A 55876-nucleotide genomic window follows, 5' to 3' on the forward strand; every position below is an offset into this window, starting at 1 on the left:
GAAGGATTGAACCGGGATCGTGCGCGAAACGGCACAGCGTGTAAACGAACAACGGCGCCCCTCGGGGCGCCGTTTTGCATGATTCGAAGCGGTACGCGCCCGCCGGCCGTGCGTGGCCGGCCGCGCCGCTCAGAACGGCTTGATCACGACCAGCGCGACCGCCGCGAGCATGCCGAGCACCGGCAGCTCGTTGAACACGCGATACCACTTGTCGGTGCGGCGGTTCTCGCCGCGCTCGAACACCCGCAGCAGATGCCCGCAGTACGCGTGGTAGATGACGAGCAACAGCACGACCGTCACCTTCGCATGGATCCAGCCCTGCCCCTGCCCGATGCCGATCACGAGCCACAGCCACAGCCCGCAAGCCAGCGCCGGCACCGCGATCATCGTCATGAAGCGGAACAGCTTGCGCGCCATCAGCAGCAGGCGCCGCACCGCGGCCGGATCGGTCTCCATGGCCAGGTTCACGTAGATGCGCGGCAGGTAGAAGAGCCCCGCGAACCACGCGGCGATCAGAACGACATGGAACGTCTTGACCCAGAGCATTGCCATTGGTGGTGCGCCTCGCTGGTTACTGGCGGCCTTCGCCGTGTCCGAGCACGACGTACTTCAGCGACGTCAGCCCTTCCAGGCCGACGGGGCCGCGTGCGTGCAGCTTGTCGTTCGAGATGCCGATTTCCGCGCCGAGGCCGAATTCGAAGCCGTCCGCGAAACGCGTCGACGCATTGACCATCACGCTCGCCGAATCGACTTCGCGCAGGAAACGCATCGCGCGGTCGTGATCCTCGGTGACGATCGCATCCGTGTGATGCGAGCCGTAATGGTTGATGTGCTCGATCGCGGCGTCGAGGCCGTCGACGACCTTGATCGCGAGCACCGGCGCGAGATACTCGGTGTGCCAGTCTTCCTCGGTCGCATCGACGAGCGGGCCGACGCCCGCATCGGCGAGCACCGCGCGCGCAGCCGCATCGACGCGCAGTTCGACCTGCTTGTCGCGATACAGCTTGCCGAGCGGCGGCAGCAGCGCGGCCGCGATGCCGCTCGACACGAGCAGCGTCTCCATCGTGTTGCAGGTGCCGTAGCGGTGCGTCTTCGCGTTGTCGCACACAGTCAGCGCCTTGGCGAGATCGGCGCGATCGTCGACGTACACGTGGCAGATGCCGTCGAGGTGCTTGATCATCGGCACGCGCGCCTCGTTGATCAGGCGTTCGATCAGGCTCTTGCCGCCGCGCGGCACGATCACGTCGACGAATTCGGTCATCGTGATCAGCTTGCCGACCGCCGCGCGATCGGCCGTCGCGACGACCTGCACCGCGTCCTGCGGCAGGCCGGCCGCCTCGAGCCCTTCGCCGATCAGCTTCGCGAGCGCCGCATTCGATTCGAGCGCTTCGGAGCCGCCGCGCAGGATCGTCGCGTTGCCCGACTTCAGGCACAGCGCGGCCGCGTCGATGGTCACGTTCGGGCGCGATTCGTAGATGATGCCGATCACGCCGAGCGGCACACGCATCTGGCCGACCTGGATCCCGCTCGGGCGGAACTTGAGGTTGCCGATCTCGCCGATCGGATCGGCCAGCGACGCGACCTGGCGCAGCCCTTCGACCATCGTCTTCAGCGCCTTGTCCGACAGCGTCAGGCGGTCGACGAACGCCGCATCGAGCCCCTTTTCGCGGGCACGGGCGACGTCGCGTGCATTCGCGTCCTTCAGCACCTGCGCGTCGCGTTCGATCGCGCGGGCCACCGCGTCGAGCGCCGCGTTCTTCGCGGCCGTGCTGGCGCGCGCCATCGCGCGGGAAGCGTGCCGGGCGCGACGGCCCAGGTCGGTCATGTACTGATCGATATCCATCGTGTGACTCGAGAAGCGCGCCGCGCGGAGCGGCATGAATTCGTGGGGGAAGCGTGGGGCGGCCATCCGCGGGACAGCCATCCGGCAAAGCAGCGGCCGAGAAGCCGCGCCAGCTATCGAGACATTGTAAGCGGGTTGCGCACTGCGCGCTGAAGGCCCGGACGGGACTTAGCGTCGCACGCGACCCGCGGTCGGCGGTCGCTCGCCGCGCGCCCCCGCGACCGTCATCGCGAGCTGGAACAGCCCGTCCCACGGATCGGGCGGCGGTTCGTCCTGCGTGCGGCGGCCCGGCGCGACGGCCGTGAGCCCCTTGACCTGCCGGTCGAGCTTCGCGGCAAACGCGAGCGCCTTCTCGAGCGCGGCTTCCGATACGCGGTTCAGTGCGGGGCCGATCAACCGCTCGCGCGGCCCCCACACGCGGTTCTCGCGCAGCAGCGTCGCCAGCGGCTTGCCGGCCGTCGCGCCGCGCTTGATCCGCAACAGCGTGCGCAATTCCTCGACGACGGCCCACATCACGAGCACGATTGCCTCGCCCTCGCCCTTCAGCCCGTCGATCATCCGCGCGAGCCGCGCGGCGTCGCCGGCGAGCATCGCTTCGTTCAGCTTGAACACGTCGTAGCGCGCGACGTTCAGCACCGCGTCGTGCACCTGCTCGAACGACAGCGCACCTTGCGGATACAACAACCCGAGCTTCTGGATTTCCTGGTGTGCGGCAAGCAGGTTGCCTTCGACGCGCTCCGCGATGAACTGCAGCGCGCGCCGCCCGTCGTCGCCGGGCGCGGCACGCTGGCCCTGCATCGCGAGACGCTGGCCGATCCAGTTCGGCAGCTGCGCACGGTCGACCGGATCGATCTTCAGCGCGACGCCGCCGTTCTGCAGCGCGGTAAACCATGCGGATTTCTGCGTGGCCGCATCGAGACGCGGCAACGTGACGAGCATCAGCGCGTCGGGATTGGGCGTGGCCGCGAGCGTCTTCAGCGCGTCGGCGCCTTCCTTGCCGGGCTTGCCCGACGGAATGCGCAGCTCGATCAGCTGGCGCTCGCCGAACAGCGACATCGCCTGGGTCGCGCCGAGCAGCACGCTCCAGTCGAAGCCGCGCTCGACCGTATGCACCGAACGCTCGGTGAAGCCGGCCGCACGCGCGGCCGCACGAATGCGGTCGCACGCTTCCTGCGCGAGCAGCGGCTCGTCGCCGTAGACGGTATAGAGCCCGGCCAACCCCTTCGCGAGGTGCGGCTCCAGTGCATCAAGTCGCAATTGCATCGATACGTGCGCCGTCGATCAGAGCGGCGGCGGCGGCAGCGGTGCGCGCGGCGCAACGCCCGGCACCACGTCCTCGGGCGCCGGCGTCAGCGAGTGGACGATCGCGAGACGCCGCATCAGCTGGTCGACCGCGTCGCTCTGCATGTCGCCGTACAGGATGTCGGCTTCCTGCGACTTCGCGTTCGTGTACTGGTCGCTGTACGTCATCGCGCGGTTCAGCGCGATCACGCTCGGCGGAATCAGCACGGTGCCGTCCTTGCTCGCCAGCGTGTAGCGCAGCGTGTAGAAGAGCGCGTATTCCTGCGCGGAACCATACTTGTTGAGCGTCAACGTGTTCTGGCCACGCGATTCCCACATGGTCAGCACGGCGTCGGCGTCGTCCGCCGACTTGACGATCTTCGTGTCGCTGCCGGCCTCGACGAGACGCGTGAGCCGCGCCTCGACGGGTGCCGGCGCGCCGGCCACCATCAGGTGCTTGAACGCGTAGTCCTGCTGGCCGCGCAACTGGAAGCCGCATGCCGACAGCATGACCGCGCTGCCGGCGAGCATCAAAAACGATCTACGGATCACCTTCGCTCCTTCTGGGTACGTCCGACGGCCGCGGCCGTCAGACGACGATGTTCACGAGGCGGCCCGGCACGACGACGATCTTCTTCGCCGGCTTGCCGTCGCTGAACTTCGCGAACGCTTCGTCGGCCACCGCCGCGGCTTCGATCGCCTCGCGGCTCGCGTCCTTGGCGACCTTCAGCGCGCCGCGCACCTTGCCGTTCACCTGCAGCACGAGTTCGATCTCGGCCTGCTCGAGCGCGGCCTCGTCGACCTTCGGCCACGGCGCATCGAGCAGCGGGCCGAATTCGTCCGCGTAGCCGAGCGCCTTCCACAGTTCGAACGTGACGTGCGGCACGACCGGGTACAGCACGCGCAGCAGCACGCCGTACGCCTCGCGCAGCACGCCGGGCGTCGCGCCCTTCGCGCCGTCGATCGCGTTCAGCATCTTCATCGCGGCCGACACGACCGTGTTGTACTGCAGGCGCTGGTAGTCGAAATCGGCCTGCTTCAGCACGCTGTAGATCTCGCGGCGCAGTGCCTTGTCGGCTTCGCCGAGCGCAGCGGCATCGAAGCCCGCACGCACGGCAAGCGCTTCGCGGTTGCCATAGCCGAAGCTCCACACGCGGCGCAGGAAGCGGCTCGCGCCCTCGACGCCCGCGCCCGACCACTCGAGCTGCTGCTCGGGCGGCGCCGCGAACATCGTGAACAGGCGCGCGGTGTCGGCGCCGTACAGGTCGATCAGCACCTGCGGATCGACGCCGTTGTTCTTCGACTTCGACATCTTCTCGATGCCGCCGAGCACGACCGGCTGGCCGTCCGCGTTCAGCGTCGCGCCGACCGGGCGGCCCTTGTCGTCGTGCGTGACCGTCACGTCGACCGGGTTGTACCAGGTCTTCTTGCCCGATGCGTCTTCGCGGTAGAACGTTTCGTTCAGCACCATCCCCTGCGTGAGCAGGTTCTTCGCCGGCTCGCCGAACTTCACGAGGCCGAGGTCGCGCATCACCTTGGTCCAGAAGCGCGAATACAGCAGGTGCAGGATCGCGTGCTCGATGCCGCCGATGTATTGATCCATCGGCATCCAGTAATCGGTGCGCGCGTCGACCATCGTGTCGGCGTCCGGCGCCGTGTAGCGCGAGAAGTACCACGACGAGTCGACGAACGTGTCCATCGTGTCGGTTTCACGCTTCGCGGCCGCGCCGCACTTCGGGCACGCGCAGTTCACGAATGCTTCCGACTTCGCGAGCGGGTTGCCCGAGCCGTCCGGCACGAGGTCTTCCGGCAGCACGACCGGCAGGTCCTGCTCCGGCACCGGCACGTCGCCGCACGACGGGCAGTGGATGATCGGGATCGGCGTGCCCCAGTAGCGCTGGCGCGATACGCCCCAGTCGCGCAGGCGCCACGTGACCTGCTTGTCGCCGAAGCCGCCGGCGTTCAGGTCGGCCGCAACCGCATCGACCGCTTCCGCGTAGCGCAGGCCGTCGTACTTGCCGCTGTTCACGCAGACCGCGGTTTCCTTGTCGCCGTACCATTCCTGCCATGCGTCGAGCGAGTACGCCTGACCTTCGGACGAGATCACCTGCCTGATCGGCAGGTCGTACTTCTTCGCGAATGCGAAGTCGCGCTCGTCGTGGCCCGGCACGCCCATCACCGCGCCTTCGCCATAGCTCATCAGCACGTAGTTGCCGATCCACACCTCGACCGGCTCGCCGGTCAGCGGGTGCTTGACCGAAAAGCCCGTCGCGACGCCCTTCTTTTCCATCGTCGCGACATCGGCTTCGGCGACGCCGCCACGCTTGCATTCGTCGATGAACGCAAGCAGCTCGGGCTTGTCCTGGGCGAGGCGCGTGGCGAGCGGATGCTCGGCCGCGATCGCGCAGAACGTGACGCCCATGATCGTGTCGGCGCGCGTCGTGAACACGCGCAGCAGCTTCTGCTCGCCGTCGAGCTCGTACGGGAAGCCGAAGTTCACGCCGAAGCTCTTGCCGATCCAGTTCTGCTGCATGATCTTCACGCGCTCCGGCCAGCCGAGGCCGTCGAGGTCGTTCAGCAGCTCATCCGCATACTGCGTGATCCGCAGGTAGTACATCGGGATCTCGCGCTTCTCGACGAGTGCGCCCGAGCGCCAGCCGCGACCGTCGATCACCTGCTCGTTCGCGAGCACGGTCTGGTCGACCGGGTCCCAGTTCACGGTGCCCGTCTTCTTGTACGCGATGCCCTTCTCGAGCATCTTCAGGAACAGCCACTGGTTCCACTTGTAGTAGTCGGGCTTGCACGTCGCGATCTCGCGCGACCAGTCGATCGCGAGGCCCATCGACTGCATCTGGCCCTTCATGTAGTCGATGTTGTCGTAGGTCCACTTCGCGGGCGGCACGCCGTTCGCCATCGCGGCGTTCTCGGCCGGCATCCCGAATGCATCCCAGCCCATCGGCATCAGCGTGTTGTAGCCGTTCATCCGCAGATAGCGGTACATCACGTCGTTGATCGTGTAGTTGCGCACGTGACCCATGTGCAGCTTGCCGGACGGATAGGGCAGCATCGACACGCAGTAGAACTTCGGCTTCTGCGAATCTTCCTGCGTCTTGTAGGCATCGGCTGCGCGCCAGTCGCCCTGGGCGGCGGCTTCGACGTCGGCGGGTACGTATCTCTCGTGCATGGTGTGGTTCGGGCTAGGCTTTAAGCGGCGCGACGGCTCGCGCGCAGGATTGGATCGAAAATCGTGCTCGCCCGGCGCGGGAACAGGCTGGCTGTTCCCGCGCCGGGGAAAACGTCGATTATACCGCCCGTGCGGGCTCGCACGGCCGGTCTCGCGGGCCGGGGCCCGCAACGACGGCGTGTCAGGGTCTTGCCGCGGCGGCAGCCGGCGCGGCGGCGCCCGCCTGCGGCGGCATGTCGGTCACGAAACCGATCCGCGTGAGGCCCGCGGCCTGCGCGGCCCCCATCACCTGCGCGATCACGTCGTAACGCGTCGCGCGCGATGCGCGCAGCCGCAGCTCGGGCGGCGCGGCGCCCGCGGCAGCAGCCCGGAAGCGCGCGGGCAGCGCGTCGAGCGCCACGGGTGCATCGTCCCAGTACAGCTTGCCCGCGTCGTCGATCGACAAAGTGACGGATTGCGGCGTGTCGCGCGCGACGCTCGCGGCGACCTTCGGCAGGTCGAGCCGGATCGCGTGCGTCATCAGCGGCGCGGTGATGATGAAGATGACGAGCAGCACGAGCATCACGTCGATCAGCGGCGTCATGTTGATCTCCGCCATCGGCGCGGACGTCTTGTGGTGCTCGAGCCCGCCGAATGCCATGGTCGTTCCTCCCGGGCCCGTCCGTCAGGCGCCCTCTGCGCACACGAACACGTGCAGGTCGCGCGCGAAACCGTCGAGTTCCTCGGCGAGCTGCCGGACGAGCCGCCCGAGGATGTTGTAGGCCAGCACCGCGGGAATCGCGACGACGAGCCCGAACGCGGTCATGATCAGCGCCTCGCCGACCGGCCCCGCGACGTTCTCGATCTGCGCCTGCCCGCTCGCGGCGATGCTGCCGAGCGCGTGGTAGATGCCCCACACGGTGCCGAGCAGCCCGACGAACGGCGCGGTGCTGCCGATCGACGCGAGCAGCACCTGGCCGAATTCGAGACGCCGCTGCGAGCGCAGCATCGCGTGACGCAGCGCGCGCAGCACGCGTTCGCTGCGCTCGACGCGCGCGGCCAGCGCGGCCGGGTCGTGATCGTCGGCAGCGTCGCGTGCGGCTTCGGCGAGCGGCACGAACACGCGCTCGCGATCGGCGCCGGCGAGCGCGGCAATGCCCGCGTCGAGCGACGGCGCGCGCCAGAACGCGGCGAGCGCACGCGGCCCCTGCCGCTTCGCGCGGACCAGGAGCCAGGCCTTCATGAAGAGGAAGCACCAGCTGGCGACGGACATCGCCAGCAGGACATAGGCGACCGCATGCGTGATCGCATCGCCGCTTTCGAGGTAGTGGACAACGCCGGTGGGTATCGCCATCGGAGTTTCCCCGTGGGGTCAGCGCAGGCCGAGCACGTCCTGCATGTCGAACAGGCCGGCGCCACGCGCCGACAGGAAGCGGACCGCGCGCAGCGCGCCTTGCGCGTACGACACGCGGCTCGACGACTTGTGCGTGATCTCGATGCGCTCGCCGATCCCGGCGAACAGCACGGTGTGGTCGCCGACGATATCGCCGCCGCGCACGGCCGCAAAGCCGATCGACGACGGATCGCGCTCGCCCGTCACGCCGTGACGGCCGTAGACCGCGCACGCGTCGAGCGAGCGGCCGAGCGCGCCGGCGACGGCTTCGCCCATCATCAGCGCGGTGCCCGACGGCGCATCGACCTTGTGGCGATGATGCGCCTCGATGATCTCGATGTCGTAGCCGTGCGAGAAATGCTTCGCCGCGAATTCGAGCAGCTTCAGCGTGACGTTCACGCCGACGCTCATGTTCGCCGCGAACACGATGCCGATCTTGGCCGCAGCAGCCTGCAGCCCGGCTTTCTGCTCGGCGGTGAAGCCGGTCGTGCCGATCACGAGCTTCACGTCGTGGCGCAGTGCGGCCTCGATGTGGGCCATCGTGCCTTCCGGACGCGTGAAATCGATCAGGGTGTCGGCCTGCGCGAACACGGCGTCGAGGTCGTCGGTCAGCTTGATCCCGGTTTCCTTGCCGAGGAACGCACCGGCGTCCTGGCCGAGGAACGGCGAATCGGCGCGGTCGAGCGCGCCGACGAGCTGCGCGTCGGGTTCGTTGAGAACGGCTTCGATCAGCATCCGGCCCATTCGGCCCGATGCGCCGGCAATCGCAATCTTCATGGCTTTCTACACGACAGGTCTAAAGGCGGGCGGCCCGAGCCGCCCTGGTTCCGCAAGCCGGGCTTACTGCGCCGGTGCGGTGAGCGGCTGGTTCTGCAGGTTGTCCGAGCCTTGCGGGCCGACGGGCGGCGACGCCTCGTTCGACACGTTCGGCTGCGGCGGACGATGGAACTGGAACTGCGGCTGGATCGCCGGCGCGGCGCCCGGCGGCTGGCCGCCCGGCACCGGCGCGCCGCCCGAAGCCTGCGCGGACGGCGTGAAGCGGCGGGAAGCCGAACCCTGCCCCGACACCTGGTTGGTCGCGCGGTTCGCCGCGCGGGCAGCCTGTGCGTTCGCGTCCTGGTCGACCGCTGCGCCGGACGCCGGCGCGGCGGCCGGGCTGGCGACGGCTTCCGGCGCCGGCGCGTTCGCCGCTTGCGCAGCGCTCGCGGCGGCGGCCTCGGAAGCGGCCCTCGCCTTCTTCGCCGCCTCGGCAGCCTTCGCCTTCTTGCCGCCGCGGTCGCCGTCGATGTCGGCCAGCAGGTCGAGCTCGGACGGCAGGTTGTCGGCGCCGGTCCAGCCCGCGAGACGGTCACCCGAGAAGGTCACCACGAGGTCACGCTGCTGGACGATCGACGTCGAGCCGCGCTTGAAGTAGAAGAGGTAATCCCAGCGATCCGCGTGGAACATGTCCGCGAGCAGCGGCGTGCCGAGCAGTGCGCGGACTTGCTCGCGCGTCATGCCGGCCTGCAACTGCGCGGCTTTCTCCTGCGACACGAAGTTGCCCTGCACGACGGTGATCCGATAGGGCGTGATGCTCTGCGCAATGCGCTGCGTCACGCTGTCGTACGACGAACAACCCGCCAGCGCGACGACGGCGGCGGCAGCGATGATGGCACTCCGCATGCGACTCCTCTGAAAGTGCGAAAGCGATTCTGGGATCATTTCCTTCACCGTGCTGACCCGCGTACAGGTCGCGCGTGTTTCTGGAACGGCGAAAAGCCGGTAACATTGAAGCCCTGCATTGTACTCTAGGGATGCCTAGCCATGACCAATCCGACGGATCTCAAGAATATCGGGCTAAAGGCCACCCTACCGCGCCTCAAGATTCTCGAGATCTTCCAGCAGAGCCCCGTGCGCCACCTGACGGCTGAAGACGTCTACCGGAACCTGCTCAACGAGCAGCTCGACATTGGGCTCGCCACCGTCTATCGCGTGCTCACGCAGTTCGAGCAGGCCGGCCTGCTCACGCGCAGCAACTTCGAATCCGGCAAGGCCGTGTTCGAGCTGAACGAAGGCTCGCACCACGACCACCTCGTGTGCCTCGATTGCGGCCGTGTCGAGGAATTCTTCGACGCCGAGATCGAAGGCCGCCAGCAGGCGATCGCGAAGGAGCGCGGCTTCCGGCTCCAGGAGCACTCGCTCGCGATGTACGGTTCGTGCACGACCGAGAACTGCCCGCACCGCAAGCACTGATTCGCGCCACCCGCGCACGCAGCACGGCCCGGCCGGCATCTCGCCGCCCGGGCCGTGTTCTTTTCCGGATCGCGTCGCGCGGCGCGCGGGCCGCCGGAAGGCTTACGAATGCCCTTCGACGCTCGCGCAGGCCGGCTCGAATTCGAGCGCCCATGCGCCGTCGAGCGGGATCTCGTCGCAGTTCGGCTGCGGCCCGCCGCGATCGACGATCACGAAGTCGCTGACCGCGTCGAGCGCGAGCAGCGGATGGTGCCAGACACCCTTTGCATAATTCACGCCCTGCCAGCCTTCGGCGAGGAACGCGCGCATCGCGTCGGGCCGGAAGTCGCCGGCCGGCGCGACGACGATCGCGTAGCGCGCCACGGCCGCGAGCGGGATGAACGCCTGGCTGCCGTGCGGATGGCGCTCCATCAGCGTGACCGCGACCGGCAGCGCGCGCGGCTGTGCGCGAAACACGCTGACGAGCGGCCGGCCGCCGTCCGCACACACGTCGATCGTCGCGAGATCGTGAAAGCGCTCGGTCGTGCCGCCGTTGATCGGGAAATGCCGTGCGCCTTCGAGCGCGATCACGTCGCCGAACGGCGCGAACGCGTCGCGGGTCAGGCGCTCGACGCGCAGGATGCGGGATCCGGTCATGACGTTGCCCTCCTTCAGGCCGGCTCGCCCCACAGACGCAGGCGCGACACGCCGCCGTCGGGGAAGATGTTGAAACGCACGTGCGTGACGGGGCCGTGCGCCGCGAGCGAGTCGAACGTGTGCACATGATCCATCTGCAACTTCTGCTCGCCGAGCAGTTCGGCCCAGAACATCGCCTGCGTGACCAGCGAATCGTCGGTGCCGCCCGTGACGTGCGCGGCCTGCAGCGAGCAGCGGTCGGGGAAATTGCCCTTGAAGAACGCCGTGTCGACCTCGACGCGCCGGATGATGCCCGGCCGCGCGAGCGCGACGATCGCCCAGTCGTTGCCGGGCTCGCGGCGCCGCCGCGTTTCCCAGCCGTCGCCCATGTTCGCGCCGCGCCCCGGCATCAGCATCTGCGATGCCGGCCCGAAGTGCTGGTTGTTCGCGGCCACCAGATAGCCGCCGTTCTCGATCGCCGCGAGATCGACAAGTTCGCCGGCCGGCACGCGGCGCCAGTCGCGCTGCGGCTGGCCGTACACGCGCAACCGTGCGAGCCCGCCGTCCGGATACAGGTTCACGCGCAGGTGCGTGACCGGTTGCGCGTCGTCGACGCTCACGTAGTGATGCGCATTGCCCTGCAGCGTCGTCGCGGGGACGATCGGGCGCCATTCGGCGTCGTCGGGCGGCGTGTCGCCGTCGACGGCGCACGCCTCGATCGACGCGGCCGGCGGGAAGTTGCCGGTGAAGTGGCTCGTATCGAGATCGACGCCGTAGATCACGCCCGGCCGCGCGAGGCGCACCACGCAGAAATCGTGGCCGGTCGTGCGCTTGCGGCGCGTTTCCCAGCCGTCCATCCACTTGCCGTGGTCGTCGTACTTGCCGGGGATGAACACGGCCGGCTCGGGATTCAGCATGCGCTCCTTCGGCGCGAAGAATTCGTCGCTGGCAAAGAGCGCCTGCGCACCGAGGCGCGGGTCGGCGAGGTTCATGTAACGCCGCGTGAAGGCCGGCGCGTTCGGATCGAGGATGGGGGCTGCCATGTCGTCTCCACTATCTTGTGAGGGGCCGGCGCATCGTCGGGCCGGCCGCAGGAAATTCGATCGCGCGAAACGGCCGGGGAAGCCGATACGCGCGGGGCCGCGCTCAGAGCGCGTGGGCCTGGTCGCCGGCGACCGGCGCCGCATTGCCTGCCTCGTCGGCCGGCACGTAGCGCAGCTCGCGGTTCAGCACGCGCTTCGCACGGGCGCGGTCGATGTCGTTCTCCCACACCGCGACGACGACCGTCGCGACGCAGTTGCCGATCAGGTTGGTCAGCGCGCGGGCGATGCCGACGAACCAGTCGACCGGCAGGATCAGCACGAGGCCGAGCACCGGAATCGCGGGGATCGCCGACAGCGTCGCCGCGAGGATCACGATCGCCGAACCCGGAATGCCGTGCGCGCCCTTCGACGTGACGAGCGACACGAGCAGCACGACGATCAGGTCGTGCGTCGACAGCGGCGTGTTGGTGGCCTGCGCGATGAACAGCACCGCGAGCGTCAGGTAGATCGAGAAGCCGTCGAGATTGAACGAATAGCCGGTCGGGATCACGAGGCCGACCGTCGAATCCTTGATGCCCATGTATTCGAGCTTGCTCATCACCTGCGGCAGCACCGCGTCCGACGACGCCGTGCCGAGCACGATCGACAGTTCCTCGCGCAGGTAGCGGATCAGCTTGAACACCGAGAAGCCCGCGAGCCGCATCACCGTGCCGAGCACGACCGTGACGAACACGAAACAGCTCAGGTAGAACACCGCGACGAGGTAGCCGAGCTGCTTGAGCGACGCGACGCCGTACTTGCCGGTCGTGAACGCGATCGCGCCGAGCACGCCGAGCGGCGCGAGCTTGATGATGAAGCCGATGATCCGGAAGAACACGTGCGACAGTTCCTCGACCAGCGCGTTGACGCGCTGCGCCTTGTCGCCGAGCAGCGACAGCGCCGAGCCGAACAGCACCGCGAACACGAGGATCTGCAGGATGTCGCCCTTCGCGAACGCGTCGATCGCGGTCTCGGGGATGATCTTCATCAGGTAGCCGGCCGTGTCCTTCAGGCTTTCGGCGTTCTTCGCGTACGACGCGAGCGACGCTGCGTCGAGCGAGCGCAGGTCGATGTTCATCCCGACGCCCGGGCGCGTGAGCCACGCGAGCACGAGCCCGATGCCGAGCGCGAGCGTCGTCATGACCTCGAAGTAGATGACGGCTTTCAGGCCGACCCGGCCGACCTTCTTCAGGTCGCCCGCATTGGCCATCCCGCTGACCACGACGCAGAACACGATCGGGCCGATGACCATCTTGATGAGCTTCAGGAAGCCGTCGCCAAGCGGTCGCAACGACTCGGCGAAATGCGGGAAGAACGCGCCGAGCGCGACCCCCAGGATCAATGCGACGACTACCCGGCCAAACAGCGAATTGAGGAATTTCGACACGGCGCTCTCCCGATCCAACGGTTGCAGTTTCGTCTGTTCATACTGGTAAGACCAGTGATGTTATGGTGGATAGTAGGAAGCCGATATAGTGGCGTCAAGGACGGACGAAATAGGGATTTCCCGCCCCCTGCGCGCCCGGTTCCGGTGCACTGGAAAGGGGCGGATCGTGGCTTTCCCGTAGGGCAGTCATGCACCGCCTGCGTGCGGATTACAATGCCGGTCAGACCGGCCAAAGTTCACATCATGAAAAGCGTTCCGCATACCGTGACCGACGCCGCCATCGCGACGATCCGAGACCGGATCGAGGCAGGCGTCTATCCGGTCGGCAGCCTGCTGCCGGCCCAGCGCCAGCTCTCCGAGGAGCTGGAGATCAGCCGCGCGTCGCTGCGCGAGGCGCTGTCGACGCTCGAAGCGCTCGGGATGCTGCGCATCCGGGCGGGCAAGGGCGTGTACGTCGAAAGCGCGCAGGCGTCGGCCGCGCATCCGTGGCAATTCGCCGAGCAGTCGTCGCCGCCCGATACGTACCAGATGCGTTATGCGCTCGAGGGGTTCGCCGCGCGGATGGCCGCGCATGTCGTCAGCGACACGGACATCGCGTGGTTCGAGGACAACCTCGCCGCCCTGCACGTCGCCCTGACCGAAAACGCGATCGACGAAGCGTCGCAGCTCGACTTCGACTTCCACATGCGGATCATCCATCTGGCCGGCAACGCGGCGATCGAATCGGTGCTGCGCAGCAGCGCGGACATCATGAAGGAAAGCCAGCGCATGCCGTTCTACCGGCGCGAGCTGCTGCTGTCGACGTGGCACGAGCATCGCGCGATCGTCGATGCGCTGATCGCGCGCGACGCGGCCGCCGCAGGCACCGCGATCGAAACGCACATCGCGAACGCCGCGCAGCGCGCGGGCATCTTCTTCCCGACGCCGCGCGCATAACGCGCCCGGCGCCCGGCCGCCACCCGGTCGTACCGGTCACCCGCCCGACGGATCGCGATACGCCAGCGCGCGCTCGATGAACGCGCGCGCCGCGACGCTGCGGTAAGCGCCCTTGCGCGTGAGCAGCGCGGCCGTGCGCGTCGGCAGCGGCGGATCGATCTCCAGCGCGCACAGGTCGCCGCTCTCGCGTGCGATCGCGTCGGGCAGCACCGTCGCGAGCCGGCCGCATCGCACGAGCGCCAGCACCGCGCTGATCGTATTCGTCTCGATCGCGATCTCCGGCTGTGCGCCATGCTCGATGAAATACCGGTCGATGCTCTCGCGCGTCGCGAATGCGCGGCTCAGCAGCACCAGCGGCTCGCCACCCAGCTCCGCCGGGCTCAGTGCGCGGCGGCGCCGCGCGAGCCGGTGCGTGCGGCCCGTCACGAGCGCAAGCGGCTCGTCCCACAGCGGCAGCGCGTCGATGTCCGGCGCGCGCGGCGGCATGAATGCGAAACCCGCGTCGAGCCGGTCGTCGGCGAGCAGCGCCTCGATGCGCGCCTGCGGCATCGCGTCGATCGTCAGCGCGACGTTCGGGTAATCGGCATGGAACGCATCGATCAGCGAGCCGCTCAGGTAGGCCGCGAAGGTCGGCATCATCGCGAGCCGCAGCGACCCGCTGCCGAGATCGGCGACGTCGTGCAGCGCGCGCTGCCCCGTCTCGAGCTCGTGCAGCGCGGCGCGTGCATGGCGCGCATAGACCTCGCCGAATTCGGTGAGCTGCACCGTGCGGCCCGAGCGGTCGAACAACTGCACGCCGAGCGTTTCCTCGAGCTGGCGCACCTGCTGCGACAGCGTCGGCTGCGACACGTGCAGCGCGTCGGCCGCGCGCGTGAAACTGCGCTGCTCGGCGACGGCCAGGAAATAGCGGATGTGGCGGAGAAGCATCGCGGCCGATGTATTGGTTTCACCAATGGATACCATAACGATCCAGTCTTGGACGCTATGGGATGATTCCCGCATCATACGCACATCCGCTCCGGTGTATCGCACCTGCCTCCCGCACCGGAGCGGCCCGCCCGGGCCCGCCCTGCCTCCGCCCGCCGCACGGCGATCCGCCGCCCGCCCGAACGGGGCCCGGCCGCGATCCGCCCGGCGCGCATCGGTTCACCGCCGATCCGTTGACGCCGGCCCCGATTTCCGTCACCCCGCGCAACCGACGGCCCCGTGCCGCCGGCCGGCGCCGCTGTTTTTCGCGACCATGGAACCGCATCACGACAACCACCCTCCCCTGACCCGCGGCATGACGCTGCTGTTCGCCTGCGCGTGCGGCATCGTCATCGGCAACATCTACTATGCGCAGCCGCTGCTCGCCGCGATCGCGCGCAGCTTCGGCCGCGCGCCGACCGAACTCGGCTATCTCGTCACGCTGACGCAGCTCGGTTATGCGGCGAGCCTGCTGCTGATCGTCCCGCTCGGCGACGCGGTCAACCGCCATACGCTGATCGTGCGGCTGCTGATGCTCAACGTCGTCGCGCTGGTCGCGGTCACCTTCAGCACGAACTTCACGATGTTCGTCGTCGCGAACATCGCGGTCGGCTTCGTCACCTGCTCGACGCAGCTGCTCGTGCCGTTCGCGGCATCGCTCGCCGATGCACGCTCGCGCGGCCGCGCGGTCGGCACCGTGATGAGCGGCCTGTTGCTCGGCATCCTGCTCGCGCGCGTCGCGGCCGGCGCGATCGCCGACGGGTTCGGCTGGCGCGCGGTGTACGGCATCGCCGCGGTGATGGTGCTCGCACTGACCGCCGTGCTCGCCGTGAAGCTGCCGAAGGATCGCCGCGACGCACGCCTCGACTATGCGGCACTGATGAAGTCGCTCGTCGCGCTGGTGCGTGCGCAACCGCTGATCGCGCTGCGCTCGACCTACGGCGCGCTCGTGTTCGCGTGCTTCAGCCTGCTGTGGACGGGCCTCACGTTCCTGCTGAGCCAGCCGCCTTACAGCTATTCCGAAGGGCAGATCGGCCTGTTCGGCGTCGTCGGCGCGGTGGGTGCGCTCGCGGCAACGTCGGCCGGCCGGCTCGTCGATCGCGGCCACGGCAATGCGGCGACCGGGCTGTTCGCGGCGGCCGTGCTCGCGTCGTTTGCGCTGATCGCAACCGGCGCGCACTCGCTCGCCGCGCTGATCGCGGGCATCCTGCTGCTCGACGTCGGCGTGCAAGGCATGCACATCTCGAACCAGAGCGTGATCTATGCGCTCGCCGGCAACGCGCGCAGCCGCGTGACGACGATCTACCTGACGAGCTATTTCATCGGCGGCGCGCTCGGGTCGTTCGCGGCAAGCGTCGCGTACGGCATCGACGGCTGGCGCGGCGTATGCATCGCCGGTGCGGCGCTGTCGGGCGTGCTGATCGCGCTGTGGCTCGCATCGCAGCGCGTCGGCACGCGGCAGGTCACGCAGTGATGCGGTAGTCCGGTTCCGCAGCACGACGAAAAAAGGCACGCCGCGCGAATCGCGGGCGTGCCTTCTTGACGACGTCGATCCCGTCGCGCGCTAGCGCCGGACCGTCACGCGGCCGCGAAATCGATCAGCACCTTCATCGCGCGCTGCCGGTCGCCGGCCAGCTCGAATGCGAGATTCGCGTCGCGCACCGGGAACACGCGCGTGACGGCCGGCCGCAGGTCGACGCGCCCCGCATTGATCAACTGCACCGCAAGCGCGAATTCCGCGTGAAAGCGGAACGATCCGCAGATCGACAACTCCTTCGCGACCACGACATTCTGCGGCAGGCTGACGTCGCCACCGAGCCCAAGCTGCACGACGACGCCGCGCGGCCGCATCACGTCCAGCCCGTCGCGCAGCGCACGCGCATTGCCCGAACACTCGATCATCACGTCGAACGTGCCCTTGTCGGCGGCGTAACGCTCGACCCAGCCGGCATCGGCCGCCGCATTGACCGTGCGGTCGGCGCCGAGCGCGCTCGCGACTGCCAGCGGCGCCTCGACGACGTCGGTCGCGACGATCTCCGCCGCCCCGTGCACACGCGCCGCCGCGACCGCGAGCACGCCGATCGGCCCGCAGCCGGACACGAGCACGCGCTTGCCGATCAGCGGGCCCGCGCGCGACACCGCATGCAGCCCGACCGCGAACGGCTCGGCGAGCGCCGCGAGCGACAGCGGCACGTGCTCGGCGACCTTCACGCACTGCACCGCGTCGCACACGAGCGCGTTGCGGAACGCGCCCTGCACGTGCGGCATCCGCATCGCGCTGCCGTAGAAGCGCATGTCGAGACACTGGTTCGGCAAGCCTTCGAGGCAATAGCGGCACGCACCGCACGGGCGGCTCGGATTGACCGCGACGCGGTCGCCGACCTTCACCGACGTCACGTCCGGCGCGACTTCCGCGACCGTGCCGGCCACCTCGTGGCCGAGCACCATCGGCTGCTGCAACCGGATCGCGCCGAAGCCGCCATGCCGGAAGTAATGCAGGTCGGAGCCGCAGATGCCGCCCATCGCGACGTCGACGCGCACCTGGCCCGGACCGATCTCGCCCGCGTCCTGTTCCTCGACCCGCAGGTCGTTCGGCCCGTGGATCACGACACACATGCAACGCATACGCATGACAGCCTCCTCAAACGACCGGCGTGAGCAGCGGCTCGCCGGCGAAGTGCGCGGCGAGGTTGTCGCGCACGAGCCAGCCCATCGCCTGGCGCGTCTCGATCGTCCCGCTCGCATGGTGCGGCTGCAGCAGCACGTTCGGCAACGCGAGGAAACGCGGGTCGATGCGCGGTTCGTTCCAGAACACGTCGAGCGCGGCGCCGGCGATCGCGTTGCGTTCGAGCGCGTCGAGCAGCGCCGGTTCGTCGACGGTCGTGCCGCGCGACACGTTCACGAGATAGCCTTGCGGCCCGAGTGCGTCGAGCACGGCCGCGCCGACGAGGTGACGCGTCGCCGGCCCGCCCGCGAGCGTGACGATCAGCAGGTCGCACCAGCCGGCCAGCCCGGCGAGATCGCCGAAGAAACGGTGCGGGCTGTCCGCGCGCGGTGCGACGTCGAAGTAGCCGAGTTCGACGTCGAAACCGGACAGCCGGCGCGCGATGGTCGCACCGATCCGGCCGAACCCGACCACGCCGACCCGTTTGCCGTAGAGCCGCGTGACGAGCGGCATGTCGCCGTCGCGCCACGCGCCGGAACGCACGTACGCATCGCCGGCGCCGATCCGGCGCAGCATCGCGAGCGCGAGCCCGACGCCGAGGTCGGCAACGTCGCCGGTCAGCACGTCGGGCGTGTTCGTCACGCGAATGCCGCGCTCGCGCGCAGCGGCGAGATCGATCGCGTCGGTGCCGACGCCATAGCATGCAATGATCTCAAGCTTCGGCAGCGCGGCGATCAGTTCGGCATTCGCGCCGAGATCGCCGCGGGTCGCGATCGCGCGCACGCCGGCGCCGTGTTCCGAGAGGAACGCCGCGCGGTCGGCGGCTTCCCACAACCGGTGGACGTCATAGCCGGCCAGCCATGCGTCGTCCCACGGCTGGTAAGGGCCCGTCATCAGCAGGTCGGGCCGCTGGGTCGATTCGTGCGCCATCTGCGCTTGCTCCTGTCGAAATGAGTGGAATGCGAATGCATGCCGGGCCGCATCAGCCGCCCGGCGCGTTCATGCGTGCCGGGCGAGCGCATCGGCGTCCGGCGCCGGTGCGGCCTGCGCCGCGTCGAGCGGATCGTCGAGATCGCGGTTCAGCGTTTCGGGCATCCGCGACGTCGTGAACAGCGTGATCAGCGTCAGCAGCACCAGGTACGCGGCGATCGGCACCCAGGCGCGCACGCCGGCCGCGTGGTCGCCGCCGTGCAGCGCGATCACGGTCGCGATGATCGTGGCGCCGACGAGCGGCGCGATCCCGCCCGCCAGCACGGCCGACACTTCACGCGAGAACGACACGCCCATGTAGCGATGGCGCGCGCCGAACAGTTCGGGCAGCAGCGCGGCCTGCGCGCCGAGCATCCCCCAGTTCGCAAAGCCTTGCGCGACCGAGATCGCGATCACGCTCGCGACCACGTTGCCGTGGCTGAAGATCCACCACACCGGGAACGCGAGCGCGAGCTGCAGCCATGCGAACGTGCGATACACGCGCACGCGGCCGAAGCGGTCGCTCAGCCAGCCGGCCAGCGGCACCGTGCCCGCGCCGACGGTTGCCGCGCACACCAGCGCGAGCGCGCCGATCGGCCCTTTCATCCCGATCACGCCGGCGAGATAGCTGACCGCGAGCGCCTGGTAGATCGACGAGCCGCCGTTCTCGGCCATCCGCAGGCCGATGCCGATCAGGAGCGAGCGTTTCGAATGCCGGACGGCGCTCTTCAGCGGATTCGCGGAGACCTGCGCACGCTTCTCGAGCCGCACGAAGGTCGGCGACTCGTGCAGCCGCACGCGCATGTAGATCCCGACTGCGACGATCGCCGCGCTGAACAGGAACGGCACGCGCCAGCCCCAGCCGTCGGTCACGCGGTCGATGTTCGCGAGCAACAGGAAATAGACGGCGGCCGCGAGCACCGTGCCGAGCTGGATGCCGAGAAACGGCAGCGACGCATAGAAGCCGCGCTTGCCCGGCGGCGCGTATTCGGTCATCAGCACCGCGGCGCCGGCCTGCTCCGCGCCGGCACCGAGCCCCTGCAGGATGCGCAGCAGGATCAGCAGCGCGGGCGCCCAGTAGCCGGCCGTCGCGAAGGTCGGCAGCACGCCGATCAGCGTGCTCGCGATGCCCATCAGCAGCACCGTCGCGGTCAACACGAACTTGCGGCCGATCCGGTCGCCGAGCACGCCGAACACGACGCCGCCGAGCGGGCGCACCGCGAAGCCGACGAAATAGGTGCCGAAGCTCGCGATCAGCCGCATCTCGGCGGTCTGCGCGGGAAAGAACAGCGGCCCGAACACCAGCGCCGACGCAAGCGTGTACAGCGCGAAATCGTAGTATTCGAGCGCGCTGCCAAGCGAGCACGTCCATGCCGCGCGGTTGAGCTGCTTCGTGTCGACGCCGCGGCGCTCGACGGTGTCGGCCGGCGTGCCGGACCCTGCATCGTGCCGCGCGGGCGGCGGGGAAATGCGATCCATCGTTGTCTCCTGTCTCCTGCCTTCCGTTCCGGAACCCGGCGCGATGCGCCGGGACATCGGCCCGCTCGTATGGCGGGCTCTTTTGGGAATTCGGATGCCGGCGCGAGCCGGCGCAACGGCGCTGCGCACACGACGCAAGCGCCGCCGCTCAGACGGCGCTGGTCAGGCCGCCGTCGACGAACAGCGTCTGGCCGTTCACGAAATCGGATGCGGCCGACGCGAGGAAGATCGCCGCGCCGCACAGCTCGTCGACGCGCCCCCAGCGGCCGGCCGGCGTACGCTTGCACAGCCAGTCCGAGAACGCCGCGTCATCGACCAGCGCCCGATTCAGTTCGGTTTCGAAATAGCCGGGCGCGAGGCCGTTCGCCTGGATGCCGTGGCGCGCCCAGTCGGCGCACATCCCTTTCGTCAGCATCCGCACCGCGCCCTTGGTCGCCGCATACGGCGCGATCGTCGGCCGTGCGAGCTCGCTCTGCACCGAGCAGATGTTGATGATCTTCCCGCGGCCGCGCGCGATCATGTGCCGCGCGACGGCCTGCGCGACGTTGAACACGCCGTCGAGGTTCACGCGCATCAGTGCCTGCCAGTCGTCCGGTTCGAAGGTGTCGAGCGGCGCGCGGCGCTGGATGCCGGCGTTGTTCACGAGGATGTCGATCGCGCCGATGCGCGTCTCGACATCGTCGATCGCCGCGCGCACCTGCGCATGCTCGGTGACGTCGAACACGGCATGGTCGGCAGCAAAACCTTCCTCGCGGAAGTGGCGCGCGAGCGTCGCGGCCTTCTCCTCATTGCGATCGTTGATGACGATCGCGGCGCCGGCTTCGGCGAGCCCGCGGGCGAGCGTCAGCCCGATCCCGCGTCCGGAACCGGTAATCAGTGCGCGGCGGCCGTCGAGGCGGAACCGGTCAAGCGCGTGGGTCATGGAGGTCTCCTCGTGCCAGTCGAGCCGGCGGCCCGTCGCGGCCGGTCTCGCGTTGACGCTATCTTCGGCTCGCCGCCGGGCATCGCGCCAATGGTTGTTTTTGATCCGGTTATCATGAAATCTGATTACCGCCCACGGGTGCCCGCCGACCATGGAACTCAAGCAATTGCGCGCCTTCGTCACGCTCGCGGAGGAACTGCATTTCGGGCGCGCCGCGCAGCGCCTGTTCATCGTGCAGCCTGCGCTGAGCATGCAGATCAAGGCACTCGAGGAAGAACTGGGTGCGCGCCTGTTCGAGCGCGACCGGCACAAGGTCGAACTGAGCGACACGGGGCGCGTGTTCCTGCCCGAGGCACGCGCCACGCTGCAGCAGGCCGCGCGCGCGGAGCAGATGGCGCGGCTGTCGAGCCGCGGCGAAATCGGCACGCTGCGGATCGCGTTCGTGTCGTCGGTGCTGCCCACGCTGCTGCCGGCCGTGCTGCGCACGATGCGCGAGCGCTATCCGCTGATCACGCTCGAACTGAAGGACATGCCGACGCCCGACCAGATCGCCGCGCTGCGCGACCGGCGGATCGATTTCGGGATGATCCGGCTGCCGGCCGCGTATGCGGGCATCGACACGCGCGTGGTGCTCGAGGAAGGGTTCGTCGTCGCGCTGCCGCTCGACCATCCGCTGGCCGCGCACGACGCGATTTCACCGGCCGCGCTGCGCGGCCAGCCGGCGTTCGTGCTCGCGCGCCGTTACGCGCCGGGCTTTCACGACGACATGCTGCTCGCGCTGAGCCGCGCGGGCACGACGCTCGAGATTGCGCAGGAGTTCGGGGAATTCACGACGATGCTCGCGCTCGTCGCGGCGGGGATGGGGATCGGGCTGATCCCGGCGGAAGCGGCCAGCGCGCTGCCGCCGAACGTGCTCGCGCGGCCGCTCGACCTGGCCGGGCATCGTACCGGCATCGGCCTTGCGTGGACCGACCTCGACAGCCCGCTGAAGCGGGCGTTCGTCGCCGCGCTCGAGCAGGTGACGGCGGCATCGGGGCCATAAAAAAGCCCGGCCGGAAAACCCGGCCGGGCTCGTTCGCTGCGCGCACCGCCTCGCGGCGGCCGCGCAACGTGCGGGATTACTTCGCGTTCGCGAATGCGACAGCCGTATCCAGCATGCGGTTCGAGAAACCCCACTCGTTGTCGTACCAGCTCGACACCTTGACGAGGCGGCCCGACACCTTGGTCAGCGTCGCGTCGAACGTCGACGAAGCCGGGTTGTGGTTGAAGTCGATCGACACCAGCGGTGCGTCGTTGTAACCGAGGATGCCCTTCAGCGCGCCTTCCGATGCTTCCTTCATGATCGCGTTGACTTCCTCGACCGTCGTGTCGCGCTTCGCGATGAACGACAGGTCGACAACCGACACGTTGATCGTCGGAACGCGGATCGCGTAACCGTCGAGCTTGCCGTTCAGTTCCGGCAGCACGAGGCCGACGGCCGAAGCCGCGCCCGTCTTCGTCGGGATCTGGCTGTGCGTAGCCGAACGCGCGCGGCGCAGGTCTTCGTGATAGACGTCCGTCAGCACCTGGTCGTTCGTGTACGCGTGGATCGTCGTCATCAGGCCGGTTTCGAGGCCGATCTTGTCGTTCAGCGGCTTGACGAGCGGCGCGAGGCAGTTCGTCGTGCACGATGCGTTCGAGATGACGGTGTGCTCGGCCTTCAGCACGTTGTGGTTCACGCCGTAGACGATCGTCGCGTCGACGTCCTTGCCGCCCGGTGCCGAGATGATCACCTTCTTCGCGCCGCCCTTCAGGTGCGCGCTCGCCTTTTCCTTCGTCGTGAAGAAGCCCGTGCATTCCATCACGACGTCGACGCCGAGCTCGCCCCACGGCAGTTCGGCCGGGTTGCGGTTCGCCAGCACGCGGATCTTGTCGCCGTTCACGACGAGGTAGTCGCCGTCGACCGACACTTCGCCCGGGAACTTGCCGTGCGCGGTGTCGTACTGGGTCAGGTGCGCGTTGGTCTTCGCATCGCCCAGGTCGTTGATCGCGACGATCTCGAGATCGTGCTTCTTGCCGTTTTCATAGAACGCGCGCAGCGTGTTGCGGCCGATACGGCCGTAGCCGTTGATTGCGACGCGAATCGTCATGGTCTATCTCCTGATGGCTGAAAAAATTCGTTTCGTGCAGCTTCACGGTGCGACGCGCGCGAGGGGTGGCGCGCGTCGCGAATGCTTTTAGGCCAGTACGGCCTTCGCGGTCTCGACGACGTGCTCGACGGTGAAGCCGAAGTACTTGAACAGCACGCCGGCCGGCGCCGATTCGCCGAACGTGTCGATCCCGACGACGCCGCCTTCGAGGCCGACGTACTTGTGCCAGAAGCTCGTCACGCCCGCTTCGATCGCGACGCGGCGCACGCCGTGCGGCAGCACGCGTTCGCGGTATTCGGCGTCCTGGCGGTCGAACACGTTGGTCGACGGCATCGACACGACGCGGGCCGCGATGCCCTGCTGCGCGAGCGGCTCGACGGCCTTCATCGCGAGTTCGACTTCCGAGCCCGTCGCGATCAGGATGATCTTGCGCGCGACGATCTCTTCGTCCCAGTCCTTCAGCACGTAGCCACCCTTCGCGATGTTCGCGATCTGCGCATCGGTACGCGGGTTGAACGCGAGGTTCTGGCGGCTGAAGATCAGGCTCGACGGACGGTCTGCGGCGATCGCGTGGGTCCAGGCAACGGCCGTCTCGACCGTGTCGGCCGGACGCCATACGTCGTGGTTCGGGATCAGGCGCAGGCTCGACACGTGCTCGATCGACTGGTGCGTCGGGCCGTCTTCGCCGAGGCCGATCGAATCGTGCGTGAACACGAAGATCGACGGCACTTTCATCAGCGCGGCGACGCGCAGTGCGTTGCGGCTGTAGTCGGAGAACGTCAGGAACGTGCCGCCGAACGGCTTGTGGCCGCCGTGCAGCGCGAGGCCGTTGATCGCGGCGCTCATGCCGAATTCGCGCACGCCGTAGTTGATGTGGTTGCCCAGCGCGACGCCCGGGCCTTCCGGATTCGCGCGAACCGCCTTCGACGCCTTCCAGTTGGTCAGGTTCGAGCCGGTCAGGTCGGCCGAGCCGCCGAGCAGTTCGGGCAGTGCGGCAGCCAGGCCTTCGATCGCCTGCTGCGACGCCTTGCGGGTCGCCACCGTCTCGCCGCGCTCGTTCGCGCCGGCGATGATCGCCGCAGCCTTCTCGGCCCAGTCGGCCGGCAGCTGGTTGGCCATCCGGCGCTCGAATTCGGCGGCTTCTGCCGGGAACTTGGCGCGATATGCAGCGAACGTCGCGTCCCATTCGGTTTCAGCGCGCTTGCCGGCTTCCTTTGCATCCCAGGCCGCGTAGACTTCCTGCGGAATCACGAACGGCTCCCACTTCCAGCCGAGCGCTTCGCGCGTCTTCGCGATTTCTTCCGCGCCGAGCGCCGCGCCGTGCACGTCGTGGCCGCCGGCCTTCGTGGCTGCGCCCTGGCCGATCACCGTCTTGCAGCAGATCAGCGTCGGCTTGTCCGACAGCTTCGCCTTCGCGATGGCTGCGTCGACCGCGTCGACGTCATGGCCGTTCACGTGCGGGATCACGTTCCAGCCGTACGCTTCGAAGCGCTTCGGCGTGTCGTCGTGGAACCAGTTCACGACGTCGCCGTCGATCGAGATGCCGTTGTCGTCGTACAGCGCGATCAGCTTGTTCAGCTTCAGCGTGCCCGCGAGCGAGCAGGCTTCGTGCGAGATGCCTTCCATCAGGCAGCCGTCGCCGAGGAACACGTACGTGTGGTGATCGACGATCTTCGCGCCGTCACGGTTGAATTCGTCGGCCATCAGCGCTTCGCCGAGTGCCATGCCGACCGCGTTCGCGAGGCCCTGGCCGAGCGGGCCGGTGGTCGTCTCGACACCCGGCGTGATCCCGTATTCCGGGTGGCCCGGCGTCTTCGAGTGCAGCTGGCGGAAGTTCTTCAGCTCCTCGATCGGCAAGTCGTAGCCGGTCAGGTGCAGCAGCGAGTACAGCAGCATCGAGCCATGGCCGTTCGACAGCACGAAGCGGTCACGGTCGGCCCAGTGCGGGTTCGTCGGGTTGTGCTTCAGATGGCGCGACCAGAGCGCGACGCCGATTTCGGCCATGCCCATCGGCATGCCGGGGTGGCCGGAGTTCGCTTGCTGGACGGCGTCCATTGCGAGCGCACGGATCGCGTTGGCCATCAGAGTGGTGGAGGCGGGAGACGAAGTCGTCATGTCGAGTCCGGAGAACGAGTCGAGGAAACGGGGGCACGGCGGCATCCGGAAGCTCGAGCGTCAATCGTTCCCGGCGCGCGGTGCGGCGCCTGACGGACGCGAAGCGGACGGAGCCTACGGACGGGGCTGCAAAGCTCGTCATTTTAACAGATGGGCTGACATTTCCCTTGTCGGCGCGTAGTGTTCAGGCACGGTTTTCCGTCAAACCGCCCGCCTCCTATAATTCAGACGTCGGAACTGCCTGCCCCAATGGCCCGCCCGTGAGCACCACGCTTCTCTTTCACCCTACGCCCCACGCCACCTACGGCTTCCCGAATGCCCGGCGGCTCGCGCACGTCGCGTCCGCGCACCAGCAGATCGAAGTCTGGGAAACCCCGCAGCTCGGCCGCCTGTTCACGCTGGACGGCCGGCCGATGACGTCGGTCGGCGACGAGTACGTCTATCACGAGTGCATGACGCACCCGGCCGCGCTCGCGCACCCGTCGCCGAAGAAGGCCCTCGTGCTCGGCGGCGGCGACGGCGGCGCGGCACGCCAGTTGCTCAAGCACGCGTGCATCGAGCGGATCGTGATCGCGGAACTCGACGACGAGGTGGTCGGGATGGCGCGCCGCTATCTCGACGACGTGCACCAGGGCGCGCTCGACGACCCGCGCGTCGAGGTCGTGATCGGCGATGCCGCACATTTCGTCGAGTCGACCGTCGAGCATTTCGATCTCGTCGTGTTCGATCTCACGCCGCCCGATTCGCCGGCGGCCGGCCTCTATACGCGGGCGTTCTACGCGCGGCTCAAGCGCATTCTCACGCCGTGCGGCGCGATCTCGATGCATCTCGGCTCGCCGGTGTTCCACGCAGCGCGCATCGCCGCGCTGCTCGACGACCTGCGCGCCAGCTTCGCGGTCGTCGATCCGTTGTCCGCGCACGTCCCGCTGTACGGCTCGCAGTGGCTGATGGCGATCGCGAGCGACACGCTCGACGCGGCCGCGCTGTTCGCGCACGACATCGACGATCGGCTCGCGGCCCGCCGCGTCCACGGCCTGCGCTACTACGATGCGCGGCTGCATGCGTCCCTGTTTGCCCTGCCGTGCGCGCTGCGCGATACACTGGGCGTTCGCCGCTGAGCGTCCGGGCGGCCGCATCGTTCCGTTTTCCCACCGAGGTTCCGCATGATTCGCCGTGCGAAACACGGAATCGGAACGCCCCGGATGCCGTGCCACCCTGGTTTCACAGGAGATTTTCATGACCGATCCACGTCCGGCCAACGTGCCTTGGTTGACGCCCTACCTGGCCGTCCGCAACGCACGCGCGGCCATCGATTTCTTCAAGGCCGCGTTCGGCTTCGAGCTGCGCGACGTGCACGACGAGGACGGCGCGATCATGCATGTCGAGATGACCTATCGCGGCCAGCTGATCGTGATGTTCGCGCCCGAAGGCGCGTTCGGCTCGACCGCGCTCACGCCGAAAAGCGCGAACACGACCGCGCCGCAATCGTTCTATCTGTATGTCGACGACGTCGACGCCACCTGGCAGCGCGCGCTCGACGCGGGCGCGAAATCGCTGAGTGCGCCGCAGGACCAGTTCTGGGGCGACCGCTTCGCGCAGATCGAGGATCTCGACGGCTACCGATGGGCGCTTGGACACCGTCTCGACGCATGACCGACACCGCAACACGCATGAACGAAGCCACCACCACCGCGGCCGTGCCGCGCTTTTTCGTCGACGCCGCTTTGCGCGTCGACACCACGCTCGCATTGCCCGCCGACGTCGCACGCCACGCCCAGGTGCTCCGCCTGCAGCCCGGCGACGTGCTCGCGCTGTTCGACGGCACCGGCGGCCAGTACCGGGCCCGGCTCGTCGAGATCGACAAGCGCAGCGCGATCGCGCAGATTGAAACGTTCGAGCCCGCCGAAGCCGAGCCGCCCTATCGCGTGACGCTCGCGCAAGGAATCGCCGGCGGCGACAAGATGGACTGGGTAATCGAGAAGGCCGTCGAGCTCGGCGTCGCGGCGGTCGTGCCGCTGTCGACCGCGCGCGGCGTCGTGAAGCTGTCCGGCGAACGCGCCGACAAACGCGTCGCGCACTGGCGCGGTGTCGTGCGTGCATCGTGCGAACAGTGCGGACGCAACCGTGTGCCCGACGTGGCGCCGGTCGCCGGTTTCCACGCGTGGCTCGATACGCTGCCGGCCGCACCGGCCGACGGCGAGCTGCGGCTGCTGCTGTCGCCGCGTGCGAGCATCCCGTTCGCGTCGCTGCCCGACGTGCCGCCCGCCGCAACCGTCACCCTGCTGATCGGCCCTGAAGGCGGGCTGTCGCCCGACGAGGAAAACGCGGCGCGCGCCCGCGGCTTCACCGCGCTGTCGCTCGGGCCGCGCGTGCTGCGCACCGAGACGGCCGGCGCGGCCGTGCTCGCGGCGCTCGCCGCACGCTGGGGCGGGTGGTAACGAGCGGGGCATGCCACCGCGCGGTGGCACGGCACTGCCCCGCCCGCACGCGACGCCGACGCCTACGCCGCGCTTGATCGCGCGTTACTTGTCGCTCGACGAGCCTTGCGGCATCGCATCGGACAACGTATCGAGCACCGGCGTCAGCACGTCTTGCGGGCTACCGGTCGTCCAGCCGCCGTCCTTCAGGCTGTAGACGTCGATCTTGCCCGTCACCGGGCGCGTCACCGGCGCGTCGTCCAGCACCTGCGCGATGCCCGAGAAGACCGTCTTGAACGCGGCAATGCGTGCCGCCTCGTTCTTCAGGCGCCGATTCGGCCCCAGCTTCGCCTCCAGCGCCTTCCCGCCGGGCCCCGCATCCGGCACACGGCAAGCGAATTCGACCGTTGCGATCGTCTCGCCCTCGATGGCCGAATTCGGTCGCAACGACGATCCGGTCGTCTTGCATTCCGAGCGATTGAGCGCGCGCTGATACGCGGCGGCCATGCTCTCGACCGACGGACGCAACGCGGCACTCGCCTTCGGCGGCATCGACGCCAGCATCCCGTCGGCCATGTCCTTGCGCATCGACTCGCCCATGTTCGACAGCACGTCGATATCGAGCGCGTCCTTGCCGCTGTAACTCGTGCGTACCGCGTCGTTGAATTCGCGGGCTTTCGACACGTCGCCGTTGACGAGTGCGCCGATATAAAGATCGACGGTCTGTTCGGGCGTCAGCGGCGCGGCATGCGCGGCGCCGGCCGCGACCAGCAGGGGCAGCACGACGGCGCGCGCGGAACGGGAAATGCTCATGGGAAGACAGCCCTCTCTCGATGGTTTGTTGTACGCACCCGATACGGCGGCTGCCGCAGCCGGGCCGACCGAGATTGTCTCGAAAAATGGCGACAGATGAAAGGCCAATGTCAGCAAGTGCCATGCGGCGGCGGTGCCTGCGCATCGCGCAGGCACAAAAAAGCCCGCTCGAGGCGGGCTTCTTGCCGAATCGGCCGCTAGCCGATGCGTGCTTACGCGAACGAGTAGAACACGCGGAACGCGACCTTGCGCTCGGCCCAGAACTCGGCCGCCTCGCGGAACACGTCGAGCAGCGTCTCGCGCCCTTCCTTGTCGAATTTCTGCGCGATCGGCAGCCCTTCGAGGACGATCACGAAGCCGGGCTGCGCGCCGGCCTTCGCGACGAGGTCGGTCAGGCAGTCGTACAGCGCGTCGTAGTTCTTCCCGAAATGCTTCGGAAACAGGAACGACGTCGCGATCGTTTCCATCACTTCCTGCTTCGACTGCGCGGCGCCGCAATACGCGAACAGGAAGTGCTGGCCGAGCCGGGTGGCTTCGTCTGCGAGATCCTGCACGCGGAACGCGCGGATCGACTGCACGAGATTGGGTCGCACGGTCGTGAAAAGGCTCATAGGCTCCTCGTTCGATGAAAGCCCGGGTTCGGCTTCCTGTTGCTCCAGCGTACCGCCAGCCTGCGCCGCCGCGTGAAGTTGAATCACGCGCTGAAACAGATTGCCGTCGCCGGCCGCGAACAGTTCCGCCGCCGCCGTATCGTGCGCGTAGATGGAGTCGCTCATGCCATTCGTCCCGAAGTCATTCAACAATACGTTTAAAACTGTTGTAGTGGTCGCCCGTGTAATAACAGTTGTCGATCCGGCGCAAGGGCCCGCCACAGACGATCCGGCGCGCCCCGCGATTGCGGGCACGCGGCGTCGGCACCGTGTACTCATGGTAGTAGCCGCGCTTCGCCTTCGGCAGGATCCGCTCTCGGTTGCCGAATACGACGCCGTCTTTCTCGTACGGATAGGGACCGCCCGCGCCGATCAGGCCCAGCGTGGTCACGGCCTCGCGCGGAAGACTGGCAGCCGGAATCGTATCGAGCCCGCTGGCGGCCACGTCGGCCGGAACGGCCTCCCGTGCGTAAGCGGCGGAAACCAGACTGCCCGTCGGCGTGCCGACGATACCCATCGCGAACATCGCGAAGACGGACGCGAGCGCGCCGTTGCGGAGCCACTTGCGTGCCATGAACCAGGGTTCCCGCTGTTAAATCAAGTAGTTGACGACCAACAAAGGCGTTAGCGTAGCGTTATTGGCCGCGCGAATCAATGTCCGTTTGGGAATCGAAAGCGCCGTGATACCCGGAATGGCGCATTTCTTACCGAAATTACACTACATTTATCTTACATGGGATAAAATGGAGCCGGCATCTCGCTGATGGCAGGAACTGCCTCCCTGCCTCGCTCGCCGTCTGGAGTGGAGAGATGCTGCTTGTTGCTTGCGGGAAGCGCGTTTGCGTCCTGCCCGGCGGCGTGCCCATTGCGGGCACGCCTCTTTTTGCTTTTGTTTACAATTTTTCCCGACGCGCCACGCCGGTTCGACCGGCCTGGCGCGTTCGTTTGGGCTCAGCGCGTCGCGTTCACGTCGGCGACCAGCAGCGCCGCCATGTTGACGATGCGGCGAACGGTCGCCGATTCGGTCAGCACGTGCACCGGCTGCGCGGCGCCCAGCAGGATCGGCCCGATCGCGATGTTGTTGCCGGCGGCCGTCTTCAGCAGGTTGTACGCGATATTCGCGGCGTCGATGTTCGGCAGGATCAGCAGGTTCGCTTCGCCTTCCAGCGTCGATTCCGGCAGGATTTCCTTGCGCAGCGCCGCGTCGAGCGCGACGTCGCCGTGCATCTCGCCGTCGACCTTCAGCTCCGGCGCGCGTTCCTGCAGGATCGCGAGCGTATCGCGCATCTTCTTCGCCGAAGGTGCATTGCTCGTGCCGAAGTTCGAGTGCGACAGCAGCGCGACCTTCGGCTCGATGCCGAAGCGGCGCACTTCTTCCGCCGCCATGATCGTGATCTCGGCCAATTGCTCCGGGGTCGGATCGACGTTCACGTGCGTATCGACGAGGAAAATCTGGCGGCCCGGCAGCACGAGGCCGTTCATCGCCGCGTACACGCTGCAGCCCGGGCGCTTGCCGATCACCTGGTCGATGAAGTGCAGGTGGCGGTGCGTGGTGCTGATCGTGCCGCAGATCATCCCGTCCGCTTCGCCCTTCTTCACCAGCATCGAGCCGATCAGCGTCGTGCGGCGGCGCATTTCGACACGCGCGAGCTGCTCGCTGATGCCCTTGCGCGCCATCATCTTGTAGTACGTCTGCCAGAAGTCGCGGTAGCGTTCGTCGTGCTCGGTGTTGACGACCGTGAAATCGGCGCCCGGCGTCAGGCGCAGGCCGTAGCGCTGGATACGGTGCTCGATCACCGACGGGCGGCCGATCAGGATCGGCTTGGCCAGCTTCTCGTCGACGATGATCTGAACGGCACGCAACACGCGCTCTTCTTCGCCTTCCGCGAACACCACGCGCTTCTTCTCTTCCGGCGCGGCGCGCGCGATCTGGAAGATCGGCTTCATCGTCGTGCCGCTGTGATACACGAACTGCTGCAGGTGGACGCGGTACGCCTCCATGTCCTCGATCGGGCGCGTCGCGACGCCGCCGTCCATCGCGGCCTGCGCAACGGCCGGCGCGATCTTCACGATCAGGCGCGGATCGAACGGCTTCGGAATCAGGTATTCGGGCCCGAACGACAGGTCCTGGATCCCGTACGCGGTCGCGACGATGTCGCTCTGCTCGTGCTGTGCGAGCTCGGCGATCGCGTTCACGGCCGCGATCTCCATTTCACGCGTGATCGTCGTCGCGCCGACGTCGAGCGCGCCGCGGAAGATGAACGGGAAGCACAGGACGTTGTTGACCTGGTTCGGGTAGTCGGTACGGCCAGTGGCGAGCACCGCGTCCGGACGCACTTCGAGTGCGAGTTCGGGCAGGATTTCCGGCGTCGGGTTCGCAAGCGCGAGGATCAGCGGGCGCTCGGCCATGCCCTTCACCATCTCCTGCTTCAGCACGCCCGCGGCCGACAGGCCGAGGAAGATGTCCGCGCCGTCGATCACTTCGGCCAGCGTCCGGGCTTCCGTTTCGCGCGCGAAACGCTCCTTGTCCGGATCCATCAGCTCGGCACGGCCCTTGTAGACCACACCAGCCAGGTCGGTCACGATAATGTTCTCGAGCGGCAGGCCGATGTCGACCAGCAAGTCGAGACACGCGAGCGCGGCCGCGCCCGCGCCGGAGGCGACGAGCTTGACCTTCTTGATGTCCTTGTTGACGACCTTCAGGCCGTTCGTGACGGCCGCGGCCACGACGATCGCGGTGCCGTGCTGGTCGTCGTGGAACACCGGAATCTTCATCCGCTTGCGCGCTTCGCGCTCGACGATGAAGCAGTCCGGCGCCTTGATGTCTTCCAGGTTGATCCCGCCGAAGGTCGGCTCCAGCGCGGCGATCACGTCGACGAGCTTGTGCGGGTCCGACTCGTTCAGCTCGATGTCGAACACGTCGATGCCCGCGAACTTCTTGAACAGCACGGCCTTGCCTTCCATCACCGGCTTCGACGCGAGCGGGCCGATGTTGCCGAGACCGAGCACCGCCGTACCGTTCGTGACGACGCCGACCAGGTTGCTGCGCGCGGTGAAGCGCGCCGCGTTGAGCGGATTCTCGACGATCTCCTCGCACGCATACGCCACACCCGGCGAGTAAGCGAGCGCGAGGTCGCGCTGGTTGATCATCTGCTTGGTCGGGGCGATCGCGATCTTCCCGGGGGTCGGGAATTCGTGATAGTCGAGTGCGGCTTCGCGGAGCTTGGCTTTGGAAGAGGCTTGAGTAGACATGTGTCTCTTGGCGGGCGGATTAGAATAACTGTTCGACGGCATTGTAGCGCCAATCATCGGCCGCCAGACCGGCGATTCGGGTGCAACAGCCGCGACAAAAATGGGCCGAACGATGCAGGAACGTTGCCGCTCGCCTCGTACAATGCCGTTCCTTCAATCGTTTCGGATCACCCGCCGTGCCAGCCGCCCTTTCCGAGTTTTCGCTGATCGAACGCTTCTTCACGCGCCGTGCCGCGCTGGGCGCCCGCGCGTCGACGCTCGGCATCGGCGACGATTGCGCGCTGATCGCGCCGCGATCCGGGAAGTTGCTGGCCATTTCGACGGATATGCTGGTGGAAGGCCGCCACTTCTTCCCCGACGTCGCGCCCGACGCGCTCGGCCACAAGACGCTCGCGGTCAATCTGTCCGATCTCGCGGCGATGGGCGCCGAGCCGCGCGCGTTCACACTGGCGTGCGCGCTGCCGCGCGCCGACGCGGCATGGCTCGAGGCCTTCAGCAACGGGCTGTTCGCGCTCGCCGAGCGCTACGGCTGCGAGCTGATCGGCGGCGACACGACGAGCGGGCCGCTGAACCTGTGCGTGACCGTGTTCGGTGAAGTCGCGCCCGACGCGGCGCTGCGGCGCGACGCCGCGCGCGACGGCGACGACGTGTGGGTGTCCGGCACGCTCGGCGATGCGCGAGCCGGCCTCGGCGTCGCCCGCGGCGAATGGACGGCGGGCGCGGACGAAGCGGCCGCGTTCCGGCGCGCGCTCGAGCGGCCCGAACCGCGCGTCGCGCTCGGCCTGGCGCTCGCGGGCGTCGCGCACGCGGCGCTCGACCTCTCCGACGGGCTCGCCGGCGACCTGCAGCACATCCTGACGCGCTCGAACGTGCGCGCCGAGATCGACGCCGACGCGGTGCCGCGTTCGGCGGCACTCGCAACGCTGCCGCCCGACGTGCAGCGCCGCTGCACGCTGGCGGGCGGCGACGACTACGAACTGTGCTTCACCGCGCCGGTCGCAGCCCGCACGGCGGTCGAAGCGGCCGGCGCAACGGCCGGCGTGCCGGTCACGCGAATCGGTACAATACGCGGGTTGTCCGCACCGTCGGCACAACCCGCCATCTCGTGGCGCGACGCCACCGGCGCGCCCCTCGCTCTCACGTTGCACGGCTTCGACCATTTCCATGCAGACTGACCCGACGCCCGCGCACGCCGCGGCCGAGACCGGCGCCGCATCCCATGCGCCGAAGCGCGCGACCGCGCGCTTCATGCTGTCGCACCCGGCGCACATCGTGTCGCTCGGCTTCGGCAGCGGGCTTGCGCCGATCATGCCCGGCACATTCGGCTCGCTGTTCGGCTGGCTCTCGTTCGTCGTGCTCAACCGCTACCTGACGGTGCCCGAATGGTGGGCGCTGATCGCGGCCGGCCTCGTGGCGGGCACGTGGATCACCGGTTTCACCGCGAGGAAGATGGGTACGTCCGATCCGGGCGCCATCGTCTGGGACGAGATCGTCGCGATCTGGCTCGTGATGCTGTTCGTCACGCCCGCGACCTTCATCGGCCAGCTGTGGGCGTTCGTCGCGTTCCGCTTCTTCGACATGCTCAAGCCGCCGCCGATCCGCTACTTCGACCGCCGCCTGACAGGCGGGCCCGGCATCATGGTCGACGACCTGGTCGCCGCGTTCATGACGCTGCTCGTGATCGCCCTGTGGCGCTCCGTCATCGGCTGACCGATTTCCCGACTCCCGTTTCCCGACGCGCATGCCAACCGATTCCGTCGTCCATCAGCTTGCGATCCGCGCAGGCAACAAGCTGCGTGACGAGCACCTCACGCTCGCCACCGCCGAATCCTGCACCGGCGGCATGATCGCCGCCGCGATCACCGACATCTCCGGCAGCAGCCAGTGGTTCGAGCGCGGCTTCGTCACGTATTCGAACCAGGCCAAGATCGAGATGATCGGCGTGCCGCCCGACCTGATCGACAAGCACGGCGCCGTCAGCGAGCCCGTCGCGCGCGCGATGGCCGAAGGCGCGCTGCGCAACAGCCGCGCGCAGGTCGCGCTGTCCGTCACCGGCATCGCGGGCCCGGCCGGCGGCAGCGAGAAGAAGCCGGTCGGCACCGTGTCGTTCGGCTGGAGCAACCGGCTGCATACCGACGTCGAGACGCTCGTGTTCAAGGGCGACCGCGAGCAGATCCGCACGCAGGCGGCCGCGCATGCGCTGCGCGGGCTGCTGAAGCTGCTCGACGAACGCGAAGGCTGATCGGGCCGGGGCGCATGACACGCCCCGCTCACCCGCTTACTGGATCGCGTCGGGTTTCACGACGATCCAGTTCTTGTCTGCCGTCACCGGCAGGCCGAGCGATTTCTGCTGCGCGGCCGATTCGTCCGACCACGCGCGGATCTGCGCCATCTGCTTGTCCTTCTTGTTCACCCACACGCGCACGCCGCCGCGCGCGACGTCGGTCGCGTTCAGCAGCATGTAGCCGTCGGACGTCGGCGTGTCGCCCGCGACGAGCACCGGCTTCTTCCACTGGTCGATCCAGCCGACGATCGAGCCGAGCTTGCCTTCGTACCACGTCATCGGGTTCATCAGGAACGGCGTGATCACCAGGCTGCGGTTCGCGGCCTCGTCGTACTTGCCGGCCTTGATCTGCAGCCGCGACGTCGTCAGCGCGCCGGTTGCCGGGTTGCGCAGCAGCGTCGTCACGCCGATCACGTTCTGCGGCTTCACGTTGTAGCCGTACTTCGGGTCGGACAGCACGAGCCGCGCGAGCTCCTCGTGCGCGGCCGTCATCACGTAGACGTCGATGCCGTTCTCGCGCAGCGCGTTGTACAGCTCCTGCATCCCGCGGAAGAAACGCGGCGGATTCACCGTGCCGTCGACCACCTTGTCGCCCTGCCAGTAGCGGATCGGGATCGGCTTGCCGTCGGCGAGCATCGCATCGATGTGGCGCTTCAGGTCGGCGAGCGACTGCCCGGCGAACGCCTGCGCGATCCACGGATAGCAGACCAGATCGTCGATCTCGCACAGCCGGTAGTAATAGCTCGTCAGCGATTCCTTGTAGTCGGCGGAATCCTTGAACGGGATCAGCTTCAGCGACGGGTCGAGCGTGTCGCGCGTCAGCACGCCGTGGTTCTCGAGGTACGGCAGCAGCGATTCCTCGAGGTCGTACCGGTAGGTCGTGTTGTCGGCGTCGAACACCGCGTAGTCGCCGCGGTTCGCGTGCGCGGCGATCATCGCGTTCAGCGCCTTCGCGCTGTCGGCCGGCCAGTGCGACAGGTCCGCCGCATGGGCGAACGTCATGCACAACGACGCGGCAAGTGCGCTCAGAAGATGGCGGGACAGCTTGGGCATGGCGTCGCTCCCTTTCTTGACATTGTGATGACGAATCGATGACAAGCGGGAGCATCGCGCGACTAAATCGCAAGCATGCGATACGGAAGCGACGGGAAGTTGTCCGCGCGCGTCAATGCGGCGGACGCCGGGAAAGGCCGGTGCGCGGCCCGCGAGCGCGGGTCCGGCGAGGCAAGGCCGCCCGGGCGGGCGGCCGCCATTTCAGCGATGCGCGTTGATCGTGTCGCGCGTCTTCTGCGCGGCGAGCGCCGCGGCTTCGGCGAAATCCTCGCCCTTGCTCGCATACAGGATCGCGCGCGACGAATTGATCATCATGCCGGTCGCGTCGGCCGTGCGGCCCGCGTTGACGGTCGCCTGCACATCGCCGCCCTGCGCGCCGATGCCGGGGATCAAGAGCGGCATGTCGCCGACGATCCCGCGCACGATCTCGATTTCCTTCGGGAACGTCGCGCCGACCACGAGGCCGAGCTGGCCGTTCTTCGCGTTCCACTTGTTCGCCGCGAGATCCGCGACGACCTGGTACAGCGGGCGGCCGCCGGTTTCCAGGAACTGCAGGTCGGAACCGCCCGGGTTCGACGTGCGGCACAGCACGATCACGCCCTTGCCTTCGTGCTCGAAGTACGGCTCGACCGAGTCGTAGCCCATGTACGGGTTCACCGTGACGGCGTCCGCGCGATAGCGCTCGAACGCTTCGCGCGCGTACTGCTCGGCCGTGCTGCCGATGTCGCCGCGCTTCGCGTCGAGGATCACGGGCAGGCCCGGATGCTGGAGGTGGATGTGCGCGATCAGGCGTTCGAGCTGGTCTTCCGCGCGATGCGCGGCGAAGTAGGCGATCTGCGGCTTGAACGCGCTCGCGTACTGCGCGGTCGCGTCGACGATCTGCCGGCAGAATTCGAAGATCGCGTCGGGCTGGCCGTCGAACTGCACCGGGAAACGCGACGGCTCGGGATCGAGGCCGACGCACAGCAGCGAATTCGTGCGCTGCCACGCGGCGCGCAGCGATTCAATGAAAGTAAGCGGGGAAGACATGGCGGGTACTCGCGGCAAACCGTTGGTAGACCGCGTATTTTACCCGCGTCGCCGGCGTCCCTCGCGGGTCGCGGCATTGCTGCGCGCATCGGCGCGTTCGACGGTGAACGCGAAACGCCGCGTGAGGCGCTCGCCGGGCGCGAGCAGCGTCATCCCGTGCGCGGTCGCGCCGCCCGGCAGGTTCACCGCATTGATCGGATGATCGACCGGCTCGAAGCAGAAGAAATCCTCGCCCGGCGGCGTGTAGAGCACGTACGCGTCGGCGTCCGCCGCGACGGTCAGCGACAGCCCGCGGCGCGGCCAGCTCACCGTCGCGTGGCCGCCCCAGCCGGTGAACGCATGATTGACGAGCGCGGCCGGCAGCGGATACGCGACGCCGAACTGCCAGGCCGGCGGCACGCTCACGTGCCGCACCGGCAGGAAGTCGGCGCCCGACAGCCACAGCCCGCCGGCCGCCGCGGCCAGCTCGGTCACCGGATCGCGCACGAGGAACGGATGCACGCCGAGCCCGAACGGCAGCCGCGCCCGCCCCGCGTTCTCGATCGTCAGCGCGATCGACAGCGTCGCGTCGTCGAGTTCGAACGACTGGATCGCGCGGAACGCATACGGCGCGCCGGCGGCCCGGTCGAGCGACAGTTGCAGCGACGTGCGGGTCGCATCGTCCACCTGCCACGGTGCGAGCCAGCCGTCGCCGTGGATCGGCAGCGGCTCGTCGCGGCGATTGCGCGGCACCGCGACCTTGCGCCCGTCGCATTCGAAGCGTCCGTCGCCGATCCGGTTCGAATAAGGCAGCAGCGGATAGCACGCGAGTTCGTTCGGGTCCGTCGCCGTCTCCGGGTGCTCGCAGCGGCGGAACACCGGCACCAGCGCGCCGTTGTCGCCGCGCCAGTCGAAGCGCGCGATGCCGCCGCCGAGGTGCGGCAGCACGTCGAGCCGCAACGACGCGTTCGACAGCGTGACGGCTGCCGCATGCGCGGCGCCGACGCCCTGCGCGAACGCGGCCGTCTGCGGGCCGGGGCTGACCGGCTGCGCGGCAGCGGCCAGGCGCGCGCGGCGCGACTGGCTGGTGGACGACGATGCGCGCGAGGACGTGGCGGTCATGGTGAGCTCCTTTCCTTCGTCGAAGAAACGATGCAGGTCGGTGCGAACGGTCAGGCCCAGCCGCCGTCGACGATCACGTCCTGCGCGGTGATCATCCGGCTGTCGTCGGCCGCGAGAAACAGCGCCATCCGCGCGAGGTCGGCCGGCAGCAGTTCGGCGTCGATGCACTGGCCGGCCTTGATCGACGCACGGCCCGCGTCGTCGAGCCACAGCCGGCGCTGCTTGTCGGTCATCACCCAGCCGGGCACCAGCGAATTCACGCGGATGCCGAACGGGCCGAGGTCGCGTGCGAGGCCGCGCGTCAGCCCCTGCACGGCCGCCTTCGCCATCACGTAGACGGGATAGCCGCCGTTCTTCAGCATCCAGCTGATCGAGCCGAGATTGACGATCGCGCCGCCGCCCTGCTGCTTCATGTCGTCGATCACCGCCTGCGCGGCGAAGAACTGGTGGCGCAGGTTCACCGCGATGCCCGCGTCGAACGATGCGGGCGTCACGTCGCCGATCGCATGGCGCGCGTCGTTCGCCGCGTTGTTCACGAGCACCGCGATCGCGCCGATCCGTGCCCGGATCGCGTCGATCGCATGGCGCAGCGCGTCGACGTCGGTCAGGTCGCACTGGAGAAACAGCGGTGCGTGGCGCACGTGTGCGAGGCTGTCCGCCAGCGCGGCGCCGGCGGCCGCGTCGAGGTCGACGAACGCGACGCGCGCGCCCTGCGCGGCGAAGTGTTCGACGAACGCCGCGCCGATGCCGGTCGCGCCGCCCGTGATCAGCACCGCGCGATCCTCGAGGCTCGGGTAGCGTGCGTAGCGCTCGAGGCTCGTTGCGTGCGGGCCGGACGCGGAAGTATCGATGGTCATGCGGTTCGTCTCCGTGGGAACAGGTCGGGTCAGTCGCGTACGCCGCGGTTCTTCAGCTGGTCGAGCAGCACGGCCGCGAGCAGGATCGCACCGCGCACGAGGTACTGGTAGAACGCGTCGATGTTCAGCAGGTTCATCACGTTCTCGACGGTGCCCATGATCAGCACGCCGATCACGACGCCCGAGATCGTCGCGCGGCCGCCCATCAGCGACACGCCGCCGAGCACGCACGCGGAGATCACGTTCAGCTCGAAGCCCTGCGCGGCATTCGGCTGGCCCGACGTGATGCGCGACGCGAGAATCACGCCCGCCAGTGCCGTCACTGCGCCCTGGATCAGGAAGATGTACACGCGCGTGCGTTCGACGTTGATCCCCGCGAGCCGCGATGCTTCCGGGTTGCCGCCGATCGCGAGCGTGTTGCGGCCGTACACGGTCTGGTTCAGCAGCACGCCGAACGCGATGAAGCACAGCAGCGTGACCCAGATCGGCAGCGACACGCCGAACAGCGACAATCCGCCGAGCGCGATGAAGGTATCCGACGACACCCCGACCGCCTGCCCTTTCGACACGATGAAGCCGAGCCCGCGCACGATCTCCATCGTCGCGAGCGTCGTGATCAGCGCGTTGATGCGCAGGTACGCGATCACCGCGCCGTTCACGAAGCCGATCGCCGCGCCGGCCGCGACCGCCGCGATGATCGCGACGAACGTGTTGTCGGTCGCGTTCAGCACCATCGCGCACAACACGCCGGAGAACGCAACGGTCGAGCCGATCGACAGGTCGAAGTCGCGCGATGCGAGACAGAACATCATCGTGCACGCGACCATGCCGATCTGCGAGATCGACAGCGCGAGGCCGAGCATGTTGTCGATCGAGAAGAAGTGATCGACGGTCAGCGACATCGTGATGAACATCACCGCGAAGATCGCGATCAGGCTGTATTCGGTCAGATGCTGCCACCACTTCTGGCGGTCGCTTTGCTGCGGAACCAGCGTGTCGGCCGTGGGCTTCACGGCGGCGCTGGCAAGGTTTTCGTTGACTTGCATGATGGTGTCTCCTGCTCCTGCATCGCGCGGCCCGCGCCGCGCGTGTTCGATTCGAATGTCGTGTATCGCGTCAGGCCGCCTCGACCGCGCTCGTCTGCGGCAGCGCGAGGTTCAGCACCGCGTGTTCGTTCGCCTGTTCGCGCGGCAGCTCGCCGGCGATCCGGCCTTCACGCATCACGACGATGCGGTCGGACACGCCGAGCACTTCCGGCAGCTCCGACGACACCATCACGATCGCGCAGCCGCGCTCCGCGAGCCGGTAGATCACGTCGTAGATCTCGTGCTTCGCGCCGACGTCGATCCCGCGCGTCGGCTCGTCGAGGATCACGACCTTCAGGTCGGGCTCCGCCAGCCAGCGCGACAGGATCGCCTTCTGCTGGTTGCCTCCCGACAGGAAGCGGATCTTCTGGCGCCGGTTCGGCGTCTTGATCTTCAGCCGCTGGATGAAGCGGTCGGCCGTTTCGCTTTCGGCCTTGCGGTTGATGAACAGCCCCGCCCGCAGCGAATGACGGCGGCAGCTGATGTTGATGTTCTCCGCCACCGACGCGATCGCGATGATCCCTTCTTCCTTGCGGTCCTCGGGACACAGCACGATGCCGTGGCGGATCGCGTCACCGGTGCGCTTCACGTCGATGCGCGCGCCGTCGAGCGTCAGCACGCCCGCGCGCCGGCGGTCGGCGCCGTACACGAGCCGCATCAGTTCGCTGCGGCCCGCGCCCACCAGCCCGAAGAAGCCGACGATCTCGCCCGCGCGCACCGAGAAACTCGCCGGTTCGCGCAGGGCATGGCCATCGACGCCTTCGGCGGAGAACCGCACGTCGCCGAGCGCGCGCGGCGCGTAATGGTAGATATCCGAAATCTCGCGCCCGACCATCTCGGCGACGAGCCGTTCGCGCGGCACGTCGCCGAGCGATTCGTGCGACGCGATCTTGCGCCCGTCGCGGAAAATCGTGCACGCATTGCAGAGCCGGTAGATCTCGTCCATCCGGTGCGAGATGTAGATCAGCGCACGGCCCTGCGCGCGCAGGTCGTCGACGAGCTTGAACAGCACCTCGGTCTCGCGATGCGACAGCGAACTGGTCGGTTCGTCGAGCGCGATCACGCGTGCATTGCGCATCAGCGCCTTGCAGATCTCGACCATCTGCCGCTGCGCGATCGACAGCCGCCCGAGCTTCGCGTCGGGATCCAGATCGACTCCCATCGCCGCGAGCCGCTCGCGCACGTAGCGCTTCGCCTCGCGCTTCCTCACCCAGCCGAACGCGTTCGGCAGGCGGCCGAGCAGCAGGTTTTCCGCGACCGTCAGGTCGGGCACGTACTGCAACTCCTGGTGAATCACCGCGATGCCGGCCGCGATCGACGCGGCCGCATTCGCGAACTGCACGGGCTGGCCGTCGACCAGCACGCTGCCCGCATCGGGCTGGTATTCGCCACCGAGAATCTTCAGCAGCGTCGACTTGCCCGCGCCGTTCTCGCCCATCAGGCCATGCACCTCGCCCGCATGCACGTCGAACGAAATGCCGTCGAGTGCGCGCACGCCGGGAAATACCTTGCCGATATTGTCAAAACGCAGTGCCGCTGACACGTCGTCTCCCCACTTCCGAATCGATCGACCGCCGGCCGCCGCATCGCCGCGGCAGCCGGCGGGCCGCTTACTTCGACGCGAGCCCCATCTCCTCGCGCACCTTCGACACGTTGTCGCGCGTCGCGAGCATGCCCGTCGTCAGCGTCAGCGGCGGCGGCGCCTTGCCCTGCGTGATCCACGTGTACATCAGGTCCGAGGTTTCCTCGCCGTGGCGCTTCGGGCTGATGATCACGGTGCCGTAGAAGCCCGTCGGCTGCGGCTTCTTGAACTCGTTCAGCGCCGAATCGGAACCGCCGATGCCGATGCCGATCATGTTGTCGGCCTTGAAGCCGCGCCCTTCGGCCGCCCGCACCGCGCCGAGCACGGCCTCGTCGTTCAGGCCGTAGGCGACCCAGTGCTTGAACTGCGGGTTCTTCGTGAGCGCGATGTTCGCCGCGTTGAATGCGTTTTCCGTGTCGGTCTTCGCCTGCGGCGCCGCGATCACGTTCGCCTTCGGGAAACCGGCGGCCACCAGCGCGTCGGTCGCGCCGCTCGTGCGGTCATGCGCGGTCGGCAGCTGCTCGAAGGTGATGTCGATCGCGCCGACGTCCTTCATGTCCCAGCCGCGCTTCTTGATCTCGGCCGCGATGCCGTCGCCGACCTGCTTGCCGATGTTGTACGCGGAAATCCCCATGTGCGGCACCGCCTCGATCGGCTTGCCCGCGCCGTCGACGAGGCGGTCGTCGACCGTCATCATCTTCAGGTTGTGCGACTTCGCCTTCGCGACGATGCCCGGCCCGAGCTTCACGTCAGGCGTGCAGATGATGAAGCCTTCCGCCTTCTGCGCGGACAGGTTGTCGATCGCGCTCATCACCTTTTCGCCGGACGGCGCGCCGATCTTCACGAGCGTGAAGCCCTTTTGCTTCGCCGCCACCTCGGCGAACTTCCACTCGTCCTGGAACCACGGCTCTTCCGGCTGCTTCACCAGGAAGCCGATCTTGACCGGGTCGGCCGCGTGCACGACCGGGCTGCCCATCACCACCGCGGCCGCAGCGGCCAGCGTTACGAACGTTCTGCGTTTCATCTCCAGTGTCTCCTTGTCTTCATCGAACAGGATGCAGCCGCTTGTTGGTTTCGACGCAGCGTGCGCGCGGCCGTCGCACGTGCGGTCTTTCGAATCGTTGCGTCAGTCGTGATACAGCGCCGCACGCCCGCCATCGACGGTGATGCATGCGGCATTGATGAACGGCGCCTCGTCGGACGCCAGGAACACGGCCGTCATCGCGACCTCCTCCGGCCGGCCGATCCGCTTCATCGGCTGCAGCGCGAGCGTCCCGGCGCGCGCGGCGGCCGGATCGGGTTGCGCGTCCCACCAGTCGCGCGTGAGCTGCGTCTCGATGTAGCCCGGCGCGATCGCGTTCACGCGCACGTTGCGCGCTGCGTATTCGATGCCGAGCGCACGCGTGAGACCCAATACGCCGTGCTTCGCGACCGGGTACGGAAAGCAGCCCGGAATGATCCTGAAGGCGTGCGTCGACGCGATGTTCACGATGCTGCCGCGGCCGCGTTCGACCATGCCCTCGAGCGCTGCGCGGCAGCCATGCCACACGCCGTCGAGGTCGACCGCGAAGCAACGGCGCCAGTCGTCGTCGGTCATCGTCAGCGGATCGGCGAACACGTTGATGCCCGCGTTGTTCACGAGCACGTCGAGCGGGCCGAATGCCGCTTCGGTCCGCGCGAGCGCATCGCGTACCGCATCCTGCCGCGCGACGTCCGCCTGCAGCGGCAGCACGCGCGCGCCGTCGAATTCATGCGCAATCGCGGCGGCCGTGTGCTGCGCCTGCGGGAAGTCGAGATCGACGAGCGCGACGGCCGCGCCTTCGCGAACGAACGCGCGGGCGATCGCGGCGCCGATACCCCGGCCCGCGCCCGTCACCATCGCGACCTTGTCCGCGAGGCGGCCCATCATGCGGCTCCGCCGCGCGCGACGCGCAAGCCGGCCTGGAACGCGCGCGCGTTCGCCGCCGTCGTGTCGGCCGACTGGCCGGGCCGGTACAGCGCCGAGCCGAGCCCGAAGCCGTTCGCGCCGGCGCTGAGGAACGGCTCCATGTTGTCCGGTGCAATCCCGCCCACCGGGATCAGCGGCACCGCACGGTCGATCACCGCGCGCCACGCCTTCACGACCGGCACGCCGAGCTGTTCGGCCGGAAACATCTTCAGCACGTCGGCGCCGTTCGAGAGCGCCGCGAATGCTTCGGTCGGCGTCGCGACACCCGGTGCGCTCGCCAGGCCGCGCTCGCGTGCGCGGCGAATCACCGCTGCGTCGCTGTGCGGCATCACGATCAGCGCGCCGCCCGCGTCCTGCACGCGATCGACGTACTCGGCACGCAGCACGGTGCCCGCGCCGACGATCGCGTCGTCGGGCAGCGCGCGCCGCAGCGCCGCGATGCTGTCGAACGGATCCGGCGAATTGAGCGGCACCTCGACGATCCGGAAGCCGGCTTCGTACAGCGCATGGCCGTGGTCGGCCGCTTCGGCGGGCGTGATGCCGCGCATGATCGCAATCAGCGGACACGCGTCGAACGCACGCATCAGCGCGGCGTGGGGCACGTACGGCGCGGGCAAGGTCAGGTCGGACGGCATCGAGGATTCCTCTGCAAGCAGTTCATTGGTCGGCGCAGACGGGCTCGCCGTCCGCGCGCACGAGCCCGGCACGCGACGCGATCCGCCACAGGCCACGCTCGGTTGCGTGTGCGGCAACGCGCGCATGCGCATGGCCGAATTCCTGGAGCGCATCGACGTAGCGCGCGCACAAGCCGTCGTCGCCGATCAGCAGCAGCGGCTGGTCTGCGAGCGCGATGCCGCGCTCAGCGAGCATCGCGTCGAGCGCATTGAGCTCATGGCCGATCAGCAGGCCGGACAGGTAGTCGCCCTGCGCATCGGGCGCGAGCCGGTCGGTCAGGCCGAGCGTGCGCGTGCTGAAAATCGTCGCGAGCAACCCCGTGCGCTGCGCACCGCGCGCAACCGACACGCCGCGCACGAACGCCGCGCGATCGGGCGATGCGCCTGCGCGCATCGTACGGCCGAGGATCGTGTGATCGCGCAGCACCGCGAACAGCTCGCCCGTCATGAAGGTCTGGAAGCGTTCGATCAACCCGTCCTTCACCCACGCCCATTTCGCATGGGTACCCGGCAATCCGATCAGTACCCCTGAACGATCGGTGCCAAGCGTGGGATCGCTTGCGAGTGCGCCGACGATCTGCGTTTCTTCGCCGCGCATCACGTCGGGCAGTTCGCCCGTCGCAATCACGCCCGGCACGATCGAGACCGTTGCGCCGCGTGACGTCGTCACGGTGATCAGGCCCGTGACGAGCGCATCGGCGCCGGCCGGCACCGCGACGTACGGCGCCTCGCGCCAGCCCTGCGCGCTGCCGACCATCCCGGCCGCGAGCACCGGCAGGCCGGGCGTGCGGTCGAGCCAGTCGCCGCACGCTTCCTCGAACACCGCGTCGAACGCGCGCGCACCGCCGCCCGGCACGTGCATCACGCCCGCCGCGCGGCTGCGCGTGTCGAGCAACGCACCCTGCGCGTCGTACAGATACGCACGCAGCGACGTCGTGCCCCAGTCGAGCGCGATCAGCGACGGGGGGGTGGAACTGGCATCCGGAACGGGCCGGGTCGAAGTCGTCATCGTTTGATCCTGCGGGTACCCTGCGGCGGGCTCCAGCCCAGCTCCGCGGAAATGGCTCGCGCTTCGCGCTGCACGAGCGGAATCAGTTCGTCCATCCGGTCGTGCGGCATGTACGGAATGGTGCTTGCAACCGACACCGCCGCGACGACCGCGCCCGACGCATCGCGGATCGGTGCGGCCACGCAGCGGATCGACGCCTCGTTTTCCTCGAGGTCGAACGTGTAGCCGCCGGCCGCGTAATGGGCCATGCGCTGCAGGAACGCGCTCGTCTCGGGTCGGTTGTCGGGCTTGAAATTGACGCCGGCCAGCGCGCGCCGCGCGGCCTCGAACAGCGAGCGCCACAGGTCCGGATCGAGGTCGAGCATCATCGCCTTGCCGATACCGGTCGACGCGAGCGGCATCCGGTGGCCGACGCGCGAGCGCATCTCGAGGCCGCGCGTGCCGGGAATCTTGTCGATGTACAACACGTCGTCGCCGTCGCGCACGCCGAGATGGATCGTATCGAGCGTCGCTTCCGCGAGCGCTTCGAGATGCGGTCGCGCCACCGCGGTGAGCGGCATCTGCTCGAGCGCGATCGTGCCGAGTTCGATCAGCTTCGGGCCCAGCAGGTAGCCGCCCTGCACCTGGCGCAGATAGCGGGCTTGCACGAGGCTGCTGACGAGACGGTGCGTCGTGCTGCGCGTCGTGCCGAGCGCGGCGCCGATCGCACGCATGTCGCGCGCGCCGTTCGCGATCGCCTCGAGGATCGCGAGGCCGCGCAGCAGCGTCTGCGTGCCGGCCTGCTGCGCGGCGAGATCGAGCGGCGTGCTGGTCGCGCCGATGCTGTCGGTCAGCGACACATCGTCCGGCGTCACGCGCCGGGCGTCGAGGGCAAGGGTGTCGGGCATCTTGGTCATGGGGCGGGCTTCTTCAACGGAATCGGTGAAGCCGCTCGCGCGGCGCCGGAACTGCGTCCGGTGCTGCGGCGTGGCGGCGGTCGATGCACCGAGTAAAGCGCCCGGCAAACTTCATGGAAGGTGTCTCCGTGTGCGACGGGCGCCGCGCGATGCGTGGGTCCGAAGCTGTCGATGTGCTTCGGATTGTAGGAGCGCACGCACTCGTCTCCAATATTTGAATGCGTTGTCCAGATAATGAGAATTCCGGGGTGATCCGCCGCGCGCTCGACTCGACGGACGCACCATGTGCACGGGGGCGGAACCCGCCGTGTCGCAGGTTCCGCCCCCGTTTGTGCACTTCTTGTCGCGCTTACTGCTGGCTGCTCGTGCTGCGTGCCTGCATGTAGCGCTGCACGTCCGCGAACGACACGCGACCGTTGCCGCTCGCGTCGATCTGCCGGAAGTGGTTGGCGACATAGCCGAGGCCGGCCGCCCGCGCCTGCGACTCGGTGATCGAACCCGTGTTCTGCGTGTCGGCCGCGCCGAACTGCTGGGCGAGCTTGCGCACCACTTGCGCATGCAGCGCGGCGCCGGTCGTCTGCGTGCCGGCGGTCGCCTTGCGCGCGGCCGGCGGCACGTACGGATCGCCGAGCTGCGCCTGGCGCGCACGCGCCGGTGCGGCGGTGTCGCTCGCCTGCGCGAACGCGGATACGGATGCTGCTGCGCCGACGCATGCGAGCGCCGCGGCAACGACGATGAAACGATTCTTCATATCAGGCTCCAGTCTGGAATGAGGTCGTCGACGGCCAGCGGGCGGCGCCACCGAAGGCGCGCGTCGCCGGCCCAGCGCATCAGTGCGCGGCCGTGTTGTAGAACGTCACGAGGTCGGCTTTCTCCTGCGGACGCGACGTATCGTCGAGATAGACCATATGTCCGCCCTGATAGTCCTTGATCGTCAGGTTCGGTTGCGTCCCGAGCCGCGCGAGGTCGAGCTCGGTCTGGTAGAACGGCGTCGCGATGTCGTGATACCCGTTCAGCGACAGCACTTTCAGCTGCGGATTCAGCGTCAGCGCCGCGGCGAGGTCGGGGATCGTGTCGGGCATCGCGAGGCCGTCGTGCGTCCAGTCCCACGTGTTGATCGCGTTGCTGCTCAACGAGTAGGCCGACTGCGCGGTGTACTTCAGCTCGTTCGGCAGGTACTTGCCGATCGTGTCGGTGAACGGTTGCGTGATGTACGTGCTCGACGGGTCGCCGCCCGATGCAAGCGGGCTCGACACCGGCACGTTCACGCGCGCATCGTAGCGGCCGATCAGCGTGCCCGGGACCAGCGACAGCTGGAAGCTGTTGTCGAAGAAGGTCGGGATCACGTTGAAGTTCGCATTCCACAGCGACTGCTTCACGCCGGTCGCATTCGCCATCGTCGTGACGAGGTTCGGCGGCGGCGGCGTATGGCTCGCCAGGTACGCGTTCACGGCGGGCGCGTAGCTGCCGGCCGTCAGCAGGCGCATCTGGTCCGCGTACTGCGGCAGGTTCGACGGGTTCGGATTGTCGAGCTGGTAGTAGGCGCCGACGGTCCCGTACGACGGCACGAAGCCCGCGCAGCTCACCGGGCTCGATCCGTTGTTCGAGTTGCCGATGTAGTCGCTCGCCATGTCGCAGTTCGTGTTGTAGTTCAGGATCGACGATTGCAGCACGATGCCGTCGAGCTTCACGCCGGCCGTCTCGAGCAGGTTCGCGAGCACGTCGGTGCGCGGCGTGCCGTACGATTCGCCGAACAGGTATTTCGGCGAACCGGTGCGCTGGTTCACGGTCAGGTAGCGCGTGACGAAATCGCGGAACGCGCCGCCGTCCTGGTCGACGCCCCAGAACGTCTGGTTCGTGTTCGGTGCGATCGCCTCGGAGAAGCCGGTGCCGATCGCATCGACGAACACGAGGTCGGTCGTGTCGAGCAGGCTTTCCTGGTTGTCGACGAACGGGAAAGTCGACGTGTTCGCGTTCGGGTCGCCCGTCTGGATCCGTCGCGGGCCGAACGAGCCGAGGTGCAGCCACACCGATGCCGAGCCCGGGCCGCCGTTGTACAGGAACGTGACGGGCCGCTTCGTCGCCGGCTGGTTGTCGGCCGTGTAGGCGACGTAGAAGAACGATGCTTCGGGTGCGCCCGTCTGCGGATTGCGCGCGACGAGGTGGCCGGCCGTCGCCGTGTAGCGGATCGTCTTGCCGTTCAGTGTGATCTGGTGATGCGTGATGGCGGCCTTTTCAACCGCGGCGGAGGCGTCGAGCGACGCGTTCGCGCTCGACGAATAGCTGTTCGGATCGTTGTACGCCCTGTCCACCTGACCGGCGGGATCGGCTGAATTGTCGGCGCTCGCAGCGGCGGACGATGTCACGTCGTCGTTGCAGGCCGTCAGAATCAGCGAAGAAAACACCACTCCCAACAACAGCTTCGCTTTGCTCGCTGGCATCGTTGCGTTCCTTCTTTCGGATGTTTTTTGTGTCGAGCAGCCGGATAAGCCACCCCCCGCCTCGATTGCGGCCGATAAGCCGAGGCGCTGGCCAATATACGCGAGCGAGTCAGCTTTGAAAAATTTTGAAATATTTGGCGGGCAGACGGTGCGGCGCACACCTTTCAGGAATGCTTCGATTCGCGAAACGTTGCATTTCACGTCGCTTTCATCGACTTTCGCGTTTACCCGGAAAAACTAAAAATGCGCGGATTTCGCGCCATATCGTCCAGGAAAATCGCACGGCTACCCGCATTGCTCAGCAAAGCGAAATAGACGGATTCGTCTAAAGGATGTGGCCCGAAATGCGTTCGACACGAATGCGCTGCAGCGCAGCAATGACGCACGGGCGGCGCAACGGACAATGCGACGGCGCGGGCGCGCCGTTCATTCGGATTGCGGAAGTTCGGCCGCGCCCATCCGGCGCGCGATGACCGCCGCGCGCTGCGCCTGATAGGCCGAACCGCGATGCGCGTCGAACCAGCGCGGCTTCGGCAGCATCACCGCGAGACGCGCCGACTGCCATGCGCCGAGCCGGCTCGCGGGAATCTTGTAGTAATAGCGGGCGGCCGCCTCGGCGCCGTACACGCCGCGCCCCCATTCGACCGAATTCAGGTAGATCTCGAAGATGCGCTCCTTGTCGAGCACCGCTTCGAGCATCCAGGTGATGATCAGCTCCTGCCCCTTGCGGATGTAGCTCTTCTCGCGCGACAGGAACAGGTTGCGCGCGAGCTGCTGCGTGATCGTCGAGCCGCCCGCGACGATCTTGCCACGCGCCTTGTTCTTCTCCCACGCCTGCAGGATCGCGTCGACGTCGTAGCCGTTGTTGGTCGCGAAGGTCGAGTCCTCGGACGCGATCAGCGCACGCTTCAGGTTGCGCGAGATCTGGTCGTACGGCACCCACTGGTGCTGGATCTGCGCGGGCGGCGTGGCGCGCGACAGCCACCACGCGTCGGTGCGCATGAACGCGGTCGAGCCCGGGTTCACGAACGACCACAACGCGATCTGCGCGAGATAGAACAGCTGCGTCGCGAGCCACGCGCCCGCGAACACCGATCCCGCATAGACGATCCAGCGAGCGAGGCTCACCGATCGCGTGCGTTGCTGCGTGCCGCTCACCGCCACCACGTGCCGCGCTCCGGTCAGCTCGCCGCGAGCGCCTGGCGCAGCGCGGCCAGCACCGGTGCGCCGTCCGGACGCACGCCGCGCCAGATGAAGAACGACTCCGCCGCCTGCTCGACGAGCATCCCGAGCCCGTCGGCCGTGCGCGCGCCGAGCGACGCCGCATGCTGCATGAACACGGTCGGCTGCGCGCCGTACATCATGTCGTACGCGAGCGTACCCGCGCCGAACGCGGCCGCGTCGCATTCCGGCAGCGCAGCGTCGAGGCTGCCGGCCGTCGCATTGATCACCACGTCGTACGGCTCCGCGCGCACCACGTCGGGACCGCCGCCCGCGAGCGTGCAGCCCGCATCGTGCGCGGCCTGCATGAACTGGCCGACGAGCGCTTCGGCCTTGCTCGCGGTGCGGTTCACGATTCCGATCGACAGCGGCGCGCGGTCGAGCAGCGGCAGCACGACGCCGCGCGCCGCACCGCCCGCGCCGAGCAGCAGGATGCGTGCGCCCGCGAGCGACACGCCGAGATTCGCTTCGATGTCGCGCACGAGGCCGACGCCATCGGTGTTGTCGCCGTGGATGCGGCCGTCGGCATCGATGCGCAGCGTGTTCACCGCGCCTGCCGCCGCCGCGCGCGGCGACAGCGTGTCGGCCAGCGCATGCGCGTCGAGCTTGAACGGCACCGTCACGTTGGCGCCGCGGCCGCCTTCGGCGACGAACGCGCGCACGGCCGCTTCAAACCCGTCGACCGGCGCGAGCCGGTGCGCGTACTCGATCGGCTCGCCCGTCTGCGCGGCGAACTGCGCGTGGATGAACGGCGACTTGCTGTGCGCCACCGGGTTGCCGAACACGACATAGCGGTCGGCGCCGCTCGTCGACGCAATCGCGTTCATGATGCGCGCCCCTCTTCGCTGTCGTTACCGCCCGCGGCTTCGCCGCCCGCACCTGCGTCCGCGCTGTCGGCCTCGGCCAGTGCTTCCGCCTCGGTTTCCGCCGACGCGTCTTCCGCATCGACCAGCGTGTCGTCGCCGCCTTCGGCGTCATCCTCTTCCTCGGCCGCGTCGCCGCTCGTCACGGTCGGCGCATCGAGCACGTTCAGCAGACGCACCGACGCCTCGATCGTCAGCTCGTCGAGCGACATCACGTCGAGCAGCACGCGCGTGCCGCGCGCATGCACGCCGAGCCCCGGCACGTGCAGCAGCAGCGGAATTTCCTCGAGGCGCACGAGATCGCCCTTCACGACGCTCGCGACGACGTGCTTCTTCTGCTCCTGCGCGAGCCAGCGCAGGCACCAGAAGTACTCCATCCGGCGCTGGTAGTCGGCGTAGGCCGTGTACGTATCGTCGAAGCCCTGCACGACCGCGTACAAGTCGGCGTCCTTCGGCTTGAACGGCGCGGCAAGCTTCGCGGTGACGCCGTGCTGCACGCACGCGAGCAGCTGCCACTGGTTCACGAGGTCGACGTAGCGGCGCAGCGGCGACGTGCTCCACGCGTACTGCGGCACGCCGAGGCCTTCGTGCGGCGCGGCCGTCGTCTGCATCCGCGTGCGCTTCGGGCCCGGCGCGCCGAAGCCGCGCTGCGAGCGGTAGATGCCCGGCACCGTGTGGTCGTGCAGGAACGCGCCCCAGGTCGAGTTCGCGAGAATCGCGAGCTCCGACACGATCAGGTCGAGCGGCGACCCGCGGCGGCGCGGCGTGATCGACACGTGCTCGCCTTCGACGTAGAAGTTGTAGTCGGTGTTGCGCTGCACCTCGCGCTTCAGGCCGTAGCCCGCGCGCGCGACCTGGCGCTTCTCGAACAGCGCCTGCGCGAGCGGCCACAGCACGGCGATGTCGTCCTTGTGCGGATAGTCGCCGGTGCCGGCTGCGAGCGTCTCTTCGTTGACGAGCTCGTCCAGCGTGTTGTGGCGCAGGTTGTTCTTCACGAACACGAGCTCGGCGCGCGTCTCGTTCGCGACGATGTCCTGCGTCTCGCGGTTGACGATGATGTACAGCGACAGCGCCGGGCGGTAGTCGCCCTCTTTCAGCGTGAACACGTCGACGACGTCGTCCGGCAGCATCGTGATCTTGTCGCCCGGCATGTAGACGGTCGACAGGCGCGTGCGCGCGATCGCATCGACCGCGTCGCCGCGCACGATGCCGAGCGCCGGCGCCGCGATGTGCACGCCGATCCGCACACGGCCGTCCGACAGGTGCTCGACCGAGAATGCGTCGTCGATTTCGGTCGTCGTGATGTCGTCGATCGAGAACGCCTCGACGTCCGCGCGCGGCAGATCGTCCGGCAGCGCGCCGACCGTGACGGACGGAAAGCCCGTGCCGTGCGGGAAGAATTCCGCGAGGAAGCGCGCTTCGTGCAGCGCACGCGGCGACGCGATGCCGCCGCAGTCGAGCATCAGCCGCGCCGGCGACACGCCGCGCGCGCCGGCCGCCGCTTCCATCGCCTTGTATTCGATCGCGTTCTTGTCCGGCCGCGTCAGCAGCCCGAGCACCTTGCCCGCGAACGCCTCCGGCAGCTTGCCGGCCTTCAGTTCCTCTTCATACTGCACCTGCACCAGCGCCTGCTGGCGCTTGCGCTCGAGCGACGCGAGCGCCATCTTGAGCTGCTCTTCCGGCGCGCGCTGGTACTGGCCGCGCCCCTTGCGGCGGAAGTAGACGGGCGAGCCATGCAGCCGCAGCACCAGCGCCGCGCGCTCGACCGGGCCGTACGTCGCGCCGAAGTACTCGGCGGCCAGCGCCGTATACGCAAACTCGTCGGCCGGCGCGCATTCCCACAGGAAATCCAGGTCGATCTGCTGCGCGGCCGTGTCGGCCTCCTGCATCAGCTCGCCCGCGGCCGGCTTCTCGAATTCGATCAACACGTCTTTCGCGCGCACCTTCGCCCGCCGCCCGCCGGGCAACTCGACCTGAAATGCATCGCCCTGGCGCGACAGCACGCTGCCCGCCTTGAAACTGCCCGATTCCTCGAAGAAAACGTTCACTCAGTACTCTCGTTCAGACTGCCCGGCGCCGCATCGGCGGCACCGCATGATGATGGGAATTCAATCGGCACACGGCCGGTTTATGACGTCTTTCCGTCGCAAAAGGCGAGAACGTCGTCGACATAGTCGGCAAATTCGCTGATCCCGTGATCGCTGCCTTCGATCACGCGCGTTTTCGCGCCCGGGTAATGGGCCAGCATTTCGCGGTAGTCGAGCACTTCGTCACCGGTCGCCGCGAACAGATAGTAGCGTTCGGCGCGCGAGATCGCCGGCACGCGCAACGCGTCAAGCTCGTGCAGGTGATGACGCTCGACGACGATCGTGCCGCCGCCGTGCCACAGCGGCTGTTCGCCGAGATGCTGCTCGAGATCGCGCTGCGGCACGATGGCCGGATTCAGCAGTACGGCCTTCCAGCCATGCTTTTCGGCCAGCCACGTCGCGTAATAGCCGCCGAGCGAGCTGCCGACGACGGTCACGTCGCGCGCACCGGCCACCTCGGCCTCCGCGACCGCGATCGCTTCGAGCGGCGACACCGACAGCGACGGGCACCGCCACTCGCCGGTGCGGCCGAGTTCGGCCATGCGGGCGGCGAGCAGCCGCGACTTCTGCGATTCCGGCGACGACCGGAAGCCGTGCAGATACAGGATCACGTGCGGCTCCCGAGCGCGTCGAGCAGCTTCTGGTGCACGCCGCCGAAGCCACCGTTGCTCATCACGAGCACGTGGTCGCCCGGACGCGCGGCCTCGACCACCGCCTTCACCAGCAGATGCAGATCGTCGAACGTGCGGGCACGGTCGCCAAGCGGCGCCAGCGCCTCTGCAAGATTCCAGCCGAGCGCGTCGCGCCCCGCCGGCGCGCCGTAGCCGAACACGAGATCGGCGTCGGCGAGGCTCGCCGGCAATTGCGACTTCATCACGCCGAGCTTCATCGTGTTCGAGCGCGGCTCGAGTACGGCGAGGATGCGGGCATTCTGGCCGCCGATGCGCGCACGAAGGCCGGCGATCGTGGTTTCGATCGCGGTCGGATGATGCGCAAAGTCGTCGTAGACGGTCACGCCGTCGACGCTGCCGCGCACTTCCATCCGGCGCTTCACGTTGCGGAACGATGCGAGCGATTCGGCAGCCTGCGCGGGCGGCACGCCGACGTGGCGCGCAGCGGCGATCGCCGCGAGCGCGTTCATCCGGTTGTGATCGCCCTGCACCTGCCACGCGACTTCGCCGACGCGCCCGGCCTGCGAGTACACCGCGAAGCGCTCGTCGACCGGTACGCCGTCCTCGGCCGGCAGCGCCTGCCAGCCGCCGTCGACGCCGAAGCGTTCGACCTCGCTCCAGCAGCCGCGCGCCAGCACGCGCTCGAGCGCGTCCGAGCGGCCGTTCGTGACGATCCGGCCGACCCCGGGCACGGTGCGCACGAGATGATGGAATTGCGTCTCGATCGCGGCGAGATCCGGGAAGATGTCGGCGTGATCGAATTCAAGGTTGTTCAGCACCGCGGTACGCGGCCGGTAGTGGACGAACTTCGAGCGCTTGTCGAAGAACGCGGTGTCGTACTCGTCGGCCTCGATCACGAAGAAGCTCGAATCGGTGAGCCGCGCCGACACGCCGAAGTTCAGCGGCACGCCGCCGATCAGGAAACCCGGGTTCAGGCCCGCGTCTTCCAGCAGCCAGGCGAGCATCGACGACGTGGTCGTCTTGCCGTGCGTGCCCGCGACCGCGAGCACCCATTTACCGGCCAGCACGTGCTCGCCGAGCCACTGCGGGCCCGACACGTACGGCAGGCCGCGATCGAGGATCGCCTCCATCAGCGGGTTGCCGCGCGTGACGACGTTGCCGATCACGAACAGGTCCGGTTTCAGGTCGATCTGGTCGGCGCCGTAGCCCTCGATCAGCGTGATGCCCTGCGCCTCGAGCTGCGTGCTCATCGGCGGATAGACGCCCGCGTCGCAACCCGTCACCGTGTGGCCCGCCTCGCGCGCGAGTACGGCGAGACCGCCCATGAAGGTGCCGCAGATGCCAAGAATGTGGATGTGCATAGATGAATGCTTTCGCGCCGCCGGGCGCCGTCGATTCGGAAAGGATGCGTGTGCGTCGCGCCGGACAGGCCGTGCGGCCGGCGCCCGGCCAACGACTTTTGCCGCGACACAAAGATGGCTATTGTAACTGACGGCCTGCGCTGCCCGGCGGCCCGAACGATGCGGGCGAACGCCACCCGCGCGCCGGGCGGCAGCCCGCCGCACCCGCGCTCGGGCGCTTCGGCGATCGAGTATGATTGCCGGATCATGTCTCGCAAATCCCTTCTCGACCCGCGGCGCGTCCGCGAGGAAATCGCCCAGTCCGCCGCCCGCCTGATCGCGGAGGACGGCCTCGACTACGCCGGCGCGAAACGCAAAGCCGCGCGCCAGTTGCTGGGCGATTCCCGCATTGCCGGCGAATGGCTGCCGGATAACGACCAGATCGAGGAAGAACTGCGCGAGTACCTCGTGCTGTTCCAGAGCGATACGCAGCCGGACGAACTGCGCCGCCTGCGCGAAATCGCGCTCGACTGGATGCGCCGGCTCGCGGAGTTCCATCCTTATGTGACGGGCGCCGTGCTGAACGGCACCGCAAACGCGCATTCGGATATCCATTTGCAGGCATTCACCGACAACCCGAAGGATGTCGCCATCTACCTGCTGAACCAGAACGTCCAGTACGACGTGTCCGAGACGCGGCACTTCGCGGGTCGCGCCGACGTCGAGACGCTCAGTTTCCTGTGGCGCCCGCGGCGCGACATGGACGCAATCGGCATCCACCTCGCGCTCTATGCGAGCGACGACCTGCGCGGCGCGGTCAAGGCCGATGCACGCGGCCGTGTCGCCCGCGCGGATGCCGCGACGCTGCGCGCGCTCGTCGAAGCAGGCAAGGCCCCTTCCGAACCGGAATGATTCAACGATGATGATGAAACGCATGTTGGCGCTCGCGGTCGTCGCGGCCGCCGCCGTTGCCGGCGGGCTCACCGCCGGCCATTGGTTCCGTGGCAGCGCCGACGACGGCGTCGCCGTCGCCGCGCCCGCCGCGCAGGGCAACCCGGTCGACCAGCTGTGGGCCGCATCGCTGACGGGCACCGACGGCAAGCCCGTCACGCTCGCCGCCTTCAAGGGCCAGAAGGTCGTCGTCAACTTCTGGGCATCGTGGTGCGGCCCGTGCGTCGAAGAAATGCCCGAGCTCGTTGCGCTGTCGCACCAATACAAGCAGAAAGGCATCCGTTTCGTCGGGATCGGCGTTGATTCCGAACAGAACGTGAAGAACTTTCTGCAGAAGGTGAAGGTCGACTATCCGGTTTTCGTCAGCGGATATGCGGGCGCCGATCTGGCCCGTAATTTCGGAAATACCGCCGGCGCATTGCCGTTCACGGTCGTCATCGACGAAACCGGCAAGATTCGCGAGACAAAATTGGGACAAATCCAGCCGGCCGAGCTGAAAAAGACGCTCGACGCG

54 protein-coding genes (2 of these 54 cut by a window edge) are annotated in these 55876 nt (G+C 68.1%); 13 read left to right on the forward strand and 41 right to left on the reverse strand.

The window, feature by feature from the left end; genetic code table 11:
* A protein-coding gene (locus tag BLA15945_RS20895; protein ID WP_059236154.1) for a MurR/RpiR family transcriptional regulator crosses the window boundary here: on the forward strand, positions 1 to 10 show its final stretch. 839 nt of this gene lie to the left of the window's left edge; the window shows 10 of its 849 coding nt (coding positions 840–849); the start codon falls outside the window, past its left edge; its stop codon occupies positions 8 to 10.
* A 119-nt stretch (positions 11 to 129) separates the two neighbouring features.
* On the opposite strand, the gene BLA15945_RS20900 is transcribed toward BLA15945_RS20895, so the two are convergent.
* The 9 genes from BLA15945_RS20900 to BLA15945_RS20940 all read right to left on the reverse strand — a co-directional run bounded on the left by BLA15945_RS20900 (position 130) and on the right by BLA15945_RS20940 (position 9342).
* Positions 130 to 552: a CopD family protein gene (locus tag BLA15945_RS20900; protein ID WP_128841871.1), complete on the reverse strand. Its 423-nt coding sequence runs from the start codon at positions 550 to 552 to the stop codon at positions 130 to 132.
* Between the two features lie 19 nt (positions 553 to 571).
* On the reverse strand, positions 572 to 1843 hold the full coding sequence (locus BLA15945_RS20905; protein WP_059236909.1) for a glutamate-5-semialdehyde dehydrogenase: 1272 nt from the start codon (positions 1841 to 1843) through the stop codon (positions 572 to 574).
* A gap of 168 nt (positions 1844 to 2011) precedes the next feature.
* Positions 2012 to 3106 carry a DNA polymerase III subunit delta gene (gene holA / locus BLA15945_RS20910; RefSeq protein ID WP_059236156.1) on the reverse strand — a complete coding sequence of 365 codons (1095 nt, stop codon included), beginning with the start codon at positions 3104 to 3106 and terminating at the stop codon, positions 2012 to 2014.
* An 18-nt stretch (positions 3107 to 3124) separates the two neighbouring features.
* On the reverse strand, positions 3125 to 3676 hold the full coding sequence (locus BLA15945_RS20915) for an LPS-assembly lipoprotein LptE (protein ID WP_059236158.1): 552 nt from the start codon (positions 3674 to 3676) through the stop codon (positions 3125 to 3127).
* A gap of 37 nt (positions 3677 to 3713) precedes the next feature.
* Positions 3714 to 6308, reverse strand: a complete 2595-nt coding sequence (gene leuS, locus BLA15945_RS20920; RefSeq protein WP_059236160.1) for a leucine--tRNA ligase — start codon at positions 6306 to 6308, stop codon at positions 3714 to 3716.
* Positions 6309 to 6489: 181 nt separating this feature from the next.
* Positions 6490 to 6948: an ExbD/TolR family protein gene (locus tag BLA15945_RS20925; RefSeq protein ID WP_059236163.1), complete on the reverse strand. Its 459-nt coding sequence runs from the start codon at positions 6946 to 6948 to the stop codon at positions 6490 to 6492.
* A gap of 24 nt (positions 6949 to 6972) precedes the next feature.
* Entirely contained in the window at positions 6973 to 7641 is a 669-nt protein-coding gene (locus BLA15945_RS20930) for a MotA/TolQ/ExbB proton channel family protein (RefSeq protein ID WP_174993271.1), read from the reverse strand.
* A gap of 18 nt (positions 7642 to 7659) precedes the next feature.
* Positions 7660 to 8457 carry a 4-hydroxy-tetrahydrodipicolinate reductase gene (dapB, locus tag BLA15945_RS20935; protein WP_059236167.1) on the reverse strand — a complete coding sequence of 266 codons (798 nt, stop codon included), beginning with the start codon at positions 8455 to 8457 and terminating at the stop codon, positions 7660 to 7662.
* 63 nt (positions 8458 to 8520) lie between these two features.
* The gene (locus BLA15945_RS20940) at positions 8521 to 9342 is read right to left on the reverse strand and encodes an outer membrane protein assembly factor BamE (RefSeq protein ID WP_174993272.1); all 822 of its coding nucleotides are present in this window, start codon (positions 9340 to 9342) and stop codon (positions 8521 to 8523) included.
* Positions 9343 to 9483: 141 nt separating this feature from the next.
* Here BLA15945_RS20940 and fur point away from each other — a divergent pair, with 141 nt between their 5' ends.
* Positions 9484 to 9912 carry a ferric iron uptake transcriptional regulator gene (gene fur, locus BLA15945_RS20945; protein WP_011350926.1) on the forward strand — a complete coding sequence of 143 codons (429 nt, stop codon included), beginning with the start codon at positions 9484 to 9486 and terminating at the stop codon, positions 9910 to 9912.
* A 102-nt stretch (positions 9913 to 10014) separates the two neighbouring features.
* Here the strand turns inward: fur and BLA15945_RS20950 are convergent, their stop codons facing one another.
* The 3 genes from BLA15945_RS20950 to BLA15945_RS20960 form a co-directional block, all read right to left on the reverse strand.
* Positions 10015 to 10548, reverse strand: coding sequence for an ureidoglycolate lyase (locus tag BLA15945_RS20950; RefSeq protein ID WP_174993273.1), 534 nt, complete (start codon positions 10546 to 10548; stop codon positions 10015 to 10017).
* Between the two features lie 14 nt (positions 10549 to 10562).
* Positions 10563 to 11570: an allantoicase gene (alc, locus tag BLA15945_RS20955; protein WP_059236172.1), complete on the reverse strand. Its 1008-nt coding sequence runs from the start codon at positions 11568 to 11570 to the stop codon at positions 10563 to 10565.
* A gap of 103 nt (positions 11571 to 11673) precedes the next feature.
* A complete protein-coding gene (locus tag BLA15945_RS20960) occupies positions 11674 to 12996 on the reverse strand; it encodes a C4-dicarboxylate transporter DctA (protein ID WP_174993274.1) in 1323 nt (440 codons plus the stop codon).
* A 213-nt stretch (positions 12997 to 13209) separates the two neighbouring features.
* Between BLA15945_RS20960 and BLA15945_RS20965 the strand changes: the two genes are divergently transcribed.
* Positions 13210 to 13932, forward strand: coding sequence for a FadR/GntR family transcriptional regulator (locus BLA15945_RS20965; RefSeq protein ID WP_174993275.1), 723 nt, complete (start codon positions 13210 to 13212; stop codon positions 13930 to 13932).
* A 36-nt stretch (positions 13933 to 13968) separates the two neighbouring features.
* Here the strand turns inward: BLA15945_RS20965 and cynR are convergent, their stop codons facing one another.
* Positions 13969 to 14859: a transcriptional regulator CynR gene (gene cynR, locus BLA15945_RS20970; protein ID WP_059236177.1), complete on the reverse strand. Its 891-nt coding sequence runs from the start codon at positions 14857 to 14859 to the stop codon at positions 13969 to 13971.
* A gap of 313 nt (positions 14860 to 15172) precedes the next feature.
* Between cynR and BLA15945_RS20975 the strand changes: the two genes are divergently transcribed.
* A complete protein-coding gene (locus BLA15945_RS20975) occupies positions 15173 to 16372 on the forward strand; it encodes an MFS transporter (protein ID WP_174993276.1) in 1200 nt (399 codons plus the stop codon).
* Between the two features lie 104 nt (positions 16373 to 16476).
* On the opposite strand, the gene BLA15945_RS20980 is transcribed toward BLA15945_RS20975, so the two are convergent.
* The 4 genes from BLA15945_RS20980 to BLA15945_RS20995 form a co-directional block, all read right to left on the reverse strand.
* Positions 16477 to 17529: an L-idonate 5-dehydrogenase gene (locus tag BLA15945_RS20980; protein WP_059236181.1), complete on the reverse strand. Its 1053-nt coding sequence runs from the start codon at positions 17527 to 17529 to the stop codon at positions 16477 to 16479.
* 10 nt (positions 17530 to 17539) lie between these two features.
* A complete protein-coding gene (locus BLA15945_RS20985) occupies positions 17540 to 18493 on the reverse strand; it encodes a 2-hydroxyacid dehydrogenase (protein WP_174993277.1) in 954 nt (317 codons plus the stop codon).
* Between the two features lie 69 nt (positions 18494 to 18562).
* Positions 18563 to 20011: an MFS transporter gene (locus tag BLA15945_RS20990; protein WP_059236185.1), complete on the reverse strand. Its 1449-nt coding sequence runs from the start codon at positions 20009 to 20011 to the stop codon at positions 18563 to 18565.
* A 148-nt stretch (positions 20012 to 20159) separates the two neighbouring features.
* Complete coding sequence (locus BLA15945_RS20995; RefSeq protein WP_059236186.1) at positions 20160 to 20933, reverse strand: SDR family NAD(P)-dependent oxidoreductase; 774 nt, start codon at positions 20931 to 20933, stop codon at positions 20160 to 20162.
* Positions 20934 to 21084: 151 nt separating this feature from the next.
* Between BLA15945_RS20995 and BLA15945_RS21000 the strand changes: the two genes are divergently transcribed.
* Positions 21085 to 21975 (forward strand): LysR family transcriptional regulator, encoded by an 891-nt coding sequence (locus BLA15945_RS21000; RefSeq protein WP_059236188.1) that lies wholly within the window; start codon positions 21085 to 21087, stop codon positions 21973 to 21975.
* Positions 21976 to 22051: 76 nt separating this feature from the next.
* Here the strand turns inward: BLA15945_RS21000 and gap are convergent, their stop codons facing one another.
* On the reverse strand, positions 22052 to 23062 hold the full coding sequence (gene gap, locus BLA15945_RS21005) for a type I glyceraldehyde-3-phosphate dehydrogenase (RefSeq protein WP_014898111.1): 1011 nt from the start codon (positions 23060 to 23062) through the stop codon (positions 22052 to 22054).
* A gap of 87 nt (positions 23063 to 23149) precedes the next feature.
* Positions 23150 to 25222 carry a transketolase gene (gene tkt / locus BLA15945_RS21010; protein ID WP_059236192.1) on the reverse strand — a complete coding sequence of 691 codons (2073 nt, stop codon included), beginning with the start codon at positions 25220 to 25222 and terminating at the stop codon, positions 23150 to 23152.
* Positions 25223 to 25437: 215 nt separating this feature from the next.
* Here tkt and speE point away from each other — a divergent pair, with 215 nt between their 5' ends.
* The 3 genes from speE to BLA15945_RS21025 all read left to right on the forward strand — a co-directional run bounded on the left by speE (position 25438) and on the right by BLA15945_RS21025 (position 27615).
* Positions 25438 to 26295 carry a polyamine aminopropyltransferase gene (speE, locus tag BLA15945_RS21015; protein ID WP_059236194.1) on the forward strand — a complete coding sequence of 286 codons (858 nt, stop codon included), beginning with the start codon at positions 25438 to 25440 and terminating at the stop codon, positions 26293 to 26295.
* A gap of 118 nt (positions 26296 to 26413) precedes the next feature.
* Positions 26414 to 26830, forward strand: a complete 417-nt coding sequence (locus tag BLA15945_RS21020; protein WP_059236196.1) for a VOC family protein — start codon at positions 26414 to 26416, stop codon at positions 26828 to 26830.
* Positions 26831 to 26847: 17 nt separating this feature from the next.
* Positions 26848 to 27615, forward strand: coding sequence for a 16S rRNA (uracil(1498)-N(3))-methyltransferase (locus tag BLA15945_RS21025; RefSeq protein WP_174993278.1), 768 nt, complete (start codon positions 26848 to 26850; stop codon positions 27613 to 27615).
* Between the two features lie 84 nt (positions 27616 to 27699).
* On the opposite strand, the gene BLA15945_RS21030 is transcribed toward BLA15945_RS21025, so the two are convergent.
* The 4 genes from BLA15945_RS21030 to BLA15945_RS21045 form a co-directional block, all read right to left on the reverse strand.
* Positions 27700 to 28407 carry a hypothetical protein gene (locus BLA15945_RS21030; protein ID WP_174993279.1) on the reverse strand — a complete coding sequence of 236 codons (708 nt, stop codon included), beginning with the start codon at positions 28405 to 28407 and terminating at the stop codon, positions 27700 to 27702.
* 212 nt (positions 28408 to 28619) lie between these two features.
* Positions 28620 to 29183 carry a barstar family protein gene (locus tag BLA15945_RS21035; protein ID WP_059236200.1) on the reverse strand — a complete coding sequence of 188 codons (564 nt, stop codon included), beginning with the start codon at positions 29181 to 29183 and terminating at the stop codon, positions 28620 to 28622.
* A gap of 16 nt (positions 29184 to 29199) precedes the next feature.
* Positions 29200 to 29631 (reverse strand): ribonuclease domain-containing protein, encoded by a 432-nt coding sequence (locus BLA15945_RS21040; RefSeq protein WP_174993280.1) that lies wholly within the window; start codon positions 29629 to 29631, stop codon positions 29200 to 29202.
* A 377-nt stretch (positions 29632 to 30008) separates the two neighbouring features.
* Complete coding sequence (locus BLA15945_RS21045; protein ID WP_059236204.1) at positions 30009 to 32309, reverse strand: NADP-dependent malic enzyme; 2301 nt, start codon at positions 32307 to 32309, stop codon at positions 30009 to 30011.
* A gap of 176 nt (positions 32310 to 32485) precedes the next feature.
* Here BLA15945_RS21045 and thiL point away from each other — a divergent pair, with 176 nt between their 5' ends.
* From thiL to BLA15945_RS21060, 3 genes are read left to right on the forward strand one after another with little or no spacing between them, the layout of a single operon-like run.
* Positions 32486 to 33484 (forward strand): thiamine-phosphate kinase, encoded by a 999-nt coding sequence (gene thiL / locus BLA15945_RS21050; RefSeq protein ID WP_174993281.1) that lies wholly within the window; start codon positions 32486 to 32488, stop codon positions 33482 to 33484.
* Entirely contained in the window at positions 33474 to 34019 is a 546-nt protein-coding gene (locus BLA15945_RS21055) for a phosphatidylglycerophosphatase A family protein (protein ID WP_059236208.1), read from the forward strand. Before thiL ends, BLA15945_RS21055 begins: the two co-directional genes overlap by 11 nt.
* Before the next feature lie 31 nt (positions 34020 to 34050).
* Positions 34051 to 34551 (forward strand): CinA family protein, encoded by a 501-nt coding sequence (locus BLA15945_RS21060; protein ID WP_034186407.1) that lies wholly within the window; start codon positions 34051 to 34053, stop codon positions 34549 to 34551.
* Between the two features lie 36 nt (positions 34552 to 34587).
* Here BLA15945_RS21060 and BLA15945_RS21065 read toward each other — a convergent pair whose 3' ends face one another.
* From BLA15945_RS21065 to mpl, 18 genes are all read right to left on the reverse strand, one after another.
* Positions 34588 to 35646, reverse strand: coding sequence for a haloacid dehalogenase-like hydrolase (locus BLA15945_RS21065; protein WP_174993282.1), 1059 nt, complete (start codon positions 35644 to 35646; stop codon positions 34588 to 34590).
* A gap of 201 nt (positions 35647 to 35847) precedes the next feature.
* Positions 35848 to 36675 carry an orotidine-5'-phosphate decarboxylase gene (gene pyrF, locus BLA15945_RS21070; protein ID WP_059236214.1) on the reverse strand — a complete coding sequence of 276 codons (828 nt, stop codon included), beginning with the start codon at positions 36673 to 36675 and terminating at the stop codon, positions 35848 to 35850.
* A gap of 39 nt (positions 36676 to 36714) precedes the next feature.
* Entirely contained in the window at positions 36715 to 37776 is a 1062-nt protein-coding gene (locus BLA15945_RS21075; protein WP_059236215.1) for an aldose 1-epimerase, read from the reverse strand.
* Between the two features lie 50 nt (positions 37777 to 37826).
* Positions 37827 to 38633, reverse strand: coding sequence for an SDR family NAD(P)-dependent oxidoreductase (locus tag BLA15945_RS21080; protein ID WP_174993283.1), 807 nt, complete (start codon positions 38631 to 38633; stop codon positions 37827 to 37829).
* Between the two features lie 29 nt (positions 38634 to 38662).
* Positions 38663 to 39679, reverse strand: coding sequence for an L-arabinose ABC transporter permease AraH (gene araH, locus BLA15945_RS21085; protein ID WP_174993284.1), 1017 nt, complete (start codon positions 39677 to 39679; stop codon positions 38663 to 38665).
* A 70-nt stretch (positions 39680 to 39749) separates the two neighbouring features.
* Positions 39750 to 41261 carry an L-arabinose ABC transporter ATP-binding protein AraG gene (gene araG, locus BLA15945_RS21090; RefSeq protein ID WP_059236221.1) on the reverse strand — a complete coding sequence of 504 codons (1512 nt, stop codon included), beginning with the start codon at positions 41259 to 41261 and terminating at the stop codon, positions 39750 to 39752.
* Between the two features lie 67 nt (positions 41262 to 41328).
* Positions 41329 to 42324 (reverse strand): arabinose ABC transporter substrate-binding protein, encoded by a 996-nt coding sequence (locus BLA15945_RS21095; protein WP_174993285.1) that lies wholly within the window; start codon positions 42322 to 42324, stop codon positions 41329 to 41331.
* A gap of 102 nt (positions 42325 to 42426) precedes the next feature.
* Complete coding sequence (locus tag BLA15945_RS21100) at positions 42427 to 43206, reverse strand: SDR family oxidoreductase (protein WP_174993303.1); 780 nt, start codon at positions 43204 to 43206, stop codon at positions 42427 to 42429.
* Complete coding sequence (locus tag BLA15945_RS21105) at positions 43206 to 43883, reverse strand: 2-dehydro-3-deoxy-6-phosphogalactonate aldolase (protein WP_174993286.1); 678 nt, start codon at positions 43881 to 43883, stop codon at positions 43206 to 43208. Before BLA15945_RS21105 ends, BLA15945_RS21100 begins: the two co-directional genes overlap by 1 nt.
* Positions 43884 to 43905: 22 nt before the next feature.
* Positions 43906 to 44931, reverse strand: coding sequence for a 2-dehydro-3-deoxygalactonokinase (locus BLA15945_RS21110; protein ID WP_174993287.1), 1026 nt, complete (start codon positions 44929 to 44931; stop codon positions 43906 to 43908).
* Positions 44928 to 45827 (reverse strand): IclR family transcriptional regulator, encoded by a 900-nt coding sequence (locus tag BLA15945_RS21115; RefSeq protein WP_059236230.1) that lies wholly within the window; start codon positions 45825 to 45827, stop codon positions 44928 to 44930. Before BLA15945_RS21115 ends, BLA15945_RS21110 begins: the two co-directional genes overlap by 4 nt.
* 349 nt (positions 45828 to 46176) lie before the next feature.
* Positions 46177 to 46578 carry an EF-hand domain-containing protein gene (locus tag BLA15945_RS21120; protein ID WP_059236232.1) on the reverse strand — a complete coding sequence of 134 codons (402 nt, stop codon included), beginning with the start codon at positions 46576 to 46578 and terminating at the stop codon, positions 46177 to 46179.
* A gap of 79 nt (positions 46579 to 46657) precedes the next feature.
* On the reverse strand, positions 46658 to 48268 hold the full coding sequence (locus BLA15945_RS21125; protein ID WP_174993288.1) for a S10 family peptidase: 1611 nt from the start codon (positions 48266 to 48268) through the stop codon (positions 46658 to 46660).
* A 426-nt stretch (positions 48269 to 48694) separates the two neighbouring features.
* Positions 48695 to 49435, reverse strand: coding sequence for a monofunctional biosynthetic peptidoglycan transglycosylase (mtgA, locus tag BLA15945_RS21130; RefSeq protein ID WP_059236236.1), 741 nt, complete (start codon positions 49433 to 49435; stop codon positions 48695 to 48697).
* Between the two features lie 14 nt (positions 49436 to 49449).
* On the reverse strand, positions 49450 to 50316 hold the full coding sequence (gene aroE / locus BLA15945_RS21135; RefSeq protein WP_059236238.1) for a shikimate dehydrogenase: 867 nt from the start codon (positions 50314 to 50316) through the stop codon (positions 49450 to 49452).
* Positions 50313 to 52400, reverse strand: a complete 2088-nt coding sequence (locus tag BLA15945_RS21140) for an RNB domain-containing ribonuclease (RefSeq protein ID WP_059236240.1) — start codon at positions 52398 to 52400, stop codon at positions 50313 to 50315. Before BLA15945_RS21140 ends, aroE begins: the two co-directional genes overlap by 4 nt.
* An 80-nt stretch (positions 52401 to 52480) precedes the next feature.
* On the reverse strand, positions 52481 to 53050 hold the full coding sequence (locus BLA15945_RS21145; RefSeq protein ID WP_059236243.1) for a YqiA/YcfP family alpha/beta fold hydrolase: 570 nt from the start codon (positions 53048 to 53050) through the stop codon (positions 52481 to 52483).
* Positions 53047 to 54432 carry a UDP-N-acetylmuramate:L-alanyl-gamma-D-glutamyl-meso-diaminopimelate ligase gene (gene mpl / locus BLA15945_RS21150; protein WP_174993289.1) on the reverse strand — a complete coding sequence of 462 codons (1386 nt, stop codon included), beginning with the start codon at positions 54430 to 54432 and terminating at the stop codon, positions 53047 to 53049. Before mpl ends, BLA15945_RS21145 begins: the two co-directional genes overlap by 4 nt.
* A gap of 246 nt (positions 54433 to 54678) precedes the next feature.
* Between mpl and BLA15945_RS21155 the strand changes: the two genes are divergently transcribed.
* Both BLA15945_RS21155 and BLA15945_RS21160 read left to right on the forward strand, forming a co-directional pair.
* Positions 54679 to 55323 carry a hypothetical protein gene (locus tag BLA15945_RS21155; protein ID WP_059236917.1) on the forward strand — a complete coding sequence of 215 codons (645 nt, stop codon included), beginning with the start codon at positions 54679 to 54681 and terminating at the stop codon, positions 55321 to 55323.
* A 7-nt stretch (positions 55324 to 55330) separates the two neighbouring features.
* Positions 55331 to 55876, forward strand: the 5' portion of a protein-coding gene (locus BLA15945_RS21160) for a TlpA family protein disulfide reductase (protein WP_059236246.1). It continues 6 nt past the right edge of the window; the window shows 546 of its 552 coding nt (coding positions 1–546); the start codon lies at positions 55331 to 55333; the stop codon falls past the right edge of the window.

The sequence above is a fragment of the Burkholderia arboris genome (assembly GCF_902499125.1).
In the GTDB taxonomy this organism is placed as follows: Bacteria; Pseudomonadota; Gammaproteobacteria; order Burkholderiales; family Burkholderiaceae; genus Burkholderia; species Burkholderia arboris.

Bases quoted from the DNA above. Each gene is read 5' to 3' on its own strand.
- BLA15945_RS20900 (WP_128841871.1), bottom strand. From the start codon at position 552: ATGGCAATGCTCTGGGTCAAGACGTTCCATGTCGTTCTGATCGCCGCG.
- BLA15945_RS20905 (WP_059236909.1), bottom strand. From the start codon at position 1,843: ATGGATATCGATCAGTACATGACCGACCTGGGCCGTCGCGCCCGGCAC.
- holA (WP_059236156.1), bottom strand. From the start codon at position 3,106: ATGCAATTGCGACTTGATGCACTGGAGCCGCACCTCGCGAAGGGGTTG.
- leuS (WP_059236160.1), bottom strand. From the start codon at position 6,308: ATGCACGAGAGATACGTACCCGCCGACGTCGAAGCCGCCGCCCAGGGC.
- BLA15945_RS20925 (WP_059236163.1), bottom strand. From the start codon at position 6,948: ATGGCATTCGGCGGGCTCGAGCACCACAAGACGTCCGCGCCGATGGCG.
- BLA15945_RS20930 (WP_174993271.1), bottom strand. From the start codon at position 7,641: ATGGCGATACCCACCGGCGTTGTCCACTACCTCGAAAGCGGCGATGCG.
- dapB (WP_059236167.1), bottom strand. From the start codon at position 8,457: ATGAAGATTGCGATTGCCGGCGCATCGGGCCGAATGGGCCGGATGCTG.
- BLA15945_RS20940 (WP_174993272.1), bottom strand. From the start codon at position 9,342: ATGCGGAGTGCCATCATCGCTGCCGCCGCCGTCGTCGCGCTGGCGGGT.
- fur (WP_011350926.1), top strand. From the start codon at position 9,484: ATGACCAATCCGACGGATCTCAAGAATATCGGGCTAAAGGCCACCCTA.
- BLA15945_RS20950 (WP_174993273.1), bottom strand. From the start codon at position 10,548: ATGACCGGATCCCGCATCCTGCGCGTCGAGCGCCTGACCCGCGACGCG.
- alc (WP_059236172.1), bottom strand. From the start codon at position 11,570: ATGGCAGCCCCCATCCTCGATCCGAACGCGCCGGCCTTCACGCGGCGT.
- BLA15945_RS20965 (WP_174993275.1), top strand. From the start codon at position 13,210: ATGCCGGTCAGACCGGCCAAAGTTCACATCATGAAAAGCGTTCCGCAT.
- cynR (WP_059236177.1), bottom strand. From the start codon at position 14,859: ATGCTTCTCCGCCACATCCGCTATTTCCTGGCCGTCGCCGAGCAGCGC.
- BLA15945_RS20975 (WP_174993276.1), top strand. From the start codon at position 15,173: ATGGAACCGCATCACGACAACCACCCTCCCCTGACCCGCGGCATGACG.
- BLA15945_RS20980 (WP_059236181.1), bottom strand. From the start codon at position 17,529: ATGCGTATGCGTTGCATGTGTGTCGTGATCCACGGGCCGAACGACCTG.
- BLA15945_RS20985 (WP_174993277.1), bottom strand. From the start codon at position 18,493: ATGGCGCACGAATCGACCCAGCGGCCCGACCTGCTGATGACGGGCCCT.
- BLA15945_RS20990 (WP_059236185.1), bottom strand. From the start codon at position 20,011: ATGGATCGCATTTCCCCGCCGCCCGCGCGGCACGATGCAGGGTCCGGC.
- BLA15945_RS20995 (WP_059236186.1), bottom strand. From the start codon at position 20,933: ATGACCCACGCGCTTGACCGGTTCCGCCTCGACGGCCGCCGCGCACTG.
- BLA15945_RS21000 (WP_059236188.1), top strand. From the start codon at position 21,085: ATGGAACTCAAGCAATTGCGCGCCTTCGTCACGCTCGCGGAGGAACTG.
- gap (WP_014898111.1), bottom strand. From the start codon at position 23,062: ATGACGATTCGCGTCGCAATCAACGGCTACGGCCGTATCGGCCGCAAC.
- tkt (WP_059236192.1), bottom strand. From the start codon at position 25,222: ATGCCGCCGTGCCCCCGTTTCCTCGACTCGTTCTCCGGACTCGACATG.
- BLA15945_RS21020 (WP_059236196.1), top strand. From the start codon at position 26,414: ATGACCGATCCACGTCCGGCCAACGTGCCTTGGTTGACGCCCTACCTG.
- BLA15945_RS21025 (WP_174993278.1), top strand. From the start codon at position 26,848: ATGAACGAAGCCACCACCACCGCGGCCGTGCCGCGCTTTTTCGTCGAC.
- BLA15945_RS21030 (WP_174993279.1), bottom strand. From the start codon at position 28,407: ATGAGCATTTCCCGTTCCGCGCGCGCCGTCGTGCTGCCCCTGCTGGTC.
- BLA15945_RS21035 (WP_059236200.1), bottom strand. From the start codon at position 29,183: ATGAGCGACTCCATCTACGCGCACGATACGGCGGCGGCGGAACTGTTC.
- BLA15945_RS21040 (WP_174993280.1), bottom strand. From the start codon at position 29,631: ATGGCACGCAAGTGGCTCCGCAACGGCGCGCTCGCGTCCGTCTTCGCG.
- BLA15945_RS21045 (WP_059236204.1), bottom strand. From the start codon at position 32,309: ATGTCTACTCAAGCCTCTTCCAAAGCCAAGCTCCGCGAAGCCGCACTC.
- BLA15945_RS21055 (WP_059236208.1), top strand. From the start codon at position 33,474: ATGCAGACTGACCCGACGCCCGCGCACGCCGCGGCCGAGACCGGCGCC.
- BLA15945_RS21060 (WP_034186407.1), top strand. From the start codon at position 34,051: ATGCCAACCGATTCCGTCGTCCATCAGCTTGCGATCCGCGCAGGCAAC.
- BLA15945_RS21065 (WP_174993282.1), bottom strand. From the start codon at position 35,646: ATGCCCAAGCTGTCCCGCCATCTTCTGAGCGCACTTGCCGCGTCGTTG.
- pyrF (WP_059236214.1), bottom strand. From the start codon at position 36,675: ATGTCTTCCCCGCTTACTTTCATTGAATCGCTGCGCGCCGCGTGGCAG.
- BLA15945_RS21075 (WP_059236215.1), bottom strand. From the start codon at position 37,776: ATGACCGCCACGTCCTCGCGCGCATCGTCGTCCACCAGCCAGTCGCGC.
- BLA15945_RS21080 (WP_174993283.1), bottom strand. From the start codon at position 38,633: ATGACCATCGATACTTCCGCGTCCGGCCCGCACGCAACGAGCCTCGAG.
- araH (WP_174993284.1), bottom strand. From the start codon at position 39,679: ATGCAAGTCAACGAAAACCTTGCCAGCGCCGCCGTGAAGCCCACGGCC.
- BLA15945_RS21095 (WP_174993285.1), bottom strand. From the start codon at position 42,324: ATGAAACGCAGAACGTTCGTAACGCTGGCCGCTGCGGCCGCGGTGGTG.
- BLA15945_RS21100 (WP_174993303.1), bottom strand. From the start codon at position 43,206: ATGGGCCGCCTCGCGGACAAGGTCGCGATGGTGACGGGCGCGGGCCGG.
- BLA15945_RS21105 (WP_174993286.1), bottom strand. From the start codon at position 43,883: ATGCCGTCCGACCTGACCTTGCCCGCGCCGTACGTGCCCCACGCCGCG.
- BLA15945_RS21110 (WP_174993287.1), bottom strand. From the start codon at position 44,931: ATGACGACTTCGACCCGGCCCGTTCCGGATGCCAGTTCCACCCCCCCG.
- BLA15945_RS21115 (WP_059236230.1), bottom strand. From the start codon at position 45,827: ATGACCAAGATGCCCGACACCCTTGCCCTCGACGCCCGGCGCGTGACG.
- BLA15945_RS21120 (WP_059236232.1), bottom strand. From the start codon at position 46,578: ATGAAGAATCGTTTCATCGTCGTTGCCGCGGCGCTCGCATGCGTCGGC.
- BLA15945_RS21125 (WP_174993288.1), bottom strand. From the start codon at position 48,268: ATGCCAGCGAGCAAAGCGAAGCTGTTGTTGGGAGTGGTGTTTTCTTCG.
- aroE (WP_059236238.1), bottom strand. From the start codon at position 50,316: ATGAACGCGATTGCGTCGACGAGCGGCGCCGACCGCTATGTCGTGTTC.
- mpl (WP_174993289.1), bottom strand. From the start codon at position 54,432: ATGCACATCCACATTCTTGGCATCTGCGGCACCTTCATGGGCGGTCTC.
- BLA15945_RS21155 (WP_059236917.1), top strand. From the start codon at position 54,679: ATGTCTCGCAAATCCCTTCTCGACCCGCGGCGCGTCCGCGAGGAAATC.